We start from the raw sequence: 54,419 nt of genomic DNA, 5'->3' as shown, positions 1-54,419 counted from the left end.
TTGGCACCGAACACGAGAAGTTCGGCTATATCAAAGACACGCTTACGCCGCTGCCGTTCGAGGGCAAACAGTCGATCGTGGCCGTTCTGGAAGGTCTGCGCGACCGCTATGGCTGGACTGAAGTGCGTGAAGGCGGACATCTGACGGGGCTGGAACTGGACGGCGCGAATGTGTCGCTGGAACCGGGCGGGGCGCTGGAGCTGTCGGGCGCGCCGCTTGAGACGATCCACGGCACCTGTGACGAGGTCAACGAGCACCTGCGTCAGGTCAAGGATATCTCGGACGAGATTGGAGTGGGTTTCATTGGTCTGGGGGCGGCGCCGACATGGATGCACGACGAGATGCCGCTGATGCCCAAAGGCCGCTACAAGCTGATGGACGCCTATATGGGCAAGGTCGGCACGATGGGGCGCACGATGATGCGCCGCACTTGCACCGTGCAGGTGAACCTTGATTTCGGGTCCGAGGCGGACATGGTGCAAAAGTTGCGCGTGGCGCTGGCGTTGCAGCCTGTGGCCGTGGCGCTGTTTGCCAATTCGCCCTTCTTCGAGGGCAAACCCAACGGTCATAAATCATGGCGCAGCCGCGTCTGGCGCGATCTGGACCCTGCGCGTACCGGTATGTTGCCATTTGTGTTCGAGGACGGCTTTGGCTTTGAGGCGTGGGTGCAATACGCGCTGGATGTGCCGATGTATTTTGTCTACCGCGATGGCAAATATATCGACGCGCTGGGCATGTCGTTCCGCGATTTCCTGAAGGGGCAATTGCCCGCGCTGCCCGGCGAAAAGCCGACCCTGTCCGATTGGGCCGACCACTTGACCACCGCCTTTCCCGAGGCGCGGATCAAGAAGTTTATCGAGATGCGGGGTGCCGACGGTGGGCCGTGGCGGCGGCTGTGTGCGCTGCCTGCATTTTGGACCGGGTTGATGTATGATCAGGGCGCGCTGGATGCGGCTTGGGATCTGGTCAAGGGGTGGGACGCGGAAACCCGCGAAGGGCTGCGCGTAGCGGCCTCGATCGACGGGTTGCAGGCCAAGGTTGGCGATGTGTCGATGATGGATATTGCGCGCCAGTCACTGGAGATTTCCAAGGCGGGGCTGCAAGCGCGGGCACGCCCCGGTGCGGGCGGCTTGATCCCGGACGAGACGCATTTCCTTAATGCGCTGCACGAAAGCGTTGAGACCGGGCAAACCCCAGCCGACGAGTTGCTGGCCCGTTACAATGGCGACTGGAACGGTGATCTGAACCGGATTTTTGACGAGTATTCCTATTAAGTTCAGTCCTGTTTCAGGCTGATCCCGACCGCGTCGGTGGTGCCCGAGGGCTAGCCGACGCGGATGCTGTGGCGGCCCGAGAAATAGGCAGCGTTGACGAGTTGCCGGTTTCAGAGAACGCGCGCTAGCATCGGACGGGTCAGGATTTTTGGCCGATCTTCGGCTCGGTCCCTTGACGGATGCGCGCGATGTTGGTGCGGTGACGCCAGAACACCAGCAGCGTCAGCAGAATACCCAACAGCAGCATGGCGCCATTTCCGGTCAGGATCAGCAGGAATGTCGATGCAGCTGCCGCCATAAGACCGCCCATCGAAGACATGCGCGACAAAAAGGCCGCCAGCGCCCATGCGATGCTGCAGCCCAGCCCGACGGGCCATGCCAGCGCCCACATCAGTCCCAGAAACGTCGCCACACCTTTGCCGCCCTTGAAACCCAGCCAGACCGGATAGCAATGGCCCAACATCGCCATCAGTGCGGCAAGCTGCGCGGCGTCCTCACCGGCGTAGAGACGTGCCAGAACAACGGCAACCACGCCTTTTCCTGCGTCCAGCAGCAGGGTAAGGGCGGCGGCGGATTTGTTGCCGGTCCGCAGTACGTTGGTCGCGCCGATGTTACCCGATCCGATCTGCCGCAGGTTGCCCAGCCCCAGCAGTTGCGTCAGCAGCAGACCAAAGGGAATGGACCCCAGTCCATAGCCGACCAGCGCCCACAGGAGCAGCGTAAAGGTAGAGCTGTCGATCAGCGGCATTCAGGCCCCCATTTCAAACACACATGCGCCGTCCACATATGTTGCCAGCACCTTACCCTGCATGCGCTGGCCGTCAAACGGCGTGTTGCGGGATTTCGACCGCAGCGTTGTGCGGTCCATGACAAAGGGCGCGTCGGCGTCAAACAGGACCAGATCGGCAGGTGCTCCGGCGCGCAGACGCCCCGACGCCAGCCCCAACCGGTTGGCAGGGTTCAGCGACATGGCACGCCACAGTTGCGGCAGGTCGATCAGGCCTGCATGAACCAGCCGCAAGGCGGCAGGCAGGAAGGTTTCCAAAGCGACGGCGCCACTGGCCGCTTCTTCGAAAGGCAGGCGTTTGCTTTCTTCGTCCTGCGGCGTGTGCATGGACGAGATGATGTCGATCAGCCCCGAGGCGACAGCTTCAGCCACGGCGGTGCGGTCGTCTTCGTCCCGCAGGGGCGGCTTGAGCTTGAAGAAGGTGCGGTAATCGGCCACGTCCAGCGCGTTCAGTGTCAGGTGATGCACTGATGTGCCCGCCGTGATGTCCAGTCCGTTGGCCTTGGCCCGCTCTAGCGCCGGAAGGGCGCGGGCGGTGGTGATCTGGTCGACGTGATAACGCGCACCGGTCATTTCGATCAGCGCAATGTCACGGTCCAGCGCCATGCGTTCGGCCATTGGCGTCACACCGGGCAGGCCGCGCAGCGACGCGAATTTTCCCGAGGTTACACAGGCGCCCGCGCTCAGGCCCGGTTCCTGCACATGGCCAATCACCAGCGCGCCCAGCGAGCGGGCATAGGTCAGCGCACGCGAGAACACTTTGGTATCGGTGACCACATGGTCGCAATCAGTGAACGCCACAGCGCCCGCGTCCAGCAGAAAGCTGATTTCGGTCATCTCGCGGCCCGCGCGGCCCTTGGTCAGGGCGGCCATCGGCAACACGTGTACGGGGGCTGCCTCGCGGGCGCGGCGGATCACGAATTCCAGCGTTTCAGGGTTGTCGATGGCCGGATCGGTGTCGGGACGGGTGACGATGGTGGTGACCCCCCCCGCCGCCGCAGCGGCCCCGGCCGAGCGAAAGCTTTCCTTGTGCCGTTCGCCGGGTTCGCAGACCTTTACGCCAATGTCGACGATGCCGGGGGCAAGGTATTTGCCCGCGCAGTCCACAATTGTTTGCGCGCCAAAGGTGTCAGGGCTTTCAATGGGCTGCGTTAGTACTTGTTTGACTTTGCCATCCTCGACCAGAAGGCCTCCGTCGATGATCTGGCCGGCTTCGGGGTCGATCAGGCGGGCGTTGGTAAAGAGGGTCAGGGTCAAGGGGCGCATCCTCATTCCGGTGTTTCCACTGGCTTTAGCGGGGATTGCGCGGCAGTGAAAGGGGGATGACGGAGTGGCGACCGCTTAGCCCTGCGCAGATGTCACGGCTTTTCGGATGCGCTTGGCCAGTGTCGATGCCGCCCTGATACCCACAGTTGTCCCATCGCGGCTGTCGTCCTTGCAGCGCACGGCGACAAGGCTGCCGATGTGGGTAACTTCGGCCACATCCCGCAGGGCGATGGCGCGGGCTTCGCCTGCTTTGCTGCGGCGGTCCTGTATCATTAAATATTCGTCGGACAGGCGCAACACAGCGACCACGGTGTCACCATTGTCCCAAAAGGGGCGGCTGGCCTGCGCAGTCCACGTCACCGCCAGCACAACCGACGCCCAAACCGGAAGCGACAGCGCCCAGACGATGACCACCATTGCCGCGCCCGTCCAGAACAACACCAGCGCGCGGGCTGCCGTAAAGGCCAGATCGCGGCGATAGACCGTGTGGGTAAGAACAATGTCGCTTTGTGCGGTGTCGCCGGTCATGCCAGCCACACAACCAGACCGGTGATCAGAAAGATAACCAGTAGCGCGGCCGTGGCCACACGGCCCGACATTGCGGCATCTGAAACCGGTCTGCTGGCCTTGGGCGGGCCGCTGTATGGATCGGCCGAGGCGCTGGTGACGGTTTCGATTGTGGTCCACTCTGCAGCCGGTGCACCAAAGGTGCCGATCAGCGTCAGATCGGGCGTGTCGGGCAGGGTCACATTCAGATCGCGGAACGCCAGCGACAGCACCACCAGCACATATCCCTCAAGCGCGCGCAGACGGTTTGCTTGCGGATCAAGCTGGGCGCGGGGGATGTCATAACCCGTGTGCAGATAATCATCGAGCCCCATCTCTCCCAGATCGGCCACCCTGAACAGTTCGATATAATCGGGATTCAGCTCGTTCGCACCCAGCAGTGTCTGGATCGCATGGGTGCCTTCGTTCAAAATCGCTTGGGCTTCGGATTCGGTCTTGTTGATGGCAAATAGGCGCAGGCGGCCACGTTCCATCGGAGGTATTTCTGCAAGGCTCATCAGATTGCCCTTTGCGGGTTTGGCATTATACAGTTCAACATATGGCGTGCGCCGGGTCTGGCCAGTGCTGGCCGCGTTGATCAGGCGGCGTTACGCTCGGTGCGCAGGTTTTGGGCCAACAGGTCCATCGCGGCCATGCGCACGGCCACGCCCATCTCGACCTGCTCCTGAATGACGCTGCGGTTGATGTCGTCGGCCAGCGTTCCGTCGATTTCGACGCCGCGGTTCATCGGGCCGGGGTGCATGACGATCGCGTCGGGCTTGGCATGTGCAAGCTTTTCGGAATCCAATCCAAACCGGTGGTAATACTCGCGTTCGCTGGGGATAAAGCCGCCATCCATGCGCTCTTTTTGCAAGCGCAACATCATCACCACATCCACATCTTTCAGCCCCTCGGCCATGTCGTCAAAGACTTCGACACCGAAATCCTCGATGCCCGAGGGCATCAACGTCGGCGGTGCGATCAGACGGATGCGGTTTTCCATCTTGCCCAGCAGCATGATGTTGCTGCGTGCCACGCGGCTATGGGCGATGTCGCCGCAGATGGCGATGGACAGGCGGTGCAGGCGGCCCTTGGCGCGGCGGATGGTCAGCGCGTCCAGCAGCGCCTGTGTCGGGTGTTCGTGGCGCCCGTCACCGGCATTCAGCACCGCGCAGTTCACCTTTTGCGCCAGCAGGTCCACGGCACCCGATTGCGGGTGGCGCACCACCAGCAGGTCTGGATGCATGGCGTTCAGCGTCATCGCGGTGTCGATCAGCGTCTCGCCCTTTTTGATCGAACTGGCTTGCATCGCCATGTTCATCACATCCGCACCCAGCCGTTTGCCTGCAATTTCAAACGATGCCTGCGTGCGCGTCGAGTTTTCAAAGAACATATTGATCTGGGTCAGCCCCGCCAGCACGTCCGAATGTTTGGCGGTACGGTTCAGCGTGACGTAATCGTCGGCCAGATCCAGCAATGAGGTGATGTCTGAGGGGGCAAGCGGCTCGATGCCCAGCAGATGGCGGTGTTTGAAGGTCATACGCGCGTCTCCAGAGTTGCTGGCGTTATAGGGATGCGGCAGGGGGGCGGCAAGCATCGGTGACTGTTACAATGCAAGAGGCGTTTTGTCTGGCTGCAGAGCGGCGTAGAGTGGTGGCATGGAATCACTGAGCTATCATGACGCCGCCGCCTTGCTGGCTTGGCAGGTCGAGTTGGGAGTGGACGAGTGTATCATGGATGCGCCTGTCAACCGCTATGAAACACCTGCTGCCGCACCCAAGCCCAAGGTCGCCCCCGAAGCGCCCCAACGTGGCGCAGTCCGCTTTGCCGAGACACAGGTAGATGTGCCCGCATTGGCCCGCGCAGCAGCGGCGCAGGCCGGTGATATTGTGGCGTTGAAGGCGGCGATTGACAGCTTTGGCCGTTGCGATTTGCAAAAGGGTGCGCGCAATCTGGTGTTTGCCGATGGTGATCCGTCTGCGCGGGTGATGATCGTGGGCGATGCCCCAACCCGCGACGAGGACCGTGCAGGCACCCCCTTTGTCGGACCTGCGGGGGCGATGCTGGATGCGATGTTTGCGGCCATCGGCATGGGGCGCGGAACTGACGTTCCGGTTTACATGACCTTGGCCTTGCCGTGGCGCACCCCGCAGGACCGCGCGCCAAGTGGAGAAGAGATCGCGATGATGGCCCCCTTTGTAGAGCGTCACATCGCGCTGGCCGATCCGGATGCGGTTGTGATTATGGGCAATGTGGCAGCGCAGGCCCTTTTGGGCAAACCTGGCATCACGCGGATGCGCGGCATCTGGACAGAGGTTTGTGGCAAGCCTGCAATGCCGATGTTTCCGCCCGCCCACTTGCTGCGCAATCCGCTGGCCAAGCGCGACGCTTGGGCCGATCTTCTGGACATACAGGCACGGTTGAACCCATGAAGATTCTGGCCTTTTCCGACCTGCACCATGCCCGCGCCCGTGCTGCCGATCTTGTGACCGCAAGTGCCGATGCCGATCTGGTGGTCGGGGCGGGCGACTATTGCAACATGCGTCAGGACATCGAGGGTGCGATGGCACTGCTGGACGGGATCACAGCGCCACTGGTGTTGGTGCCGGGCAATGCCGAAAGCGTAGACGAACTGCGCGCTGCCGCCCCGCGCGCGACGGTGCTGCATGGTGAAGGTCTGACGATCGGCGGGCTGCGCCTGTTCGGTCTGGGCTGCGGCGTGCCACCGACGCCCTTTGGCGAATGGTCCTGCGATCTGGACGAAGACACTGCCGCCGCGATGCTGCAAGGGTGCGATGGCACTGATCTGCTGATTTGCCATGCACCGCCCAAGGGCATGGTGGACGTAACCAGCGGCGGAATTTCAGTCGGTTCGACCGCGATACGCGCAGCGGTCGAGCGCGCACAACCCAAGCTGATGATGTGCGGGCATATTCACGATTGTTGGGGCCAAGAGGGGCAGATCGGTGACACCCGCGTGGTCAATCTCGGGCCAACGGTGAACTGGTTTACCTTGGGCGTATAAGCGGCTTATGCCGGATTGGAACCGAAGATGACGGAATGGATCACCTTGCTGGCGTTTCTGCCTGCAGCACTGGCGCTGAACCTGACACCGGGGGCGGATATGATGTTTTGTCTGGGCCAGGGGTTGCGGTCGGGCCCGAAGGCGGCCGTGGCGGCGAGTGCGGGCATCTCTTTAGGCGCGTTCATCCACACCGGACTGGCGGGGATGGGCTTGGGTGCAGTGGTGGCCACGGTGCCGGGCGCGTTCGAAGTGATCCGTTGGGCGGGTGTGGTCTATTTGCTGTATCTTGCCCTGCAACTGCTGCGCGGCGATGACGCCAAGCGCAGCAAGGCGGGCGGATTGCGTGCCGCGCAAGCGTTTCGCACAGGGTTGGTGGTCAACCTGACCAACCCCAAGGTGATCCTGTTCGTGTTGGCGTTCCTTCCGCAATTAATTCACCCCGATGGTTTGCCTGTCTTGGTGCAGTTCCTGATATTGGGTGCGGTGATGGCGTTGGGCGGGTTCGTGATCAACGGCGCCGTGGGCATCTTTGCCTCGGGCCTTGGGGCACGGCTGGCGCGGGGCAGCCGCGTGTTGGACTATATAACCAGTGGCATTTTTGCAGCCCTTGCCCTGCGACTGGCCCTTTTGGAGCGCAGCGCATGAGCCGTATTGACGACACCAAGGAATTTATCCCCGTGCGCATCGCAGTGCTGACTGTCAGCGATACCCGCAGCCTGACCGACGACCGCTCGGGCGATGTGCTGGTGGACCGGATTGCAGCCGCGGGCCACGCGTTGGCCGACCGCAAGATCATCACGGACGAACGGGCCGAGATTGCGGAACAGTTGCGCGCATGGTGCGCCGATCCACAGATCGACGTGGTGATCAGCACCGGTGGCACCGGCCTGACGGGCCGCGATGTCACGGTCGAGGCGCACCGCGATGTTTACGAAAAGGAAATCGACGCTTTTGGCACCGTCTTTACCATCGTCAGCATGAACAAGATCGGCACCAGCGCGGTGCAAAGCCGCGCCACAGGCGGCGTGGCGGGTGGCACCTATCTGTTCGCTCTGCCCGGCAGCCCCGGCGCATGCAAGGATGCTTGGGATGAAATTCTGGTCAAGCAACTGGATTTCCGCCACCGCCCCTGCAACTTTGTCGAAATAATGCCACGTCTGGACGAACATCTGCGACGGAAATGAAATCGCTTTGCGTAATAGTGTCGTGGGGCAGGGTTTCGTGCTGCCTGTTCGCGCTATGATAACAAGTCTCTGACGATACAAAGGGACGTATAGGTATGAACGCATGCGGTTTCTAAGGCAAAGCCTGATCGGTCTGGTTTTAACGGCGCTGACGCTGGCTTTGCTGGTCTATGCGGGCAATCTGGTGCGCAGTGCGGTGCAAGAGCGTCTGTCGCGCGAAACCAAGGCACCGCCAACGCGCGAACGCACATTCGCGGTCAACCTTGTGCAGGCCCAAGCGGGCGACGTGACGCCGATGCTTGAGTCCTTCGGGCAGGTCCAATCGCGTCGCACGCTTGAATTGCGCGCCGCAGTGGCAGGGCGTGTGATTGAGATGGCCGACAGTTTCGAAGACGGTGGCACGGTGCGCGAGGGTGACGTGCTGGTGCGCGTCGATCCCGCCGACGCGCAATCGGTTCTGGACCGTGTAGAGGCCGATATTTCCGACGCCAAGGCTGATCTGCGCGATGCACAACGCACGCTGGATCTGGGCCGCGACGATCAGGCCGCAGCCCAAGAACAAGCTGACCTGCGCCAGCGCGCATTTCAGCGACAGGTCGAGCTGGAAGAACGGGGCGTGGGCACGGCAGCTGCTGTTGAAACCGCCGAACTTGCTGCCTCGGCTGCGCGTCAGGCCATTTTATCGCGCCGTCAGGCCGTTACAGCCGCCGAGGCGCGGATTGATCAGGCCAAAACCACGCTTGCCCGCACCGAAATCGCGCTGGCCGAGGCCGAGCGGCGGTTGTCCGACACGACCCTGCGCGCGCCCTTTGACGGGACGCTAAGCCTGACTACAGTCGCGTTGGGGCGGCTGGTTTCCACCAACGAAAAGCTGGCCGATCTGATTGACCCTGATGCGCTGGAAGTGTCGTTTCGCGTGTCCACAGCGCAATATGCGCGCCTGTTGGACAACGCAGGCAAGCTGCTGGATGCGCCGGTCGTGGCGACGCTGGATGTGGCGGGCATTGATTTGCAGGCCTCGGGCGTGATCAACCGTGCCAGCGCCGATGCGGGCGAATCCCAGACAGGGCGTCTGATCTTTGCCCGTCTGGACAACGCACGCGGTTTCAAGCCTGGCGATTTCGTGACCGTCGCCGTTCAAGAACCGCTAATGTCCAATGTGATCCGCCTGCCGTCGTCGGCCATGAGCGCGGATAGCAACGTGCTGGTGCTGGGCGAGGGCAACCGGTTGGAAGCCGTGCCGGTCACACTGATGCGCCGTCAGGGCGATGATGTTCTGGTGCGTAGCGATGCTCTGGCAGGCCGCGAGGTGGTCGAGGCGCGCTCGCCTTTGTTGGGTGCCGGCATTGCCGTGACACCCCTGCGCCAAGGCCGTGAAGACTCGGCACCGACACTGGCACCGGCCCCGCAGATGCTTGAGCTGAGTGAAGAGCGCCGCGCGCGGCTGGTGGCTTTTGTCGAGGCAAATGACCGGATGCCGCAAGAGGCCAAGGCACGGGTTCTTGCGCAACTGGCCGAACCCCAAGTGCCCGCACAAATGGTCGAACGGATCGAAAGCCGGATGGGCGGCTGATCATGGCACGCGAGATTCCCCGCGCCGCTGGCGGCATCCTGAGCTATTTCACCCGTCACCGCACATTGGCCAATCTGTTGCTGGTGCTGATGCTGGCGGCGGGTGTCCTTGCCGCGCCGAACATGCGCGCGCAGTTCTTTCCCGACGTGATTATTGATAACGTCACCGTTGGCGTCACGTGGGAGGGGGCAGGGCCCGAGGACGTGGACACCGGCATTGTACAGGTTCTCGAGCCTGCCTTGTTATCGGTGGAAGGTGTCGAAAGCTCGCAATCTACTTCGACCGAGGGCCGCGCGTCGATCACGTTGGAGTTCGAACCGAACTGGGACATGGGCCGTGCAGCGGATGACGTGCAAACCGCCGTGGACGCCATAAACACCTTGCCGGAGGAGGCTGAAGATCCCTCTGTGCGCCGTGGTGCGTGGCGCGACCGGGTGACCGATGTGGTCATCACCGGGCCTGTATCGCCACAGCAACTGGGCCTGTTTGCAGACGAACTGGTGACGCGGCTTTTTGCCCAAGGGGTCACCCGCACCACCATTCAGGGCGTCGCTGCGCCGCAGGTTCTGGTCGAAGTGCCTTCGGCGCGGTTGATCGCCTATGACGTCAGTATGGCCGAGATTGCAGCCGCCATTGCATCGGAGGTCGATGCAAATCCGGCAGGGGATGTGACCGGTGCCAACGCCCGCGTGCGCACCGGCACCGAAAAGCGCAGCGCACAAGAGATCAGCGGCATTGTTTTGCGCTCGAATCCCGATGGATCAAAGCTGACTGTTGGTGATATTGCGCGGGTGGAACAGCGCGGGATTGACCGGTCGCGCACCTATTTTGTCGGCCCTGATCCTGCGGTGTCGGTTCGGGTGGACCGCACCGACAGGGGCGACGCCATCGCCATCCAGCACCGCGTCGAGGAGGTGGCCGAGGCGCTTCAGGCGACGCTGCCTCCTGCCGTCACGGTCGAACTGATCCGAACTCGCGCCGAGGCGATCTCGGGGCGGCTGGACCTGTTGATTGACAATGGTCTGGTGGGGCTGATGCTGGTCGTGGCGCTGTTGTTCCTGTTTCTGAATGCGCGCACTGCGATCTGGGTTGCGGCGGGGATACCCGTGGCAATGATGGCCGCGATCGCGCTGATGTATGTGGGTGGTCTTACCATCAACATGATTTCGCTTTTCGGGCTGATAATCACGCTGGGCATCGTAGTGGACGACGCGATTGTGGTGGGCGAACACGCGGACCACCGCGCCCGTCACTATGGTGAATCCCCCGTTGTCGCCGCCGAAACCGCCGCGCAGCGCATGGCGATGCCGGTCTTTGCCGCGACGTTGACCACGGTGATTGCATTCTTTGGGCTGGTGGTTGTGGGCGGGCGCTTTGGCGATCTGATCCGCGACATTCCCTATACGGTGATCGTGGTGTTGATCGCCTCGCTGATTGAATGCTTCCTGATCCTGCCGCACCATATGTCGCATGCGATCCGTCCTGACGGGCAGTCGCAGTTCAGTCTGGGCAAGCTGGCCGTCGGACTGGTCACGGGGGCAGTGTTTATCGGCGGTGGTGCGATATTGGTCTGGGCGCTGATCACCAAGCCCGAAGACGGGCTTTGGGCCGCCATCCTCTGGGAGGGGCTGCGCGTGGCTGCCTATACGCTTGCTGCCTGCGCGCTGGTGTTTTTGTTGCTGCCGCGTCGTGCCAAGGCTGTCGTGGTGCAGCGCATCGGCACAGCGGGCATCGACCTGCCGTCGAAGATCGTGAACCGCGGCTTTGAATGGCTGCGCGACAAGCTGTTTCGCCCGTTCATGGCAGGAGTGATCGTGGCCCGCTATGTGGTTCTGGCCGGCGTTCTGGCGATCCTTGCCAGCCAGATTTCGCTGTTCATCGCCGGCGAGGTGCAATGGCGCTTTTTCAACTCGCCCGAGCGCGGGACAGTCACTGGCAACTTTGCGATGGCCGAAGGGGCCACGCGCGCAGACACGATCGAGATGATGCGCGAGATGCAGCGCGCCACCGAAGCTTTGGGTAAATCCTATGAAGAGCGCTTTGGCCGTAATCCGCTGGACTATGTGATCGCTGAAATCGGGGGCAATGGCGGGCGCGGGTTGGCAGGGGCCGACACCAAGGATCCCGACCAGTTGGGTGGCATCTCGATCGAACTGATCGATGCGGATTTGCGGCCCTATTCATCCTTTGCCTTTGTCGCAGAGTTGCAAGAAGCCGTGGTGGCACATCCGTTGGCCGAAACCGTCAGCTTTCGCGGCTCGCGGTCGGGTCCGGGCGGTGATGCGCTGGATGTGCAGTTTTTTGGAGCCAGCACCGATGTGCTCAAAGCCGCATCCGAAGATTTGAAACGCGCGATGCTGCAATATCCAGAGGTCAGCGCAGTCGAAGACAATCTGACCTATGACAAGGAAGAACTGATCCTGGACCTGACGGCGCAGGGGCAGGCGTTGGGCTTTACCATCGACATGCTGGGGCGTGCGCTGCGCAACCGGCTGAATGGCATCGAAGCTGCGACCTTTCCCGACGGACCGCGCAGCGCCACGATCCGCGTCGAACTGCCCGAGAACGAATTGACGGCGGATTTTCTGGAACGCACCCAGTTGCGCACCACCGCAGGCACCTATGTGCCGCTGGCTGATATCGTCAGCGTCACCCGTCGCACCGGATTTTCCACCGTGCGCCGCGAGAATGGCATCCGGCTGATTTCGGTCACTGGTGACATATCAGAAGACGACCCCGCACGCGCTGCCGAGATCAATCGCGCACTTGAAACCGACATCCTGCCGCGCATCGCATCCGAACGGCAGGTCGAGTTTCGCCTGTCTGGTCTGAGCGAACAGGAAGACAGCTTTCTAAGTGATGCGCTGCTGGGGCTGATCCTGTGCCTGACGGGCATCTATCTGGTGCTGTCATGGGTCTTTGCCAGTTGGACGCGGCCCATTGTGGTGATGGCCGTGATCCCCTTCGGGTTGGTGGGCGCGATCTATGGCCATGTGCTGTGGGGCGTGCCGCTAAGTATGTTCACCGTGGTTGGCCTGTTGGGGATGACGGGAATCATCATCAACGATTCCATCGTTCTGGTTACCACCATCGATGAATACGCAGCCGAGCGCGGGTTGATCCCGTCGATCATCGACGGCGCGGCGGACCGCTTGCGGCCTGTGATGCTGACCACGTTGACCACGGTTCTGGGCATGGCGCCGTTGCTTTACGAGCAATCGCAGGATGCGCAGTTTCTAAAGCCCACGGTGATCACGCTGGTCTATGGTCTGGGTTTTGGCATGGTGCTGGTGCTGCTGGTGGTGCCCGCGCTGTTGGCGGCGCAACACGACGTGGCGCGCCAGGTGCGGGCGATGCGGCGCGGGATGCGTGCACGTGGGCTGCAACTGGTATTGGTGCCGCTGTGGCTGGCGGTGCTGGCGTGGGGGGCCGCGACGCTGGGCTATGTCTTGGTGACAGGCGCGCTTTGGACGGCATTGACCCCGCTGTGGCCTGCGGTGGCGGCGCTGTCACCGTGGTCGGCCGCGCTGGTACTGTTTGCCGTGGGTCTGTTGGGGGCTGTGGCGCTGGTCTATGTGCTGGCGGCGTTGGGCTATCAGCTGGTGCGGATGCGCCGCACGGCCTGATGTCTCAGTCTGCAGTGCAGCCCTGAATATCGACCGCATGTCTGCTGCCCAGAACGGTGATGCGCATGGCGCTGCGGTTGACCGCAAAGGGGCGTCCGCTGGTATGCATCATCTGCGATGTGGCGCTCAACCAGTTGCCGCTGCGGTTGGTTTCGGCCTCGGAGGTCCAGACATCCGGAATGTTGGGCTCGATTACCGCAACTTCGGCACCCCCCGAGGATGGCATTTGAACGCGCACGGTCACTTCCATACCGTTTGTGAGGGGCCGAAGGGCACATGTGGCCGCAACGACGCCTGCTTCGCGGCGTGAAAACGGTGCTTGGGCCAGTGCGGCGGCCAGTGCTGGCACAGGGGTGGACGCCGCAGCATCCAATGTGGTGTCAAAGTCGATCCGGTGCGGCACACAGACGTCCGAGCACACACCCAAATCCATCTCGCCGCGCAGGCGCACGGGGCGCCCTACTGACCTTGGCTGGATGTGCAGCGGGATCACTACGTGACCCTTATAGCCAATCGAACGCATACCGTTTTGTTGGAACACATGCGGCGTAGGCCACGTGATTGCCACGCTGCCCACATTGCGCGCACGGCTCCAGTCGAATTGCGGCGGAATGCCTGCATCGCCAGGGCTGCGCCAATAGGTTTTCCAACCCTGCTTCAACTGAAGATCAATCCCAGCAACCAAGCGCCCGTCGGGCAGTGTCCAGCCCTGAATGACCCGACCGGTAATTACATCGTCTTGTGCCACAACGGGGGGCGCGCCAAAAAATGCGGCCAACGGGGCCAGCAGCAGGGCGGCAAGGAATGAACGGGTATGGATCATGCGCGATTTGTGACCTGAGCAGGGCACAAAGCCAAGTCACGTTTTCATCAGCCTTTGTTTCGGCCCAAGGCGGGGCACTGCCCCTTGCGCGCAGGCCACACCATGCCCATTCTGGAAGGAACGGTTCAGACAAAAGCGGGACGGCAATGACGGATCAAGGCATGGAACTGACGGGCAAGCTATTGCTGGCGATGCCGGGTATGGGCGACATGCGGTTTGATCATTCGGTGGTGTTCCTGTGCGAACATTCGGCCAAAGGTGCGATGGGCCTGATCGTTAACAAGCCTGCGCAGGATCTGGCGCTGGGCGAGGTTCTGGAACAGCTGGACATCAACGTGATGCCACAGGTACGGCAGATGCCGGTTCATTTCGGTGGTCCGGTCGAGACGGCGCGGGGATTTGTGCTGCATTCGGGCGACTACACTTCTCAACTGCAAACACTGCAAATCGGCGACGGTTTTGGCATGACGGCGACACAGGACATTCTGGAAGACATCGGGCGTGGTGCCGGCCCCGCGCAGGTACTGATGATGCTGGGCTATGCCGGTTGGGGGCCGGGGCAGTTGGAACAGGAAATTCTGGCCAACGGCTGGCTGACCTGCGATGCCCGCAGTGATCTGGTCTTTGGTGACAACACTCAAAAATGGCAAAACGCATTGAAATCGCTGGGAATTGATCCGTTGGGCCTGTCTGGCACAGCGGGGCGTGCCTGAATGCTATTTGCGCCGCATGATGTGCCCCGACAAAAGCTGGGCAATCCTTGAGGGGCGTGAATGGTTGGGCGGCGCAAGATGACCTGCCGTTGGCAATTCGGGACCACAGTTTATCACGATGATAAACACGCCCACCGCCCACCGTCCGGTTTTCGAGGGCGAAGACAGTTTTGCGGGGCTGGGGTTGCAACTGACCTTTTGGCCGACCGGCATGATCGACCGGCTGACTGCCAAGGGCTTTGGCGTCGTTGTCTTTGGCGATTGCGACATCGGGCGATCGTCCCGGGTGGCAACGCCGCCACCATCAATGCTGCGCGCACGGCTGCATGAAGACTATGATCTGGCCGCCGGAGTTATCCAGCTGATTGTGGGCAGCGTTGCCGATCCGAGCCAGCGCGCCAGATACGGATAGATCAACGAGCCTAGCCGCCATTGTGACAGCCCACGCCGAGCCTACCGCCGCATCTGAGAGCCTGCGGTGCCAGTAATTTTTTACTGGACAGATGTCCAAAATAGTTGTCCAATTTTCTTACCGGCACTGGGAGGCGCCGCTCTAAGGGAGGAAATCAACATGCCAACGCAACAGTCGTTCGACTATGTCATTGTCGGCGGAGGGTCCGCAGGATCGACCCTTGCCGCGCGATTGAGTGAAGATCCGTCGGTCAAAGTCTGTCTTCTTGAAGCAGGTGGAAACGGCGACCACATCCTGATCCGCGCACCTGCGGGAACGGTGGGGATGCTTCCGGGCTATGGCAAGATTTCCAACTGGGCCTATCAGACCACACCGCAACCGGGATTGAACGGTCGCCGGGGATACCAGCCGCGCGGCAAGGCGCTGGGCGGATCAAGTGCGATCAACGCAATGCTCTATGTGCGCGGACACAAGTCGGACTATGACGATTGGGCCGCACTTGGCTGTGACGGCTGGGGCTGGGACGACTGTCTGCCCTATTTTCAAAAGGCTGAAAACAACGAGAACGGCGCAGATGATCACCACGGCGCATCAGGCCCGTTGCAAGTATCCAATCAGAAATCACCCCGCCCGATCACCCGCGCCTTTGTCGATGCGGCGATCGAATGCCAACATCGCGAAGTTGCGGATTTCAACACCGGCGACAACGACGGCGTGGGTCTTTACCAAGTGACCCAGTTTCACGACAAAGCCCGGAACGGCGAACGATGCTCGGCAGCGGCTGCCTATCTGCATCCAATCCGGAAAAGTCGCAGCAACCTGACCATCATCACCGGTGCGCATGCCACCAGAATTGTGATGGAAGGCAAACGCGCGGTCGGTGTCGCCTATCGCCAAGGGCGACAAGACCATCAGGTCAGCGCAGAGCGCGAAGTGCTGCTGGCGGGGGGAACCTTCAACTCGCCGCAGCTTTTGATGCTGTCGGGAATCGGACCCGAGAAAGAAGTGCGTCGCCACGGGATCGAGGTTGTCCACGATCTGCCCGGCGTCGGCAAAAACCTTCAGGATCACCTCGACTTTATTCTCGCCTACAAATCCAGAGATACGGACAATTTCGGGATTGGGATGGCCGGAACCATCGGGTTGATCAAACACATCCTGAAGTGGCGCAAGGACGGCACCGGCATGATCGGCACGCCCTTTGCCGAAGGGGCGGGTTTTCTCAAGACAGACCCCGCGCTGGACCGGCCCGACATCCAGTTGCACTTTGTGATCTCGATTGTGGATGATCACGCCCGCAAGCTGCATTTGGGCTATGGCTTCAGTTTGCACGTCTGCGTCTTGCGCCCGCATGGCCGGGGCGAGGTGTTTCTGGAAAGCACCGACCCGATGGCGGCACCGGGTATCGACCCGAAATTTCTGTCCGACCCGCGTGATCTCGAGGTTTTGATCAAGGGCGCGAAAATGGCACGCGAAATCCTGCAAGCGCCAGCGCTGAAAAAATACCGTCACAAAGAGCTGTTCGGCGTGACCGACAACATGACCGATGCCGAATGGGAACGCCATATTCGGGCCCGCGCCGATACGATTTATCATCCTGTGGGCACCTGCAAGATGGGCGTTGACGATATGTCCGTGGTCGATCCGCAACTGCGTGTGCGCGGGATCGACGGGCTGCGGGTGGTTGATGCCTCGATCATGCCGACGCTGATCGGTGGCAACACAAACGCCCCCACCATCATGATCGCTGAACGCGCCGCCGATATGATCCGGGGCGACAATGCAGCAGCTGTGGCAGCACAATGAAAGAGAAGACTATGTTCGGAACAATGATGACCCAACCGCTGACGATCTCCTCGCTGATCGCTCATGCACAAATCTATCACAGCGGCACCGAGGTTGTGTCGGTCGAGACCGACGGCTCTGTTGATCGCTCCAATTGGGGCACGGTCGGGGCGAATGCCCGCAGGCTGGCGTCGGCGTTGGACGCACTGGGTGTGGATGCCGGTGCGCGCTGCGGGACAATTGCATGGAACAACCGCCGCCATCTCGAGATTTATTTTGGCGTGGCGGGCAGCGGTCGGGTGACCCACACGATCAACCCGCGCCTCACGCCCGAGCAGATGATCTATATCATCAACCATGCCGAAGATCAGGTGATGTTCCTTGACCGGACCTTTTTGCCCGTCGCGGCAAAGCTGGGTGCCCATCTGAAATCCGTGCGCCATTTCATCCTGATGGGGCCACGCGACGAGGAAGCAGCGGATATGGTCGAAGGGCTGCTTTTTTACGACGAACTGCTCGAGACCGGCAGCCCCGATTTTGGCTGGCCTGTGCTGGACGAAAACGCGCCTGCCGCGCTGTGTTATACATCGGGAACCACCGGCAACCCCAAGGGAGTTCAGTATACGCACCGCTCGACAGTGTTGCATTCCATCGCGGGCAACCAGCCCGACGGCATCGCAATCTCTGCGCGTGACGTGGTGATGCCTGTGGTGCCGATGTTCCACGTCAATGCGTGGGGTGTGCCCTATATTGCTGCGCAGGCCGGGGCGAAACTGGTTTTGCCGGGGCCGCAACTGGATGGCGAAAGCCTTGCCAAGTTGATTGACGCGGAACAGGTAACGCTGTCTTTGGGCGTGCCGACGATCTGGATGGGCCTGCTGGCCGGACTGGAAAAGACAGGACGCACCGCCGCCTCGATGACGCGTACCGTTGTGGGCGGATCGGCACTGCCGCCGTCAATGATCGCCGAGTTCCGCGACAAATACGATGTGGATCTGATCCACGCTTGGGGCATGACCGAAACTTCGCCGCTGGGCACGTTGAACCAACTGCTGCAAAAACACACCAGCCTTGGTGTGGATGAACAGGCGCGCTTGCGCGAAGGGCAGGGTCGCCCGCCCTATGGAGTCGAGTTGCGCATCGTGGATGATGCCGGAGCAGAGCTGCCCCGCGATGGCAAGACACAGGGCGAATTGCAAATTCGCGGCCTGTGGATCGTCGAAAGCTATTTCGGACAGGACAAGTCGGCCCTGACAGAGGACGGCTGGTTCGACACGGGCGATGTAGCGACCATCGACGCGGACGGCTTTATGATCATCCGCGACCGGTCCAAGGACATCATCAAATCGGGGGGCGAATGGATTTCGACCGTCGAGCTTGAGAACATCGCCATCTCTCACCCGCAGATCGCCAACGCCGCAGCCATCGCCGCGCGCCACAAAAAATGGGACGAACGCCCCATCGTGCTGGCCGTGCCGGTGGCCGGTACTAACCCGTCCGAGGTCGACATTCTGGCTGCCTACGAAGGCAAGGTCGCAAGCTGGCAGGTGCCGGATCGCGTGATTTTTGTCGAAGAACTTCCTATCGGCGCAACCGGTAAGGTGTTGAAAAACAAATTGCGCGAGATTTATGGCGATGTGCTGATAGACGGAACTGACGCATGAACCAGATTGCACAGGAGATCAGCCCCGACTTCAGCGGCCTTGATACCGCGCTGGCAGCACTGTCCAAAGGCAAGGATGCCTGGGCACGCACCGGCAATGCCGAACGCATCGCGATCCTGTCCGAGATCAAGGACCGCCTGCTGGACGTTTCCGAAGGCTGGGCCGAAACCGCTGCCCGGCACAAACTGATCCCTTCAGGCTCGCCTTTGGTGGGGGAAGAATGGACCTCTGGCCCCTATGCGGTCATGTCCGCATGCAACGGCCTGATGCAGACCCTGTCAGAGATGGAGGGCAAGGCGTTTCTGTCCCGCCTGCCAATGCGGCAGACCACCAATGGCCAGTTGGCGGTACGCGTCATGCCACATTCGATCTGGGACCGGCTGCTGCTGTCCGGCGTGACGGCGGATGTGTGGATGCAGCCCGACGTGACCGAGGTCAATCTGGCCGACAATACCGCACAGGCCTATGACACCCCGCCCGCGCAGCGACGCGGCAAGGTCGCGCTGGTATTGGGCGCGGGCAACATCGCCTCGATCGCGCCACTGGATGCGTTTCAAAAGCTGTTTTCCGAGCATCAGGTGGTCATCCTCAAGATGAACCCTGTGAACGACTACCTGACAGATTACCTTGAAGCGGCGCTGAAACCGCTGATCGACCGCGATGCTTTGCGGATTGTGCGGGGCGGGGCCGAGGTGGGCAGCTATCTTTGTACCCACCCGCAGGTGGACGAGATCCACATCACCGGCGCGGCAGCTTCGCATGACATGATCGTCTGGGGCGCGGGGCAAGAGGGCGCGGACAACAAGCGCGCGGGAACGCCCAAGATCGACAAGCCGATCACCTCGGAACTTGGGGCGGTTTGCCCGACCATCGTTGTGCCCGGCAACTGGAGTGCAGCGGACCTGTCGTTTCAGGCCGAACATCTTGCCACACAGAAGCTGCACAATTCAGGTTTTAACTGCGTCGCTTGCCAGATGCTGATCCTGCCCCGCGACTGGCCGCAAAAGGATAATCTGCTGGCCAATTTGCGGGACGTGATGGCAAAACTGGACGCGCGACAGGCCTATTACCCTGGCGCGGATGACAGGATGCAGTCTTTTGCCGAACATGCGCCGGATGCCGACCGCTTCAGCCGTGGCGCGGCCCCCGCGTGCATCGTGGCTTCGGCGGATGCGGACGACTGGTTTGCCAACAACGAGGTTTTCGCCCCAGCCTTGTCCACGCATGAAATCGCGGGCAGCGACCCCGCCGCCTATCTGGTCGAGGCTGTGCGCTATGCCAATGACACACTGACGGGTACGCTGGGCGCGAACATATTGGTCCACCCCGCCACGATCCGGCAGATCGGGCGCAAGCGGTTCGAAGAGATCGTCAGCGCGTTGCACTATGGCACCATTGCGATCAACGCTTGGACCGGTCTGGCGTTTTTGTCGACGGCCTGCCCTTGGGGTGCGTTCCCTGGCCACACCTTGCAGGATGTGTCCAGCGGGATCGGCTTTGTCCACAACACATTCATGTTCGACAAGCCCGAACGCGTGGTCATCACAGCGCCTTGGCGCCCTTTTCCGCGCAATTTGCTGTCGGGCGGCATGACATTGCTGCCGCGCCCGCCGTGGTTTGTGACCAACCGTCGCCAGCATGTCGTCGGCAAGTTTTTGACCCGCTTTCAACACAGTCCAAGCTGGTTTAAATTGCCTGGAATATTCATCAACGCCTTGCGGGGCTGAGCGGCAGTGAGGCAAGCTTTTGACCAAGCTCGATAAAATCGAACGCCTGACGCAGCAGGCCGGTGCGAAATCCGCCAAGCGGACGCGCAAAAAGGAAGAGCTGGCTGATCACGCAATCAGCGCGCTCAAACAGCTTGGCTATGCGCGCACCAGTCTGCGCGACATCGCCGCGCTGTCCGGCGTCGCGGTCGGGACGTTGCACTATTATTTCGAGGACAAGGTCGACCTGATCGGCTTTTGTGTCCGGCGCTACAAGGCGGGGTTTGTGGCCCAGATGGATACGATTGTGCAAACCAGCGACGGGCCCGAGAAACTGGCAGAGCTGTTTATCAAGGGCCTTGCCCTGTCCATCCGCCGCGACGCCGAAACACACCGGTTGTGGTATGATGTACGATCGCAAGCGATGTTCGATCCGGCTTTCGAAGAAGTCGTGGCCGAAATCGAAGACGCGATGATCGCGCTGGTCGTGCGGTTGCTGGACCGGTTGGCCCAGCCGACGGATCAGGCGCTGTCGGTCTATCTGATGCTGGATGCGTCCTTTCGGTTCTATCTTCAGCGGTTTCTGGCGGGGGACAAGGATGCACCGTCTGAGTTCGAGTCTCAGGTCTCTGCCCAGTTTGGATCGCGTTAAAAGGGGGCTCTGCCCCCGGCGCTATCGCGCCTCCCCCGGAGTTTATCTGGCAAGATGAAGGGGCTTAGCGTGGCGCTGCGGCGCGGTTTAGACGGTCGTTGATGGCGGCACCCAGTCCGGTGTGAGGGATCGGTGCCACGGCAATGGGTTTGCCGGTACGATCCAGCTTGTGCAGCGCGTCGAAAAGGGCGGCGGCGGCCTCGGACAGGTCACCCGAGGCACTGAGCGTGAGGTCGCCCGCGATGTCACCAAAGCCCAGCATGACTTCGCCCGCTGTGGCGCTGGTGGCATTCAGGCGCACCGATGCGCCGGGCGCATAGTGCGAGGCCAACTGGCCGGGTGCGGTGATGGCATCGCTGCTGTGCCGTTGCAAAGGCGCGCCAAGCGCCGCTTCGATTGCTTCGACGGGCAGGCCGCCGGGACGCAGCAGCGTGGGGGTGCCTGTCAGCGACACGATTGTGCTTTCGACACCGACAGGGCAGGGGCCGTCATCCAGCACAGCCGCGATGCGTCCCGACAGACCATCCAGAACGTGTTGGGCGGTGGTCGGGCTGATGCGACCCGAGACATTGGCGGAAGGCGCGGCCACGGGCATGTTGGCGGCGCGTAGCAGCGCCTGTGCCGTGGGGTGATGCGGCACGCGGATCGCCACGGTGTTCAGGCCCGCAGTGACCAGCGATGACAGCCCGTGCCCTGCCGCCAGCGGCAGCACCAGCGTCAGCGCTCCGGGCCAGAATACAGCAGCGAGACGGTCGGCGGTGTCGGTCCACTGCGTAAGGGTGCGCGCGGCGGCCACATCGGGCACATGCACGATTAGCGGATTGAAGCTGGGGCGTCCCTTTGCGGCATAGATGCCCGCCACCGCCTTCCCGTTGCGTGCGTCTGCGCCAAGACCGTAAACCGTCTCGGTCGGAAAGGCGACCAGCGCGCCATCGGCCAGCAAGGCGGCGGCGCGGGCAAGTCCGGTTGCATCGGGGTGCAAGTGCAGTGTTTTGGTCTGGTTCATATGTTCCCGTGCGTGACGCCGCGTTGGGGTTGCCTTAGAGGGGCGGGAAAGCCCATGTTACCGTGCAAAGCTGCCCCCGTCGCCCGCATTAATGACCGCAAAGGGCCTTGCCAAGGGTGCGGTGTTATTCTGAGGAGTTTTCCGATGCCCTACCACGCCCCTGTTGATGATTTTACCTTTCTGTTTGATCACGTGGTTGGACTGGACCAAGTGCGCGCCACCGACCGGTTCGAAGAAGCCAGCAGCGACATTACCGCCGCGATCCTGACCGAAGCCGGAAAAATGTGCGAAGAGGTGATGGCCCCGCTGCAACGCAAAGGCGACCTGAATCCAGCGTATCTGGAAAACGGGGTTGTGCGGACGTCACCCGGTTTTGCCGACGGGTTCAAGGCAATTGCCGAAGGTGGCTGGGTCGGGATCACCGCGGACCCCGCGCATGGCGGAATGGGTCTTCCGATGGCGCTGAACACCGCGGTGAACGAGATGATGAGCGCCGCCTGCCTGTCGCTGCAACTGGCACCGCTGATGGGGCAGGGCCAGATCGAGGCGCTGGAGCATCACGCCAGCGACACGCTGAAAGACATCTATTTGCCGAAACTTATCAGCGGTGCGTGGACCGGCACGATGAACCTGACCGAACCGCAGGCCGGATCGGACGTGGGCGCGCTGTCAACCAAGGCCGAGGATAACGGCGACGGATCGTTCAGCGTTACCGGCCAAAAGATTTACATCACATGGGGCGACAACGATTTCGCCGAAAACGTCTGCCATCTGGTGCTGGCCCGTCTGCCCGGTGCACCGCAAGGCACCAAGGGGATCAGTCTGTTTCTTGTTCCGAAATTCATCCCCGACGCCGACGGCAACCCCGGCAAGGCTAACAGCCTCAAGGTTGTCAGCCTTGAACACAAGCTGGGCCTGCACGGATCACCGACCTGCGTGATGCAATATGACGGCGCGCAAGGCTGGCTTGTCGGACCCGAGCAGGGCGGCATGGCCGCAATGTTCACCATGATGAACAACGCGCGGCTGGGTGTCGGCACGCAGGGCGTGGGCATTGCCGAGGGCGCGTTTCAACACGCGCTGGCCTATGCAATGGACCGCAAGCAGGGCCGAACCCAGGGTCCGACAGGCAGCATCGTGGACCACGCCGATGTGCGCCGGATGCTGGCGTCGATGAAGGCGGATGTATTTGCCGCCCGCGCTATTGCGCTGTCTTGCGCTGTGGCTATCGACATGCACAACGCCACCGGCGAGGCCGAATGGAAAGCGCGCGCCGCGTTCCTGACACCCATCGCCAAAGCCTTTGGCACCGATGTGGGGATCGACGTGGCCCAGCAGGGCGTGCAGGTGCACGGCGGCATGGGCTTTATCGAGGAAACCGGTGCTGCGCAGTTTTACCGCGATGTGCGCGTGACGTCGATCTACGAGGGCACCAACGGCATTCAGGCAATGGACCTTGTGGCGCGCAAGATGATGGACGGCGGCGAGGCCGCACATGCGCTGATCGACGAGATCGAAGAACAGGCCGAGGCGGCGCGCGAACGTTTCCCCCGCATGGGCGAGGCTGTCTGGCAGGCGTCGGAAAACCTGCGCGAGGCCACTGAATGGCTGGTGTCACAACAGGACATGGAGGACCGCTTTGCCGGTGCCGTGCCATATTTGCGGGCCTTTGCACGGGTTCTGGGCGGGCACCTGCACCTTAAGGCGGCGTTGGCTGATGGCGTGGGCGGGCCACGCGAAAAGCTGGCGCGGTTCTATATCCAGCGATTGCTACCCGAGCATGAAGGGCAGTTGGTTCACGCGCAGGCTGGTGCCAAGGCGTTGATGGCATTAAGCGCTGACGAGTTGGCCGCCTGATGGCAGATGGTGCCCCCCAAGGCCTGAGATACCCTTGGCCCGAACCGCCTGAACACGGCACTGCCATCGAAGTGGCCGAGGGCGTGTTGTGGTTCCGTCTGCCGCTGCCGATGAAGCTGGATCACGTCAATATATATGCACTGGATGACGGCGATAGCTGGACAGTTATCGACACCGGTTTCAACACCGAAAAGACTCGCAAGTTGTGGCAGGAGATGATGGCAGGCCCCTTGGGTGGCAAACCTGTGGGGCGGGTGATCGTGACACACCACCACCCAGACCACATCGGGCTGGCGGGCTGGTTCCAGTCGGAATTCGGGGCCGAACTGGTGACGACGCGAACCTCTTGGTTGATGGCGCGGATGCTGGTTCTGGACGAGCAGGCCACGCCGCTGCCCGAAACACTGGCGTTTTACCGCAGCGCGGGCATGGACCCCGACCTGTACGACAAACGTGCCTCCGAGCGGCCCTTCAACTTTGCCGACATCGTTGCCCCGTTGCCATTGGGTTACACCCGCATCCAGCAGGATCAGACAATCCGCATCGGTGGGCGGACATGGGACATTCACATGGGCAACGGCCACGCCCCTGAACACGCAACCTTCTGGAGCCGCGATGACAACCTTGTGCTGTCGGGTGACCAGATCCTGTCGTCGATCAGTCCCAACGTGGGCGTTCACGCGACCGAACCGATGGCCGACCCGATTGGCGAATGGTTGGAGGCCTGCGAACGGCTGGAGCCGATGGCGCGGCCCGACCAACTGGTTTTAGGCGGGCATAAGTTACCGTTTACCGGATTGCCGACACGCATGCGGCAGCTGATCGACAACCACCACGGTGCGTTGAAACGCTTGCTCGCTTATATCGACACCCCGAAATCCGCCGCCGAATGCTACGCACCGCTATTCAAACGTAAGATCGGCGAGGGCGAATACGGCCTCGCTATGGTTGAAGCTTTTGCGCATTTGTCGCACCTTCACCAGACGGGTCTGGCAACGCGCACGCTGCGCGAAGATGGGGCCCTAGTGTTTCAAAAGGTGTGAGGGCCGACAATGGATGACACGATTAGAACGACAGCAGAGGCCATCGAGGCAGATGTGATGCCACGCCTCTACGAGGTACATTCCGACCCTGACGTTGCCAGCGCCACGGATCGGCCCGTGCCCAAGGGGATGACCCAGACCCCCGCCAGCAAGAAAAGTCCGGCGCAATGGGCCTATGAACGGCTGGCTTTGTATATCAAGAATTTTGAGGAACAGTTGGACAACGAGCATGAGGTTGCGATGGGTTTTGCCGGTGGCGACGCGGGTGTTCTGCGGATCGAGGGGATGGGGTATTTTGATCCTGACGTGATCACTTTTTACGGATCGGACCCCACCGGCGCGCGCACCCAGTTGATCCAGCATGTGACCCAGTTGAATGTCATGTTGCGCGCCCTGCCCAAAGCGGTCGAACGCGATAATCCCAACCGCATCGGTTTCCGTTTGACCGAGGCGCTGGACACAGATGCCGGACCCGGCTGAACCGAATGCCACCCGTGCGCGGCATTGACACCGTGACAGGGCCGAACAAATGCAGTAACCAGCGGCCAAAGTGGATCAACCCAGACAAACAGGAGCCTGACCGATGGCGGACCATAAACACGGTGAAATGGATACGAAAGTGCAAGAAGCCACCTTTAACGGCTTTATCGCGTGGACCAAGTGGAGCGTTATCGTGATTCTCGCGTCTTTGATCTTTATGGCGATCTTCATTTCCTAAGCCTTTGATCTTGTGACCAAGACCACCGGAGACTGACCCCATGCGTTCGATCCTGATTGCGCTGTCGCTTACGGCGGCTTTGGCGGGCTGCGCTGTAAAGCCGGCAAACGATTCGCCACCCGAAGTAATTGCCGCAAGCGCCTACCGCGACCCGACGGCTCCCTCTCTGACGCTGATCACAGTGGTCAACAACCGGTCGGGCAGTGGCGCGCATTCGGCGCTGGTGGTCAATGGATCGCAGCAGGTGATCTTTGATCCTGCCGGATCCTACAAACACCCTCGTGTGCCGGAAAAAGGCGATGTGCTTTACGGTGTGACGCCTGCGGTTTTGCAAAGCTACAAAGGCGCGCACGCCCGCAGTACCTTTCATGTGGTCAGCCAGACCGTGCCCGTGACACCCGAACAGGCCGAAACGGCGCTGCGTCTGGTGCGTGGTTACGGCAACGTGGGCGATGCGCAATGCGCACAGGCAACCACGTCGGTACTGCGTCAGGTGCCCGGATTCCAAAGCGTGCAGTCCACGTGGTTCCCGGCCAAGGTCATGGAGCAGTTCGGCACCTTCCCCGGTGTGATCACTGACAAATACTACGAGAACGACGAAGGCGACATCACCGACGGTGTGGCCAAGATCCAACTCTGAGAACTTTAGCGGTGCGGCGTCAGCGCCGCCCGCAGCCTATCCCATAATTAGAATATACAACGTCAGTACTGCGGCCCCTGCGCCGATCGAGGCCAGAACGTTTTTTGTCTTCATCCCAACCGCTACCGCTACCAATGCGGCCAGCAACCGGCCCGGTTCGGGTCCGGTGCCAGCGTCGTTCGAGAATGCCACCAGCGGTGTGACCATCGCGGGCAGGATCGCCACAGCAGTATAGCGTAGATGCCGCAGCAACCACGGCGGCAGGGGGCGGTCACCGACCATCCCCAGAAACGAGAACCGTAACAGAAAGCTGCCGACGCCCAGCGATATGATCACAGTCCACAGGGTCAGGGTGCTCATGCGCGCCGCTCCATCCAAAGCTCGGCCTGCGCGCCTGCGATCATGCCCGCAGCCCCCGCGATAACCAGACCCAGCGACCATGGCACGGCGGCGGCAAACAGGCTGACCACAACAGCCGTAAAGGCGGCGATTACATGGGGCAGGGTGCGCATGGCGGGGGCCACCATCGCAAGAAAGGCGATGGGCAGTGCGAAATCGATCGGGATTTGTGGCGGCAGCGCATTGCCAATGATCGCACCGGCCAGACTGGCACCGTACCAGACCGACATGACCAACATGCAGGTACCCATGTAATAGGCCATCCGCTCCGGCACGGTCATTGCCGGTTCCGTCTCGAATTTCTGATGGCTCAGCGCATAGCTTTGATCGACCAGCAGATAGGCCGCAAAGACCCGCTGCCACATCGGCGCGCGCCCCAGATAGGGAGTGAGGGCCGCGGAATACATCGCCACCCGCAGGTTCACCGCCAGCGCCGAGATGATCACCACCACGGTAGGTGCATTTTCCTGCATCAGTTGCAGCGCTGTAAACTGTGCCGCCCCTGCGATCACGGCCAGCGAAAAGGTCATCACCTCGAAAAGGTTCAGACCGGCCTCGGTGGCCAGCACGCCGAACAGCAGCGCAAAGGGTCCGGCAACCAGCGTAAACGGGGCACTGTCGCGAATGCCGCGCCAGAACGCGGTTTTGGTTATGGTGGTGGACATTGTGAAACCTTAGTGTTGCTCTAACGGTTAACGGGCAAACACAGGGGATGCAATTGGCGACGCAAGACAATTCAGGCGGTTATCTGATTGCGCCGATGCCTGCGCGCGCGGGTCTGACGCGCAGCGTGACAGGGCGGGATCAAACAGGGGCGCAAATCGATCTGTCGGTGGTCGAAGAACGGCCCCTGACGATCTATCTGAATGCGCAAGAAATCGTCACGGCGATGACCATTGGCGATTATCCCGAATATCTGGCGCTGGGCTTCCTGCGCAATCAACGGATGCTGGGCGACGATGACGTGGTGACCGGTGTCGATTATGATGAGGAGTTGCAGGTGGTGGTCGTGCGCACAGCGCGTCAGACCAACCACGAGGACAAGCTGAAGAAGAAAACCCGCACCAGCGGCTGTGCCGTGGGCACAGTCTTTGGCGACATGATGGAAGGGCTGGACGGTGTGGTGCTGCCAGCGACGCCAGTGCGCACCTCGTGGCTTTATGCGCTGAGTGCCGCGATCAACCGAACACCTTCGCTGTATCTAGAGGCGGGGGCGATCCACGGCACGGTGCTGTGCCATCAGGACCGCCCGCTGGTCTACATGGAAGACGTGGGCCGTCACAATGCAGTGGACAAGATCGCAGGCTGGATGCTGGACGAAGATGTCGGGGCCGACGATAAAATCCTGTACACAACTGGGCGTTTAACGTCCGAAATGGTGATCAAGACTGCGATGATGGGGATACCTGTGCTGGCGTCACGCTCGGGCTTTACCGCCTGGGGCGTCGAGATCGCGCAGCAGGTCGGCCTGACGCTGATTGGCAGGATGCGCGGCCAGCGGTTTGTCTGCCTTGCCGGAGAAGATCGCCTGATCCGAGATGCCGACCCGGCTGCGGTGAAGGACGAACCGCGCAAGTCGGGCCGCAAGGGGAGCGCGGGATGAAGCAACCTTTGGGCGTGATCCTTGCGGGCGGTTTGGCGACGCGGATGGGCGGCGGTGACAAGGCACTGCTGGACCTCGGCGGGCAAAGCCTGCTGGCCCGCGTCATCGCACGGCTGGAGCCGCAGGTGGCGGGGCTGGCGCTGAATGCCAATGGCGATGCGGCGCGGTTTGCAGGCTTTGGCTTGTCGGTGGTGGCCGACAGCGTGGACGGGTTCGCGGGGCCATTGGCGGGCGTGCTGGCCGGGCTGGACTGGGCCGCAGGTCAGGGTGCCGACACAATCGTGACCGTCGCCGCCGATACGCCGTTCTTCCCTTGCGATCTGGTGCCGCGCTTGCTGATGGCGTCCGAGGGGATGGCCAACCCGCTGGCATTGGCCGCAACGCCGCGCGGCGAGGCGAATACAAAATCAATGACCGCCGGACTGGTCCGGCACCCGACCTTTGGACTATGGCCCGTGGCCTTGCGCGACGACCTGCGCGCGGCCTTGCAGGACGGACTACGCAAGGTGGTGATCTGGACCGACAGCCATGGCGGGCAACTGGCGGAATTTCCCGAAGCGGGTGATCCGTTTTTCAACGTGAATACGCCCGACGATCTGGCGACGGCAGAGGCAATGCTATGAGAATTTTTGGCGTCGTCGGCTGGAAGAACGCGGGCAAAACCGGCCTGATGGAGCGGCTGGTGACCGACATAACCGGACGTGGCTTTACCGTCAGCACGGTCAAACACGCGCATCATTCCTTTGATGTGGACCATCCCGGCAAGGACAGCCACAGGCACCGCATCGCAGGTGCGACCGAAGTGCTTCTGGCCTCGCGCCACCGTTTTGCGCTGATGCATGAAATGCGCGGCGCGGATGAGTTGCCCCTGTCCGAACTGCTGGAGAAACTGTCGCCGGTCGATTTGGTACTGGTCGAGGGGTACAAACGCGACGCCCATCCCAAGGTCGAGGCGCACAGGGCGGAAACCGGCAACCCGCTGATTGCGCCCGATGATCCGACGATTCGGGCGGTGGCCAGCGACAGTACTGTGGATGTATCGGTGCCTGTGTTCGATCTGGACGACACGGCGGCCATTGCTGATTTCATCCTCGCGCAGGTGGGCCTATGATGTTCGATACGGTAATTGTCGTGGACTGGTCGGGCGGCAATGATCGGGGAGCCAAGCCCGTCAAAGATGCGATCTGGGCCTGTGTGGCGCGTGCAGGCGTGACGGAAGCGCCGGTCTATCTGCGCACCCGTCAGGTGGCCGAGGCGTGGATTGGCGACTTGATACAGGCTGAACGCGCGGCGGGGCGGCGTGTGATGGTAGGGTTCGATTTTCCCTTTGGCTATCCGCAGGGCTTTGCGCAGGCTGTAGCAGGCTCGAACGATCCGCTGACCTTGTGGGACTGGTTCGTCGCGCGGATCGAGGATGGGCCCAAGACCAACAACCGCTTTGATGTGGCGGGTGCGATCAACCTTGCGCTGGGGGCCAAGGGGCCGTTTTGGGGCAATGGTCTGCAACGGGACGTGGATGGTTTGCCGCGCACCAAGACAGGATATGAAAACCCATTTGCCGAGCGGCGCAAGGCCGAGATTCTGGCCAAAGGAGCCTTTGCTGTATGGCAACTGAGCGGGGCGGGATCGGTCGGTTCTCAGGCGTTGATGGGTCTGCCGGTACTGGCACGGTTGCGGCACCGCTTTGGCGATGATCTGGCGGTGTGGCCGTTCCAGCAGCTTGAGGCGGGGATAGCGCTGGTCGAGGTGTGGCCGTCATTGATCGCACCCGAAATCGCAGCGCAAGCGCAGGCGGACGAGATCAAGGATGCGGCACAGGTGCGGGTTCTGGCACAGGCTTTGTCGGCGCTGTCGCCCGCGCAGTTGGCCGCGATGCTGGCCGACGGGGATGCACAAGAGGGCTGGATTTTGGGACTGGGGCATGAGGATGCCTTGCGCGGGGCGCTGCGCACGGATGATCCGGTGCCGCCGCCCTTGTCCAATGATTGCTTTGCCCTGCCGCCCGGTGTGGCGTGGACGCCGGTGGATGATGCGTTGGACCTGTTGCAAGAGCGTCTGACGCCGGTGGCGCGTGTTGAAACGGTCACGGTGCAGCAGGCCTTGGGCCGCGTGCTGGCCGCACCAGTCACCTCGCTGCGATCCAACCCGCCAAGGCCGAACACGGCGGTGGACGGCTACGGCTTTGCAGGCGCGCGCGACACAGGCGTACATGTGCTGCCGCTGGTCGCGGGCCGTGCGGCGGCGGGGGGCGATTTTGACGGCGCAGTGCCTGCGGGCCACGCGGTGCGTGTGCTGACCGGTGCCGTGCTGCCTGCGGGCGTCGACACCGTGGTGCTGCAAGAAGACGTTACCGTGGACGGTGGGCGCATCGCGTTCAACGGGCCGGTAAAGGCCGGTGCAAACAGCCGCCGCGCGGGCGAGGATGTGGCAGCAGGCGAGGTGATATTACAGCAAGGGCGACGCTTGACGGCTGCTGATCTGGCGTTGCTTGCGGCGGTGGGCGTGGGCGCGGTACAGACCTTTGCCGCTTTGCGCGTCGGTGTGCTGTCCACGGGCGACGAACTGGCCGAGGCAGGCAGCGATGCAGGCGAGACGCAGATTTTCGACGCCAACCGCCCGATGTTGCTGGGGCTGCTGACGCGGTTGGGGCACGAGGCGGTGGATCTTGGTCGGGTCAACGACGACCGAGTTGCCTTGGCCAAAGCGCTGGACGCGGCACAGGTGGACGCCATTCTAACCAGCGGCGGCGCGTCAGCGGGCGATGAGGACCATGTGTCGGCCCTGTTGCGTGATGCGGGTGCTATGGCGCTGTGGCGGATCGCCGTCAAACCGGGGCGTCCGCTGGCTTTGGGCATGTGGAACGGCACGCCGGTCTTTGGTCTTCCGGGCAATCCGGTGGCCGCGATGGTTTGCACGCTGGTCTTCGCCGCCCCCGCGCTGGGGTTGTTGGCGGGGGTCGGCTGGCAGGCACCCCAAGGGTTTATGGTGCCTGCGGGGTTTGAGAAATCGAAAAAACCCGGACGCCGTGAATACCTGCGCGCGCGGATGCGCGACGGTGTGGCCGAGGTGTTCCGCTCGGAAGGGTCGGGCCGGATCAGCGGGCTTAGCTGGGCAGAGGGGCTGGTGGAATTGCCCGATGGTGCACTGACGGTCAAGCATGGTGATCCGGTGCTGTTTATCCCTTGGGGTGGCTTCGGTTTGTGATCAGATGTCGTGGGCGGCAAAGGCCTTGCGCGCCTCGTGCCAGCCGAAGCTCAGGCCGCTCATGCATTCAGCCCTTTCATGCCTTCGGTGGTATAGCGCGCACCTGCCACGTCCTGTGCGGCAACTGCGCGGTCAAGCGCCGCTATCTCGTTCGGGGTCAGGGTGATGTCAGTGCCAGCTATGTTTTCTTCCAGATACTTAAGGCGTTTGGTGCCCGGAATCGGGACAATATGACGCCCTTTGGACAGCAGCCACGCCAGTGCGATCTGAGCGGGTGTGCAGTCTTTGTTGGCGGCCAGATGGCGGACGCGGTCGACGATGCCGATGTTGCTGGCCATGTTGTCGGCTGAAAACCGTGGCAGATTGGCGCGAAAATCCCCTTCGCCAAAAGTGGTTTCCTTGTCAAATGCCCCAGTTAGAAACCCGCGTCCCAACGGGGAGTAGGGAACAAAACCGATGCCCAGTTCGGTGCAAGCGGGCAGCACCTCGGTCTCGACTTCGCGGGTCCAGAGCGAATATTCGGTTTGGACTGCGGTGACGGGATGCACCGCATGGGCGCGCCGCAACGTGGGGGCGCTGACCTCGCACAGGCCGATGTGGGCAATCTTGCCCTCGGCCACCAGGTCGGACAGGGCATGCATCACCTCTTCGATTGGTTGGGCGGGGTTGATGCGGTGGACATAGTAAAGGTCGATCTGTTCGACGCCGAGACGTTTCAGCGACGCCTCACAGGCGCGGCGGACATAGGCAGGGCTGTTGTCGATTTCGCGGCGGTATTCGCCGGGGTTGCGGACGATACCGAATTTGGTGGCGATTTCGGCCTGCGGCTTGCGGGTGCGCAGAAACTGGCCCAGCAATTCTTCGTTGTGGAACGGGCCATAGGTGTCAGCGGTATCGAAAAATGTCACGCCCAGATCGGCGGCGCGGTCGAGGACGGCCATTGAGCGGACGTCATCGCGGGGGCCGTAAAACTCGCTCATCCCCATGCAGCCAAGGCCAAGCGCGGAAACAGAAAAGTTGGGAGTCAGGTATCGGCGGTGCATGGGGTGTCCTTTTGGTTGAGGTGTACGGACAGGATGCATATTCTGATATCGGAAAAATATAGACAAGTTTCGAAGCCTATTTTCGAGAAGTGGAAAACTCTATGACCGATCCGTTGAACTGGGACGACACGCCTGCCTTTTTGGCTGTGGCGCGTTGGGGAACGTTGACGGCAGCAGCAGAGGCTTTGGGTGCTGGCGTCGCCACGGTGTCGCGGCGGATCGAGCGGTTGGAAGCGGCGCTGGGCGTGCCGCTGTTTGCACGGGCACAGACCGGATATCAGCTAACCGACGAGGGCATGGCCCTAATGCCCCGCGCCGAGGCGATGGAGGCGGCGATGGATGCCTTTCGTAACGCAGCGCAAGCAGGGCGTGGCGTGCAGGGGCATGTGCGGTTGGCCACAGCCGAGAATCTGGCCAATCCGCTGTTGATTCCGTCACTGGCCCCGCTGCTGGCCGCACATCCCGGACTGACGGTCGAAGTGTCTACGGATGTGGCTTCGGTCAACCTGCACAAGCGCGATGCGGATCTGGCGGTACGCATGGTGCGGCCCACGCGCGGACACCTGACGGTGCGGCGGATCGGGACGCTGGGCTTTGGCCTGTATGGCGCGGCCGGCTATATGGCTGGGCGCGGGCGCGCTGTGGGGTTCGAAGGCGACAGCTATATCGGCTGGGCGGAGCGTTTTGGTGATTTACCAGCGGCGCAATGGCTTGCCCGCAACTTTCGCGCGGTGGCGCCAGCGGTCGTCACGTCAACGCTGGCATCGCAGTTGAGCGCGGCGCAGGCGGGGCTGGGGCTGGCGGTCTTGCCGCATTTTCTGGCGCAGGACGCGGGGCTGCAACGGGTGCCGGTCGAGTTGGGCGTGGATCAGGATATCTGGCTGGTGATGCACAGCGACCTGATGGCGTCACAGCGCGTGCGGGTGGTGGCGGATCACATGGTTGGTGTGATCGAGGCGCACGGCGCGCGGTTGCGCGGACCCTGACGGGCCTAGTCGAACGTGCCTGCCACGCGACCCAGCAGCATGAACGCCCGCGCGGTGCGGGTGTCGGACAGGGCCGAAATGTCGGCATCGTCCGCTTCGGCCTCGAATGCGGCAAAGCTGCGGTCGAAGCGGCGCAAAAAGTGATGTGCCGCGTCGCGAAAAATCGGATCTTGTTTCATCCGGCCCGCTGTCAGTGCCAGCGACGAGCGATCGCGCACACCGCCCAAGGCGGCGACACTGCGGCCACGTGCACCTTGGGCAAAACTGCGCCAGATTTCGGGGCGTGCGCGGTCGGGGCGCAGATCGTCCATATAGATGCCGTCCTGGCTGAGTAGAGTCAGGATGTCTTGGGCGGCCTGAATCATCTGGGCCGTGGGCCGGTCCTTGAGGGCGCGGCGCAGAGCTGAGAACCCAGCCGCGTCTTCGGCCGTTTCGGGGAAGTTCAGGGCGCGAATGAAATCTTCGCGTGCCAACGGCGGGGCTGTGTCCTCGGAGGTGGTGCCGAGTGCCAGCTTGGGTTGGTCGTCGGCGGCCTGTGGCGCCAATGGTGGCGGGGCATGGCGCACGGAGTGCTGTGCATCGCGGCGGGTGTGAAAGGTGGCCAGCGTGGTTTCGGTCTTTTTCGCTGCGGCGGCGATTTCGTCCAGCTTGCGGGCAACCGAAGGCTCGCTGCCCAGATCGCGGCTGTGTTGCTGGGCGATATAGGCCTGTCGGATGGCGTCGATCGCGGCCTGCAAACGCTGGCTTTCCTCGCGCATGACGCGGCTGGCTTTGGCGGCTGTAGCGGCCACCCAGATCATGCCCACGGGCATGAAGATGGCCAGCATGGTCATCAGGAACATCAACCCGCGCCCGTCGCCGTCCTGTCCTTCGGGGGGCGAGGGCATCGTCATAAAAAACACACTCGCGCCCAGCAGCCAGAGGGCCGACAGGGCGATGGCTATGATCTCGATTCCCGAAATGCCCTCAATGCGGGGGCGATCATAAATGCCCAGCGGTGTTGGCCGCGCCTGTGCCGACGACGCAGGACGGGTCTGCGTCTGGGGGGATGTTTTTTCAGCTGGCGCTGTGTCGGCCATGTCTTGGGTTCCGATCAGATGAAAGCGATTTTCAGCACTTCATAGGACTTATCGCCACCGGGCGTGCGCACTTCGACGCTGTCGCCTTCTTCCTTGCCGATCAGGGCACGGGCGATGGGCGATTTGATATTCAGCAGACCTGCTTCGATGTTGGCCTCGTATTCACCGACAATCTGATAGGTTTTCTCTTCGTCGGTGTCTTCGTCGACAAGCGTGACAGTGGCGCCGAACTTGATGCCGCCCTTCATCTTGGTCGGGTCGATGACGTCGGCCAGCGAAATTGCACCTTCCAGCTCTTTGATGCGCCCTTCGATGAAGGACTGCTTTTCCTTGGCGGAATGGTATTCGGCGTTTTCCGACAGGTCGCCATGCTCGCGTGCTTCGGCGATGGCCTTGATGATGGCGGGGCGCTCGACGGATTTCAGGTGCTTGAGTTCGGTCTCAAGGGCTTGGTGACCCTTTCGGGTCATCGGGATCTTTTCCATAAGTCACGTCCAGCAGATTAGGGCGGCCAAAGTGGCCGCCGGTCAATGTTGGATGCTACCTGACCTATTGCGGCGGGGGATTGCAAGGGGTGGGCGTATCTGGGGCGGCGAATGTCGCCGATGCGCGGTACGGGGGAAGGGGGCGCTGCCCCCGCGCCTTGCGGCGCTCCCCCGGAGTTTACCCTGCAAGATGAAGGATAAAGTCAGTCGTATTGCACCACCTCGTATTCGATGCCGTCCGCGTCGTGAAAGTAGAAGCGGCGGCCCGGTTCATAGTCGGCGTGGTTGCCGGTGGTAAAGCCGTGCGCTTTGATGCGTGTTTCAAGGGCGTCGAGATCGTCAGTGGTGACGGCCAGATGGTTCAGCCCGCCGATAGTGGTATAGTTGGATTGCCGCGGCTTTTCAGGTGCCTGAGGGGAATAGAGCGCCAGATAATGCGTGTCGGTGCCTACGTGGATGGTGTGGCCGCCCGCTATTGCGGCACCCTGCCAGCGGATGTGCCAGCCGAACAGATCGCACATCCAGTCGGCGGTGGCGGCGGGGTCGGAGACAGTAAAATTGGTGTGTTCAAGCTGGGCTGTCATGGAGTTTGTCCTTTTCAACAGGTGGGAATGGCTTTAGCGTAATTGCTAAACCTAACTTTAGGTCAAGGGATTTTTCGACATGGCGAAAGACGGGTTGAGCATTGGCGATCTGGCCGCGCGGACGGGGCTGGCTGTGTCGGCGATCCGCTATTACGAGGCGCAGGGGCTGATTGATCCATGGCGCAATGCGGGCGGGCAGCGACGGTTTTCGCGGGCGGACATCCGGCGGCTGTCGTTCGTGATGATCGCGCAGCAGTTCGGCTTTACCCTGCCGCAAATACGGGCCGAGCTGGACTTGTTGCCCAAGGGCCGCGTGCCGACCAAGTCGGATTGGGCGCACATCAGTACCGGATTTCGTGCGGCACTGGATGCGCGGATCGACACGCTGACCCGAATGCGTGACACGTTGGACAGCTGTATCGGCTGTGGCTGTTTGAGCCTCGACAGCTGCGCCTTGTACAATCCCGGCGACCGCGCCCGCGAAAAGGGCACCGGTCCGCGCTATTTGATGGGGGATCGGCCTGCGGACTGACGGCTGTTGCCGCTGCGGTATACACTGTGAAAAACCGTCGCATGTCTGTACCGCTGACGCGGTGTTTCGATTGCATTGACGGGCGCTGTGGTTTAGCCAAGCGCGAAAGATTGTTGCGCGATGCGGTGGGTGCACGCGCTTTTGCACAAGGAGCCGCCGAGCATGGCCGATACAGAACGCGAAGCGATGGAATATGATGTGGTCATCGTCGGGGCCGGACCTGCGGGCCTTTCGGCAGCGATCCGTCTAAAGCAACTGGACGCCGACCTGAATGTGGTCGTGCTGGAAAAGGGCTCGGAAGTGGGCGCGCATATCCTGTCGGGTGCGGTGCTGGATCCCTGTGGTCTGGACGCGCTGATCCCTGACTGGAAAGCAAAGGGCGCCCCTGTCACCGTCGAAGTGAAAGAAGACAATTTCTATATGCTGGGTGAAGCGGGCAAGATACGCATTCCCAACTTTCCTATGCCACCGCTGATGAACAATCACGGCAACTATATCGTGTCGATGGGCAACGTCTGCCGTTGGATGGCCGAACAGGCCGAAGAACTGGGCGTGGAAGTGTTCCCCGGTATGGCTTGTTCCGAACTGGTCTATGGCGAGAACGGCGAAGTCAAAGGCGTGGTCGCCGGTGAGTTCGGCATTGCGGCGGATGGCACCAAGGGCGACAGCTATGAACCGGGTATGGAGTTGCACGGTAAATACGTTTTCCTTGGCGAAGGCGTGCGCGGGTCGCTGTCGAAAGAGGTCATTGCGAAATACGACCTGTCGGCGGGCAAAGAGCCGCAGAAATTCGGTCTTGGCATGAAAGAGATTTGGGAAATTGATCCCGCCAAGCACAAAGAGGGCACTGTCGCCCACACGATGGGTTGGCCATTGGGCAGCAAAGCGGGCGGCGGATCGTTCATCTATCACCTTGATAACAATCAGGTCTATGTGGGTTTTGTGGTGCACTTGGGCTATAAGAACCCGCATGTGTTTCCCTATATGGAATTCCAGCAGTTCAAACACCACCCGATGGTGGCCGAGCTGCTGAAAGGTGGCAAACGCGTGGCTTATGGCGCGCGCGCGATCACCGAAGGCGGCTTTCAGTCGATGCCCAAGATGGTGGCACCCGGTGTGGCTCTGTTGGGCTGTGCCGTTGGCATGGTCAACGTGCCGCGCATCAAGGGCAACCACAACGCCATGCTGTCGGGCAAGGCGGCTGCCGAGGCCGCATTCGAGGCGATCAAGGCCGACCGTTCGGGTGACGAACTGACCGCCTATGAGGATGAGGTGCGCGCAGGAGCGATCGGCAAAGACCTGAAAAAGGTGCGCAACGTCAAACCGCTGTGGTCGAAATATGGCCTGACTGCATCACTGGCTGTTGGTGGCTTCGATATGTGGTGCAACACGTTGGGTTTTTCGCTGCTGGGCACACTGAAACACGGCAAATCCGACGCCGAGGCGACCGAGCCCGCCGATAAGCACAGCCAGATCACCTATCCCAAGCCGGACGGAAAGCTGTCGTTCGACCGCCTGACCAACGTGGCGTTCAGCTTTACCAATCACGAGGAAAGCCAGCCTGCGCACCTGAAGCTGAAAGATCCCAGCATTCCGGTGGATCGCAACCTGCCGGTCTATGCCGGACCTTCGGCGCGCTATTGCCCCGCAGGTGTGTATGAATTCGTGACGGAAGAGGGCAAAGACCCGCGTTTTGTCATCAACTTCCAGAACTGCGTGCACTGCAAGACATGCGACATCAAAGACCCCAGCCAGAATATCAACTGGACCACGCCGCAGGGCGGGGACGGGCCGAACTATCCCAATATGTGATAGGCCGGTGGAGTGGCATCAGGTGAAAAGGCGGGCGCAGGCCCGCCTTTTTGCGTTCACAGGGTTTTGGCATAGGCCGCAAGCTGATCTGCCACGGTGCCCCAGCCGTCGAAAAAGCCCATATCTTCATGGGTCTTGCGGGCATCGGCTGAGCGGTGCCGTGCGGTGGCAGTGTAAATTGTGCCGCCTGCGCCGTTGTCTTGGAATTCGACGATGGCTGTCATGAACGGGTCAGGCGCGGGTTTCCAGCCTTCGCTGTAGGCATCGGTGAACACCAGTTTGCGTTGATCGATGATTTCAAGAAAGACGCCTGCGTTGGTCATGGTTTTGCCATCCACTTCAAAGGCGGTGTTGAACCGCCCACCCGGACGCAGGTCGATTTCGCAATCCGTGACCTTATGGGGTTTGGGTACAAAGAAGGCTTTGACGTGTTTTGGTGTAGTCCAGCATTCCCACAACAAGGCGGGACTTACGTTAATTTCGCGGGTGAAAGTCAGGTCGGTGGTGGGGTCAAGTTCCATTGGCGAGATCCTTTGCGAGTTGGATTGCATAGCTGTCGAATTGGTCAAGACGGCGTGTCCAGAGGTCGGATTGATGGCCGAGCCAGTCCTGTACCGGCACAAAAGCAGCGTCAGAGCGGGCATATGTGCGCACCCGCCCGACCTTGGTCGAGGTGATCAGGCTGGCGCTTTCCAGTTTGGTCAGATGCGCAAGCAATGTTGGCATGGCTATGTCATGGGGCGCGGCCAGTTCACTGGTGGTGGCAGGGCCGCGCGACAGGCGGTCCAGAATGGCCCGCCGTGTCGGATCGGCCAAAGCCGCAAAGATGTGATCGAGTTGAGAATCATACTTAGCCATTTGACTAAGTATTTATGAATCCCGCGATCATGCAAGTGAAAATGCCCTGGGTCCGGCCCGTGCCGCCGGATTGTGACAAAACTCTGGGCAAGTTGCTGCCGCACCTCACAGCATTGTTTGCCACGCTATGGGCAGCCCCATTGCGCCCGCGTGCAGACCTGCTAGCCTTATTCCAAATAGAAATTAGTCGAGGCTGTCGCGTGATCCGATCCATTCTGAAAAGCACTGTGGCCACGGCCCTGATCTGGACATTGGCTGGCCCGTTGGCGGCGCAGGATGTGGCGGGCCCCTATCTGGCGGCGCGTCATGCCACCTATCTGAACGATTTTGGCACGGCGGCAGGCTACTACGATACGGCGCTGCGGCATGATGCAGGGAATGCCGAATTGATGGAGCACGCGACGCTGGCGCATCTGCTGCTGGGCGACGTGGCACATGCCCTGCCGATTGCGCAAACCATGCAAGATGCGGGCCTGCGCAGTCAGGCGGCGAACATGGCGATCATTACCGACATTGCGCACCGCGAGGACTACGCCGCCCTGCTTGAGCGCGACATGGAGACCCAAGGGATCGGCCCGCTGGTCGATGGTTTGCTGCAAGCTTGGGCACATGTGGGCGAGGGGGATATACAGGCCGCAAGCGACGCCTTTGATGCGGTCGCGAAAGAGCAGGGGTTGAAGGGCTTTGCGCTTTATCACAAGGCGATGGCGCTGGCGTTGGAGGGTGATTATCCTGCCGCCGAAGCGATTTTTGCAGGCACAGACAGCGGCACGATGGTGCGTACCCGTCGCGGGGCGTTGGCGCGGGCCGAGGTACTTAGCCAGATGGGCCGCAATGCCGATGCGGTGACCAGCCTGCGAGACGCCTTTGGCGGCGGTATGGACCCTGAACTCGGGCGGGTCATCACTGCGCTTGAAGCCGGTGAAAAACTGCCTTTCACCCATGTTACCTCTGCCCGTGACGGTCTGGCCGAGGTGTTCGCGTCGCTTGCCGCCGCATTGCGCAGCGAGGCGGCAGCCGATTACACGCTGTTGTACGGACGGCTGGCACTTTATCTGCGGCCCAGCCATGTAGATGCGCTGCTGTTGAACGCAGAGTTGTTGGAAGAACTTGGACAATATGATCTGGCAATCGACGCTTATAAACAAGTGCCCGCCAGCGATCCGGCCTTTCACGCTGCAGAACTGGGTCGCGCTGCCGCCCTGCGCCGTGCCGACAAACCCGACGCCGCCATCGAAGTGCTGGAACAACTGGCGCGCCAATACCCCGATTTGCCTATGGTGCATTCGACGCTAGGCGATCTTTTGCGCCAACAAGACCAGTTTGTCCCTGCCATTGCCGCCTATGACCGCGCTTTGGAACTGACTCCGGAAGGCGCGCGCGCGCAGTGGTTCTTGCTCTATGCCCGTGCGATCGCGCACGAACGGCTGGACCAGTGGCAAGAAGCCGAGGCCGATTTCCGTCATGCCTTGGCGCTGAATCCAGGTCAGCCGCAGGTGCTGAACTATCTGGGATATTCGATGGTCGAACAACAGATCAATCTGGACGAGGCACTGGAAATGATCCAGCAGGCCGCCGCTGCCAATCCTGACAGCGGGTATATCATCGACAGTCTGGGCTGGGTTCTCTACCGCCTTGGCCGCTACGACGAAGCGGTTGACCACATGGAACGCGCAGTCCAGTTGGAGCCTGTTGATCCGGTGGTGAACGACCATCTTGGCGACGTACTTTGGGCCGTGGGTCGCAAGCGCGAGGCGCAGTTCCAATGGTCGCGCGCTCTGTCTTTTGTCGACCCCAAGGACACCGACGGCGAGGCCGACCCGGGTCGGATGCGCCGCAAGCTTGAAGTCGGACTGGACAAGGTTCTGGCCGAAGAAGGTGCGCCGCCTCTGATGATGGCAAGGGATCGCTGAGGCCGTCATGATGGCGGGCTTGCGGGTCTTTGCCCCCGCCAAGATCAACCTGACCTTGCACGTTACCGGTCAGCGGGCCGATGGCTATCACCTGCTGGATTCGCTGGTGGTTTTTGCCGACGTGGGTGACGTGGTGCAACTGCGTCCTGATACTGCATGGTCGTTGCTGGTTGACGGACCAGAGGCGGGCAGCGTGCCGCCGGGTGACGAAAACCTTGCGCTGCGCGTGGCGCGCCTGTTTCCCCGGATCGCAAGCGCCCTGACCTTGACCAAGGAACTGCCCGTGGCGTCGGGCATCGGCGGCGGCTCTGCCGATGCTGCGGCGGTGTGGCGGGGGCTGTGTCAAATGGCCGGGCGTGATGCGGATGCGAATGCCCTGCTGGAACTGGGGGCGGATATTCCGGTTTGCGTGCCGTCGCGGTCTGCGCGGATGCAGGGAATTGGTGAAATGGTCACGTCCGTGGACGGCCTGCCGCACCTGGATGTGGTGTTGGCCAATCCGCGTGTGGCGGTGTCGACACCACAGATATTCAAGGCCCTTACACACAAGGACAACGCGCCAATGCCACCCGTGCTGCCGGAATTTTTTGATGCCGCCGCGCTGTGCAACTGGTTGGCCGCGCAGCGTAACGATTTGCAGATCCCGGCCGAAGCCATCGCCCCGCAGATTGCTGAAACTTGTCAGACACTGGCCGCTTTATCCGGCTGCCTGCTGGCACGTATGTCCGGGTCTGGCGCAACCTGCTTCGGGGTTTTCAGTACAGCCGAGGAAGCGACCGAAGCCGCCGACCGTCTGGCAATTGTACAGCCCAACTGGTGGGTACGCGCAGGTCGATTGGGTGGAATGCAGCGCGTCGCCGCGCCGCAAGCTCTCTAGCTGATCCGGTCAACCACGAAGTCGGCCAGATCCACCAGCATGTCCTTGATGTCGTGGTCGGCTAGGGGGGCCAGCGACGCCTTGGCGCGGTCGGCCCATGCGATCGCATCCACGCGGGTCTCGGCCAGTGTGCCGTGTTTGTTCAGCAGCGCCAGCGCGTGTTCCAGATCACCGGCGTCCTGTTTTCCCTTTTCGATGGTGCGCACCCAAAAGGCCCGCTCGTCCGGCGTTGCTTTGGTCACGGCCTTGATCACCGGCAGGGTCAGCTTGCGTTCGCGGAAATCGTCACCGATGTTCTTGCCTGTCGCTTCGGACTGACCCTGATAGTCCAGCAGGTCATCGACAATCTGGAACGCCACGCCCAAAGCATCGCCGTAATCATACAGCGCCTTGACCGTCGCCGCGTCAGCATCTGCGATCACGCCACCCACTTCCATCGCCGCCGAGAACAGCGCTGCGGTCTTGCCCCGCACCACTTGCAAATAAACAGCTTCATCGGTCGCCAGATCCTGTGCGGCGGTCAGTTGCAACACTTCACCCTCGGCGATAGTGGCGGCGGCGTTGGACAGGATGCGCATTACCTCCATCGAGCCACATTCGGTCATCAACTGGAACGAGCGCGCAAACAGATAATCACCGACCAGCACGCTTGAGGTATTGTCCCACAGCAGGTTGGCTGTGGGCCGTCCACGGCGTTGTGCGCTTTCGTCCACCACATCGTCATGCAGCAGTGTGGCGGTATGGATAAATTCGACCGTGGCAGCCAGATGAATATGGTAAGCACCTGTATATCCACACAAATGTGCCGACGCAAGCGTTAGCATAGGGCGCAAACGCTTGCCGCCTGCACCCACCAGATGCGCCGTGACTTCTGGAATGCGCGGCGCGTGTTCCGAGGCCATTTTCGTGCGGATCAGCGTGTTGACCGCATCCATATCATCCGCCAGCCGTGCGGCCAGCCGGTCATGCGGTTTCAACCCCTGCTCGATGTTGTCCATATTGCCCCCGATGGCCCCTCGACATTAAGGCCAGCCTGCTCTTACATCCGTGGTTATGAAGGAACTTTTGCGTAGCAACGACCCGACGATCATCGCGTTTGCCTCGGCCCTACTGTCCGGCGAGGATATAGACTGCTTTGAATTGGACGTAAACATGAGCGTGCTCGAAGGCGGCATCGGGATTTTCCCGCGTCGACTGATGGTGCGCGCCGATGAACATGACGCCGCCACACGGGTCATGCGCGACAACGACATTCCGCTGGGATTGTGATCGAAGAATCCGAACTGACGCGTGACGCCTTTCTGGGTGGTCAGGTGATGCTGTGGCAGCCGCGCACCGGCTATCGCGCGGGGCTTGATCCGGTGTTGCTGGCAGCCAGCGTTCCGGCCCATGCGGGGCAGTCCGTGCTGGATCTGGGCTGTGGCGCAGGCGCTGCGGCCTTGTGTCTTGGGGCGCGCGTGCCGGGACTGGACCTGCACGGGGTCGAACGACAGCCCTATTATGCGGACCTGGCCAGACGCAACGGGTTGGACGTGACCTGTGCCGACCTGACCAAGCTGCCGATGCCACTGAAAGAACGTAGCTTTGATCATGTGATTGCCAATCCACCCTATTTCGATCGCGCAGCCAGCCGCCCGTCTCCCTACACGGGCCGCGAAGGGGCCTTGGGCGAGGATACAGCGCTGGAGGATTGGGTGCAGGTGGCCGCCAAACGGCTGCGTTATCGTGGCTTTGCCCACTTTATTCACCGCATGGCGCGGCTGCCGGACATTCTGGCAGGGATTCGGCCCGTCATGGGCAGTGTCGAAGTGCTGCCTTTTTCAGCGCGCCCCGGACGCGCCCCGGAACTGTGCATTATCCGCGCACGCAAAGGCGGGCGGGCAGAATTTCGCTTGCATTTTCCGCACCTTCTGCACCGCGGCGAAAGCCATTTGCGCGATGCAGAAAGCTATACTGCTGAAATAAAAGCGGTTCTGCGTGATGGGGCGGCGCTGGAATTTTAACCAGTGGTTCATACATCACAAGTCTATGATGCGTGTGCAGCGTGACAGGAATGTAAAATCGTGGTCTGCTACAGTTGTACTTGAACTAATGGAGGATTGCATGAGCCTGAACTCACATCTCAACGAGTTGAAGAAAAAGCACGAAAACCTGAGTAACGCGGTGGAAAAGGAACTGCGCGCACCGGGCGCGGACACGCTGAAAGTGGCCGAACTGAAAAGGCAAAAACTCCGTCTGAAAGAAGAAATTACGCGATTGTCGGCCTGACCCGACCTTTGCAAAGCTGGCGTGCGCTGGGATGACAGCGCCGCCGGTCACCTTTGAGTGGTCCGCAACGGACAGGATGTCCATTACATCAGTCACATAGGCGGCCCTTTCACGGACCGCCTTATTGTTTGTATGTCAGCGCTTTAGGGGCGTAGCATGACCTTGCCCGCGCGACCGGGGGTCAGCGCCGCAGTCATTGCGTCGGACAATTGGTCCAGCCCGTAGACGCCGCCGTCTTCCAACGTCAGTTCGCCTTTGGCGGCCAAAGTTACCAGTTCGGTGATCAACTGCATGCGCAGCGCAGGATCCATGTCGCTGCCGACTTTCGAACCCCAGAAGCCTTTGACAGTGATCTGCTTTATGATCAACGTGCCCGAGGACAATTCCAGTGGCGCCCCCGTGGCTGTACCAAACACCACCAATTCGCCGTTGCTGCCCAGCAGGTCGGTCAGATCGCTGGCCAGATCACCGCCGACAGAATCAATGGCCGAAACCGCACCGGCCTTGCCTACCAACGCCTGTGCCTTGGATTTCCAGTCGGCGTCAGAGGTGGACAGCACGTTGTCGATCCCCATGCTGGTCAGTTCGGTCACCGCTTCGTCGCGGCGCACAAGGTTCAGCAGATTGATGCCACGCGACTTGGCCAGAACGGCCATGATTTTACCCACGGCACCGTTAGCTGCAGTCTGTATGATCCAGTCGCCTTTTTCGGCCTGCAGCATGTCTAACAGTGAAATCGCGCTGAACGGCATGGCGATCAGTTGCGCGCCCATAGTGTCCGAGATGGTGGCGGGCAGGGGCAAAACGCCACCTGCGGGGGCGATGAAATAGTCGGCCCATGTGCCGTGAACGCCCGCGATGCTGACACGTTGGCCGATCAGTTCGGCGTCAACCCCGTCGCCGGCTGCTTCGATTGTACCGACCGCTTCGGAGCCGCCGATAGCGCCTGGCAGTTCGGGTTTGTAGCCATAATTCCCGCGAATGGTCCACAGATCATGGTTGTGGATCGGCGACAGCAGCGTCTTGATCCGGACCTCGCCAGCGGCGGGTTCGGGGGTGTTGATGGTTTTGGTTTCGAGCACGTCGGCGGGTTCACCAAAGGTGTCGTGGATTGCAGCTTTCATGGGAGATTCCTTATTTTTCAGTCTGTTCAGGTGAAAGGCGGCGCGTGGTGTCTTGCAACGCGTCGCGCAGGGCACTGTCTGTTTGAGACAGCTTTGACAGGATTGCGGCCCCCAGCCATTGCGCGTAAAGTACGCGGGCCGTGGCGTCGGGGTCGGGCAGGGCGTGCACAGTGCCATCGGCGGCTCCGGCGCGTAGCAAATCGGCGATGCGGGCGGTCATCTGGTCAACGCCTGCATCCAGAATCATGCGCATGTCGTTGGACAAATCTGCGATCTCGGCTGCCAGTTTCACGACCAAACAGCCTGATGCGATGCCGCTGGCCTTGTCGTTGTCCAGCCACGCAGTCCAATAGTTGCGCAGCTTGGCACCGGCCGTCCCCGCGCCATCGGCCAATGCGTCAAACCGGCCAAGATAGTCGTCGACATAGTCCTGCAACAGGGCGCATCCAAAGACCTCTTTCGACGCAAAGTAGTAGTAGAATGATCCTTTTGGCACGCCGCTGGCAGCGAGGATCTGGGACAGTCCCACGCCGCTAAAGCCACCGTGCAAGACCAGTTCACGCCCTGTTTCCAAGATGTGTTGGCGAGTTTGTTCTGATTTTCTTGGCTGTGTCATGCCCGTTAGATAGTAAGTAATAGACCGGTCGTCTAGTGATGGTGTTCAAAATATTTTGCGAGGTCAAAACAAAACCGGCGCGCCACTGGGGCGCGCCGGTTGCCGTAATTTCAGATCAGGTTAGACGAAGAACTGCGCACCGTTGGCCGAAATGGTCGAACCGTTGATGAATCCCGAATCGTCTGACGCCAGAAATACGACGCAACGTGCGATTTCTTCCGGTTCTCCCAGACGGCCTGTGGGGATTTGCGCGATGATCGATTCGCGGACTTTTTCCGGCACGGCCATGACCATATCGGTGCCGATATAGCCGGGGCAGATGGCGTTGGCGGTGATGCCTGCACGCGCGCCCTCTTGGGCCAGAGATTTGACGATGCCCAGATCGCCCGCCTTGGTCGCGGCATAGTTCACTTGTGCGAATTGCCCCTTTTGACCGTTGATCGAACTGATGACAATCACGCGGCCGAATTTGCGTTCACGCATACCGGGCCAGACGGGGTGAACGGTGTTGAAAACGCCTGTCAGGTTTGTATCGATAACCTCGTGCCAGTGTTCGGGGGTCATTTTATGGAACGGTGCGTCACGGGTGATGCCCGCGTTGGCAACCACAACGTCAACAGGACCAAGGTCGGATTCGACCTGCGCGATGCCCGCTTTGCTTTCGTCATAGTTGGCGACGTTCCACTTGTAGGTTTTGATACCGGATTCTTCAGTGAATTTTGCAGCGGCTTCGTCATTGCCTGCATAGGTTGCGGCGACGCTGTACCCTGCGTCTTTCAATGCTTGCGAAATGGCGGCGCCGATCCCGCGTGATCCTCCGGTAACAAGTGCAACTCTGGACATTATGTTTCTCCTCCTGATGGGCTTTGTTCTATTCTTGCGTGTATCCGCCTAGGGCGTCCATGCATCTACCGCGATAATTGTGACAAGGTTCTGTCAATTCGAGCATTGCATAAAACGCGGGGGCATAAGGCAAATTTTGCGCTTTTGGTGGATGTCGACCCCAAAGGGTGCATCCGGGTCACGCTGCGTGGTGCAGACGTCGATCTGATCGGTAAGCGCTGTTAGGATCGACATGTGTGTGACCTTAAGATTCCGCGACACTTGATGTGCCGCGAAATCTTGTTACCCATTTCACTTCATGCCCGCAACTATATTGCGCGGCATGTTTGAAATTAAGGGCGTTCGATGCACATTGCGACACCCATGCCGCCGCCGATGCACAGTGTAGCAAGGCCCTTTTTGGCACCACGGCGTTTCATTTCGAACACCAAAGTGTTCAGAATTCGCGCGCCAGATGCGCCGATGGGGTGGCCGATGGCGATGGCGCCGCCGTTGACGTTCACAATGGATGGATCCCAGCCCATATCCTTGTTCACGGCACAGGCCTGCGCGGCAAAGGCTTCGTTGGCTTCGACCAGATCCAGATCTTCAGCCTTCCAACCGGCCTTTTCCAAGGCTTTGCGCGAGGCAAAGATCGGGCCCGCGCCCATGATCTTCGGGTCAAGACCAACTGTGGCGTAGGATACGATTCGCGCCAGCGGCTCGATCCCGCGCTTTTCGGCGTTGTCGGCGGACATCAGCAACGCGCCAGCGGCACCGTCGTTCAGACCCGATGCGTTGGCAGCTGTCACCGATCCGTCCTTGGTGAAAGCGGGGCGCAGTTTTTGCATCGCTTCCATTGTGGCGCCGTGGCGGATGTATTCGTCACTGTCCACAACGATGTCTGCCTTGCGGCCTTTGACGGTAAAGGGGGTGATTTCGTCCTGAAACTTGCCCGCCTTCTGGGCCGCTTCGGCCTTGTTCTGCGATGCTACGGCGAATTCGTCCTGCTGGTCGCGGTTGATTTGCCATTTTTCGGCAACGTTCTCGGCGGTTTGACCCATGTGATAACCGTTGAACGCATCCCACAGACCATCGCGGATCATCGTGTCGATGTATTGCATGTCGCCCATTTTGTGACCCATACGTAGGTTTGCGGCGTGGGGGCTCATCGACATGTTTTCCTGACCGCCTGCGGCCACAATGCTGGCATCACCCAACTGGATGTGTTGCGCCGCCAAAGCGATGGCGCGCAGGCCGGAACCACACACCTGATTGATGCTCCATGCGGCGCTTTCGATTGGCAGGCCTGCATTGATATGTGCCTGACGGGCGGGATTCTGCCCTTGGGCGGCGGTCAGAACCTGACCCAGAATGGTCTCGCTGACCTCCGACTTGTCGATGCCGGCCCGCTCGACGATCGCCTCAAGTACAGCGGCGCCCAGATCGTGCGCGGGGGTGCCAGCAAAAGAGCCAGTAAAGCTGCCGACAGCGGTGCGTGCGGCAGAGGCGATGACGACGTTGGTCATGGAATGCATCCTCTTGTTGTTTGACGAAGGACGCATTGTCAGACCTGACCACATGCCATGTCTTGGCCCCTCGACTTATTGAATTGGATAAACCATTCGATCCATCGTCACAACGGATACCAAGTCGCATGTGCGATTGACGGTAATTTGTACATTGAAGACCACCGATTTCAGCCCGCAGCCCGGATTTCGGCAGGGGTTTTCCAGCCCGGTCGCGTGGTCGGGGCGCCGTGCAGGTAACCTTGCAAGCAGTCCACGCCCAGGCTGGCCAACACGTCGGCGTCCGCTTTGGTTTCGACAAATTCGGCCACGGTCATCATGTCGAAATGCTGTGCAATCGCTACCATAGAACGCACCAGCGCCCGATTGTCCGCGTCCGTCGCAATGCCCGACACGAACTGGCCGTCGATCTTGAGAATGTCAAAGAAGAATTCCTTGAAGTAACGCAGGGCTGTCTGGCCAGAGCCGAAATCATCCAGCGCAAAACAGATGCCGCGCACCTGCCAGCGGTCCATAAAGTCGATGACCAACTCGGGCACCGTCATTGCCGAACCTTCCGTAATCTCAAGGATCAGCCGTTCGGCAATCGTCGGATCGCGGTCCAGCCAGCGTTGCAATGTGCGGGTCCATTTGGTGAACCCGATCGAACGGGCCGACATATTGATCGACAACCGCAGATGCGGCGTTTCGTGCAAGGCCCGCAATCCCATCTGCAAGGCAAGCACGTCAATCTCGCGGCCCAGTTCGGTCGCCTCTACCGCGTTCATGAAGTCACGCGCGGGGATCACGCGGCCTGTTTCATCGGTGATGCGGATAAGTCCCTCATAGAAACCGATGCGCGACGGGTCGCGCGACAGAACCACCGGTTGAAACGCCAGCAAGGTCTGCTTGTGGCGGATCGCCTGCGCCACCATATCCAGAACCGACCCATCGCGGCGCGACACCGCAAAGGCCAGCGGATTTTCGGCGCCGGGCGGGACATCGGCAATGCGCCGTTTCTTCAGGTTCACGGGCGTCTCCATGGACAGAGGGTTCGGCTTCCACTTTGTCGACATATTATCTAACAAGAGCTTAATGTTCTCATTTTAGTCTTATCTTCGGAGTCGTCTCATGTGCGGTGAAATAACAAACGGTGACGGGATCACCCGCTGCAACTGGGCGGGGTCAGAACCGATTTATCGCGCCTATCACGACACCGAATGGGGCGTGCCCGAATACGACAGCCGCGCCCTGTGGGAGAAGCTGGTGCTTGACGGATTTCAGGCGGGGCTGTCGTGGATTACCATCCTGAAAAAGCGCGACAATTTCCGTGCCGCCTTTCGCGGTTTTGACCCGCGCGAGATTGCGCGCTGGGGTAATGAAGACGTCGAACGGTTAGTGCAGGACGCAGGTATCATCCGCCATCGTGGCAAGATCGCCGCGACCATTTCCAACGCTCAGGCATGGTGCCGGATCGAGGACCAGACAGGCTTTGACACCTATATGTGGCGTTTTGTCGATTTCGCACCATTGCAACCAAAATACACAGCTCAGGATCAGGTGCCGCCCTGCACGGATCTGAGTACGCGAATCTCCAGACAAATGAAGAAAGACGGCTTCAAGTTTTGCGGCCCCACCATCGTCTATGCGTGGATGGAGGCCTGCGGTCTGGTCAACGATCATCTAACCACCTGCCACCGCCACGCGGCAGTCACGCAAATGGGTCAGCAATCACCGCCAATAGGCCGTTGACTCTGCCCCGCGCGGGCGTATAAGCGCCCCTTCATTGGTGTTGGTGGTCCCTGCAAGGGGAAGCCTGTCGGGTCATGGACCAGAGGACAACGCCCTTTATGAACCTAAATAAAGGAGACCAGCCGTGACCAAACGCACGTCTGCCAAGTACAAAATCGACCGCCGCATGGGCGAAAACATCTGGGGCCGCGCCAAATCGCCGGTCAACCGTCGTGAATATGGCCCCGGCCAGCACGGCCAGCGCCGCAAGGGCAAACTGTCGGACTTCGGTCTGCAGCTGCGCGCCAAGCAGAAGCTGAAAGGCTACTACGGCGACCTGACCGAAAAACAATTCCGCCGCATCTATGCCGAAGCCGAACGTGTCAAAGGCGACACCGGTGAAAACTTGATCGGCCTGCTCGAGCGTCGTCTTGACGCCGTTGTCTACCGCGCGAAATTCGTGGCGACCGTTTTTGCTGCCCGCCAGTTCGTTAACCACGGCCACGTCCGTGTGAACGGCAAAAAAGTGAACATTCCTTCGTACCGCGTCAAAGAAGGCGACGTGATCGAAGTGCGTGACCGCTCCAAGCAGATGGCCGCCATTCTGGAAGCCACCCAACTGCCCGAGCGTGACGTGCCCGACTATATGGACGTGGATCACTCGAAATTGACCGCCACATTCGTACGCACACCTGCATTTGGTGACGTGCCGTATCCGGTGATGATGGAACCGAACCTCGTGGTCGAATTCTACGCCAAGAACTGATCCCTGCGATCTGTTCTGCACACTACAAAAGGCCGCGCCCCGAGCGCGGCCTTTTTTGCATTCTGGACGGTCATGCGGTATGGCCCTGGCCTAACCGTGCGGCCTGTTCCAGATCGTCCCTGAACAGGGCGGTCTGCGCCCCGCGCCGTGCCGCGTCGGGCAGGCGCAACAAACAAGACGGGTGCAGGGTCAGCAGAACCGGCCCATAGGCGGTATCCTTGATCTGGCCGCGCCGTTTCAAAACACCGTCTTTGCGTCGGGCCACGGTCAAAAGTGCTGTGCCACCCATCGCAACGATTAGCTTGGGTGTGACAAGCGCCACCTCAGCCTCCAGCCACCATTTGCACTGGATCACCTCGCTTTGCGTTGGTGTCTGGTGCATCCACCGCTTGCCGCGCGATCTGAATCTCAAGTGGTTCACCGCGTTGGTGATAAAGGCCGCCTGCCTGTCCAGTCCGGCCTGCGCTGCGATCTGGTCGAACAACTGATCGGCAGGCCCGACAAAGGGGCAACCGGTCTGGTCCTCGACTTCACCGGGTTGTTTCCCGACAATCATCAGCGCGGCATCTCGGTCGTGCATCAGTGACGGTGCATCGTGCAGCCGCCACAGAAACGCATAAAGCCGCGCAAATCGGTCGCCATCTCTGTACCAGATCAAGCAGTTGGCCATTCCCACAAAGGATTTTGGCACCACCACACGAGGTGCAAGAGGTGTGACAGTGGGCTGAATCTGAAAGAATCGCGAGTTTTTCCGAGAGTGTTTTAACCATATGTTCACATTATGTTCCGAGTTTCTGGGGTTCAATAGAAAGGGGTAGAAGACACACAGGCGTTGGCAAAATTGCGCAGGGGCAAAAGGGCATGGCGTAGGCGCGCTTGCCCCGCTAAAACGGGCCGCGAAGGAGCCAACCCATGACTCAAGCCATTGCGCCACAACCCGGCATTATGACAATCGACCCATACGTAGGTGGCACCAGCCATGTGGCGGGGATTGAAAACGCTGTAAAACTGTCGTCGAACGAAAACCCGTTGGGTCCGTCCGACAAGGCCGTCGAGGCGTTCCGTCGCGCGGCACACCAGTTGCACCGCTATCCCTCCACCGATCACGCCGCGCTGCGCGCAGCATTGGCGCAGGTGCACGGCGTTGACGCCGAGCGTGTCATTTGCGGGTCCGGCTCGGACGAGATCATCGCGTTTCTCTGTCAGGCCTACGCCGGGCCGGGAACCGAGGTTGTGCACACCGTTCACGGCTTTGGCATGTATTCGATCAGCGCCAAGGCGGCAGGTGCCACGCCTGTCGAAGTGCTGGAGGCCGACCGCGTCACCGACATCGACGCGCTGCTGGCGGCGTGCAACAAAAAGACACGGCTGGTGTTTATCGCAAACCCCAACAACCCTACGGGCACGATGATCTCGGATGCCGAGATCGCGCGTCTGGCGGACGGTTTGCCAAAGCAGGCGTTGCTGGTGCTGGACGGGGCCTATGCCGATTATGTCGAAGGATACGATGGCGGCGCATCGTTGGTGGACAGCCGCCAGAACGTGGTGATGACCCGCACGTTTTCCAAACTGTACGGCTTGGGCGGGCTGCGCATCGGTTGGGGCTATGGTCCTGCGCATGTGATCGACGTGCTGAACCGCATTCGCGGGCCGTTCAACGTCAGTCAGGCGGCGCTGGACACCGCCGAAGCGGCGGTGCGTGATGTGGCTTATGCCGATCACTGTCGCAGTGAAAACGCCCGCTGCCGTACCATTCTGGCCGAAGGGCTGGCCGCGTTGGGCGTGCCGTCAGACGTAAGCCATGCCAACTTTGTGCTGGCCCGTTTTGGTAGTGCGGACGAGGCAAATGCCTGTGACGCGTGGTTGCAATCCCAAGGGTTGATTGTGCGTAAAGTGGCCGGCTACAAATTGCCCGCCGCGCTGCGGGTCACCGTAGGTGATGAAAGCGCGTGCCGCCGTGTTGTTCACGCGGTCCGCCAGTTCAAGGAAGGCAAAAGCGCATGACCACTCCGGCCACGGCCCCTGTCTACAACCGTATTGCGCTGATCGGTCTGGGGCTGATCGCCTCGTCGATGTATTGGGCGATTCAGCGCAGTGGTCTGGCGGGCGAAGTCACCGGTTATGCGCGCAGTCAGGCGACCCGCGATACCGCGCGCCGCATCGGTTTGACCGATCGCGTCTGCGACAGTGCCGCCGAAGCCGTTGCCGGTGCCGATCTGGTGGTGCTGGCGGTGCCGGTGGGGGCGATGGCCTCGGTCGCGTCCGAGATCGCACCGCATCTGGCGCAGGGTGCGACCGTGACAGATGTGGGTTCGGTCAAACGCGACGTGATCAACAGCGTCGGGCCGCTGCTGCCTGAAAGTGTGCATTTTATTCCCGGTCACCCGTTGGCAGGAACCGAACATTCGGGACCGGAATCGGGGTTTGCCACTCTGTTCGACAACCGCTGGTGCCTGCTGGTTCCGGTCGAGGGCACTGACCCGAAGGCCACTGCGCAACTGCGCGCGCTGTGGGAAGGGCTTGGTGCGAACGTCGAGGAAATGGACGCCGACCACCACGATCTGGTGCTGGCCGTCACCTCGCACACGCCGCACCTGATCGCCTATACGATGGTGGGTGTGGCTGATGATCTGGGCCGCGTCACCGACGGCGAAGTCATTAAATATTCTGCCGCCGGATTTCGCGACTTTACCCGCATCGCTGCCTCGGACCCGACCATGTGGCGGGATGTATTCCTGACCAACAAGGATGCAACGCTGGAAATTCTGGGCCGCTTCACCGAAGAGCTCTTTGCCCTGCAGCGCGCCATCCGCACCGGTGACGGTGACCACCTGTTTGACTACTTCACCCGCACCCGCGCGATCCGACGCGGGATTATCGAGGCGGGACAAGACACGGACGCGCCCGACTTTGGGCGCTCGGTGTCCAAAGAGAAGATATGAGGGCGGCGCTGACATTGCTTTTGGCCCTGTGTGTGGCCACCACGGCAGCGGCTACCGCGCCAAAAAAACCCTTGCGCCCGATTGCGCGTGCAACCGCGGCGGTCTCCAAGGCCGTAATGGCGCCACCAGGTGTAATTGTTCTGCAACCGGACCAAAGCGCAGTGCATCTGGCCTCGGTGGCATCGTTTTCCGGACCGAAAACCACCCTTCGCCCCTTTGTGCGGCCCAAAGCGCTTGAACACAAAGCGATGGCAAAGAAACGCAAGCGGGCAAGGGGGGCGGTTTGTGGCGATGTTGATTTGCAAGGCACCTATGTCGGTCCCGTTCCCGGACGCATCGCGGCATGTGGCGTTGACGATGCTGTCAAGCTGCGGTCAGTGTCCGGCGTGGCGCTAAGCCAAGAGGCCGTGATGGATTGCGCCACGGCCAAGGCATTGAAAAAATGGACAGAACGCAGCGCAAAGCCGGCAATGGCCCGTCTGGGCGGTTTGACCGGCTTTCGCGTGGCGGCGCATTATTCGTGCCGTACACGCAACAACCGCCCTGGCGCCAAAGTGTCCGAACATGGCAAAGGCCGTGCGATCGACATCTCGGGCTTTCAGTTGCAGAGCGGAGAGATTGTGAGCGTGCTGGAGGGATGGAACTCATCGCGCCACAGCAAAGCACTACGTAAAATGCACGCGGGCGCGTGCGGGCCGTTCGGCACGGTGTTGGGGCCCAATTCGGACGGCTATCATCGCGACCATTTCCATTTTGATACGGCGCGGTATCGCAGCGGATCTTATTGCCGTTGAAAGGGTACAGGGGGGGCTTTGCCCCCGCCGCTGACACGGCTCCCCTAGGATATTTGTCGCCAAAAGAAGTGGTGCCTTAGCGCAGGATCAGGCGTGGGGCAGGGGCGACGGGCAGGAATCCGAGCGAGATGAATCCTCCGGCGAGGTTCAACTGCACGTCCAATGCGTCCGGA

At 61.0% G+C, this 54,419-nt stretch carries 58 protein-coding genes (2 of these 58 only partly in view); 35 read left to right on the top strand and 23 right to left on the bottom strand.

Translation table 11 applies throughout. The features are described from left to right. A protein-coding gene (locus SULPSESMR1_RS12280; protein ID WP_089421087.1) for a glutamate--cysteine ligase crosses the window boundary here: on the top strand, nt 1-1,274 show its 3' portion. The gene continues 97 nt to the left of window position 1, outside the view; the window shows 1,274 of its 1,371 coding nt (coding positions 98-1,371); its start codon lies off the left edge, out of view; it ends in the stop codon at nt 1,272-1,274. Between the two features lie 139 nt (nt 1,275-1,413). Here SULPSESMR1_RS12280 and plsY read toward each other — a convergent pair whose 3' ends face one another. The 5 genes from plsY to SULPSESMR1_RS12255 form a co-directional block, all read right to left on the bottom strand. Further along, nucleotides 1,414-2,022: a glycerol-3-phosphate 1-O-acyltransferase PlsY gene (gene plsY, locus SULPSESMR1_RS12275; RefSeq protein ID WP_089421086.1), complete on the bottom strand. Its 609-nt coding sequence runs from the start codon at nt 2,020-2,022 to the stop codon at nt 1,414-1,416. Beyond that, nucleotides 2,023-3,327 carry a dihydroorotase gene (gene pyrC / locus SULPSESMR1_RS12270; protein ID WP_089421085.1) on the bottom strand — a complete coding sequence of 435 codons (1,305 nt, stop codon included), beginning with the start codon at nt 3,325-3,327 and terminating at the stop codon, nt 2,023-2,025. A 75-nt stretch (nt 3,328-3,402) separates the two neighbouring features. Then, nucleotides 3,403-3,855, bottom strand: a complete 453-nt coding sequence (locus SULPSESMR1_RS12265) for a hypothetical protein (protein WP_089421084.1) — start codon at nt 3,853-3,855, stop codon at nt 3,403-3,405. Beyond that, nucleotides 3,852-4,391, bottom strand: a complete 540-nt coding sequence (locus tag SULPSESMR1_RS12260) for a hypothetical protein (RefSeq protein WP_157729012.1) — start codon at nt 4,389-4,391, stop codon at nt 3,852-3,854. Before SULPSESMR1_RS12260 ends, SULPSESMR1_RS12265 begins: the two co-directional genes overlap by 4 nt. Before the next feature lie 80 nt (nt 4,392-4,471). Continuing rightward, complete coding sequence (locus tag SULPSESMR1_RS12255; protein WP_089421082.1) at nt 4,472-5,413, bottom strand: aspartate carbamoyltransferase catalytic subunit; 942 nt, start codon at nt 5,411-5,413, stop codon at nt 4,472-4,474. Between the two features lie 118 nt (nt 5,414-5,531). Here SULPSESMR1_RS12255 and SULPSESMR1_RS12250 point away from each other — a divergent pair, with 118 nt between their 5' ends. The 6 genes from SULPSESMR1_RS12250 to SULPSESMR1_RS12225 all read left to right on the top strand — a co-directional run bounded on the left by SULPSESMR1_RS12250 (nt 5,532) and on the right by SULPSESMR1_RS12225 (nt 13,281). Further along, entirely contained in the window at nt 5,532-6,305 is a 774-nt protein-coding gene (locus SULPSESMR1_RS12250) for a uracil-DNA glycosylase (protein WP_089421081.1), read from the top strand. After that, a complete protein-coding gene (locus tag SULPSESMR1_RS12245) occupies nt 6,302-6,898 on the top strand; it encodes a metallophosphoesterase family protein (protein ID WP_089421080.1) in 597 nt (198 codons plus the stop codon). Before SULPSESMR1_RS12250 ends, SULPSESMR1_RS12245 begins: the two co-directional genes overlap by 4 nt. A 27-nt stretch (nt 6,899-6,925) precedes the next feature. Beyond that, nucleotides 6,926-7,543, top strand: coding sequence for a LysE family translocator (locus SULPSESMR1_RS12240; RefSeq protein ID WP_089421079.1), 618 nt, complete (start codon nt 6,926-6,928; stop codon nt 7,541-7,543). After that, nucleotides 7,540-8,082 (top strand): molybdenum cofactor biosynthesis protein B, encoded by a 543-nt coding sequence (gene moaB, locus SULPSESMR1_RS12235; RefSeq protein WP_089421078.1) that lies wholly within the window; start codon nt 7,540-7,542, stop codon nt 8,080-8,082. Before SULPSESMR1_RS12240 ends, moaB begins: the two co-directional genes overlap by 4 nt. Before the next feature lie 103 nt (nt 8,083-8,185). Then, nucleotides 8,186-9,655: an efflux RND transporter periplasmic adaptor subunit gene (locus tag SULPSESMR1_RS12230; RefSeq protein WP_089421077.1), complete on the top strand. Its 1,470-nt coding sequence runs from the start codon at nt 8,186-8,188 to the stop codon at nt 9,653-9,655. A 2-nt stretch (nt 9,656-9,657) separates the two neighbouring features. Continuing rightward, nucleotides 9,658-13,281 (top strand): efflux RND transporter permease subunit, encoded by a 3,624-nt coding sequence (locus SULPSESMR1_RS12225; RefSeq protein WP_089421076.1) that lies wholly within the window; start codon nt 9,658-9,660, stop codon nt 13,279-13,281. 4 nt (nt 13,282-13,285) lie between these two features. On the opposite strand, the gene SULPSESMR1_RS12220 is transcribed toward SULPSESMR1_RS12225, so the two are convergent. Continuing rightward, the gene (locus tag SULPSESMR1_RS12220) at nt 13,286-14,104 is read right to left on the bottom strand and encodes a protein-disulfide reductase DsbD domain-containing protein (RefSeq protein WP_089422308.1); all 819 of its coding nucleotides are present in this window, start codon (nt 14,102-14,104) and stop codon (nt 13,286-13,288) included. A gap of 161 nt (nt 14,105-14,265) precedes the next feature. Here SULPSESMR1_RS12220 and SULPSESMR1_RS12215 point away from each other — a divergent pair, with 161 nt between their 5' ends. The 6 genes from SULPSESMR1_RS12215 to SULPSESMR1_RS12190 all read left to right on the top strand — a co-directional run bounded on the left by SULPSESMR1_RS12215 (nt 14,266) and on the right by SULPSESMR1_RS12190 (nt 21,036). Next, a complete protein-coding gene (locus SULPSESMR1_RS12215; RefSeq protein ID WP_089422307.1) occupies nt 14,266-14,817 on the top strand; it encodes a YqgE/AlgH family protein in 552 nt (183 codons plus the stop codon). A gap of 118 nt (nt 14,818-14,935) precedes the next feature. Continuing rightward, the gene (locus SULPSESMR1_RS12210) at nt 14,936-15,229 is read left to right on the top strand and encodes a hypothetical protein (protein WP_089421075.1); all 294 of its coding nucleotides are present in this window, start codon (nt 14,936-14,938) and stop codon (nt 15,227-15,229) included. Nucleotides 15,230-15,388: 159 nt separating this feature from the next. Then, nucleotides 15,389-17,035, top strand: a complete 1,647-nt coding sequence (locus tag SULPSESMR1_RS12205; protein WP_089421074.1) for a GMC family oxidoreductase — start codon at nt 15,389-15,391, stop codon at nt 17,033-17,035. Between the two features lie 11 nt (nt 17,036-17,046). Next, entirely contained in the window at nt 17,047-18,678 is a 1,632-nt protein-coding gene (locus SULPSESMR1_RS12200; RefSeq protein ID WP_089421073.1) for a long-chain-fatty-acid--CoA ligase, read from the top strand. After that, nucleotides 18,675-20,405 carry an aldehyde dehydrogenase family protein gene (locus SULPSESMR1_RS12195; RefSeq protein ID WP_089421072.1) on the top strand — a complete coding sequence of 577 codons (1,731 nt, stop codon included), beginning with the start codon at nt 18,675-18,677 and terminating at the stop codon, nt 20,403-20,405. Before SULPSESMR1_RS12200 ends, SULPSESMR1_RS12195 begins: the two co-directional genes overlap by 4 nt. A 19-nt stretch (nt 20,406-20,424) precedes the next feature. Then, nucleotides 20,425-21,036: a TetR/AcrR family transcriptional regulator gene (locus tag SULPSESMR1_RS12190; RefSeq protein ID WP_089421071.1), complete on the top strand. Its 612-nt coding sequence runs from the start codon at nt 20,425-20,427 to the stop codon at nt 21,034-21,036. Nucleotides 21,037-21,100: 64 nt separating this feature from the next. Here SULPSESMR1_RS12190 and SULPSESMR1_RS12185 read toward each other — a convergent pair whose 3' ends face one another. Continuing rightward, a complete protein-coding gene (locus SULPSESMR1_RS12185; protein ID WP_089421070.1) occupies nt 21,101-22,042 on the bottom strand; it encodes an L-threonylcarbamoyladenylate synthase in 942 nt (313 codons plus the stop codon). 144 nt (nt 22,043-22,186) lie between these two features. On the opposite strand from SULPSESMR1_RS12185, the gene SULPSESMR1_RS12180 reads away from it, so the two are divergent. From SULPSESMR1_RS12180 to SULPSESMR1_RS12160, 5 genes are all read left to right on the top strand, one after another. After that, complete coding sequence (locus SULPSESMR1_RS12180) at nt 22,187-23,899, top strand: acyl-CoA dehydrogenase (RefSeq protein ID WP_089421069.1); 1,713 nt, start codon at nt 22,187-22,189, stop codon at nt 23,897-23,899. Then, entirely contained in the window at nt 23,899-24,942 is a 1,044-nt protein-coding gene (locus SULPSESMR1_RS12175; RefSeq protein ID WP_089421068.1) for an MBL fold metallo-hydrolase, read from the top strand. Before SULPSESMR1_RS12180 ends, SULPSESMR1_RS12175 begins: the two co-directional genes overlap by 1 nt. 9 nt (nt 24,943-24,951) lie before the next feature. Further along, the gene (locus SULPSESMR1_RS12170; RefSeq protein WP_089421067.1) at nt 24,952-25,422 is read left to right on the top strand and encodes a DUF6173 family protein; all 471 of its coding nucleotides are present in this window, start codon (nt 24,952-24,954) and stop codon (nt 25,420-25,422) included. A 103-nt stretch (nt 25,423-25,525) separates the two neighbouring features. Further along, entirely contained in the window at nt 25,526-25,660 is a 135-nt protein-coding gene (locus tag SULPSESMR1_RS12165; RefSeq protein ID WP_089421066.1) for an aa3-type cytochrome c oxidase subunit IV, read from the top strand. Nucleotides 25,661-25,700: 40 nt separating this feature from the next. Continuing rightward, a complete protein-coding gene (locus SULPSESMR1_RS12160) occupies nt 25,701-26,300 on the top strand; it encodes a hypothetical protein (RefSeq protein ID WP_089421065.1) in 600 nt (199 codons plus the stop codon). Between the two features lie 36 nt (nt 26,301-26,336). On the opposite strand, the gene SULPSESMR1_RS12155 is transcribed toward SULPSESMR1_RS12160, so the two are convergent. Together SULPSESMR1_RS12155 and SULPSESMR1_RS12150 are read right to left on the bottom strand one after the other, a co-directional pair. Next, nucleotides 26,337-26,660, bottom strand: coding sequence for an AzlD domain-containing protein (locus SULPSESMR1_RS12155; protein WP_089421064.1), 324 nt, complete (start codon nt 26,658-26,660; stop codon nt 26,337-26,339). After that, nucleotides 26,657-27,364: an AzlC family ABC transporter permease gene (locus SULPSESMR1_RS12150; protein WP_089421063.1), complete on the bottom strand. Its 708-nt coding sequence runs from the start codon at nt 27,362-27,364 to the stop codon at nt 26,657-26,659. The genes SULPSESMR1_RS12155 and SULPSESMR1_RS12150 overlap by 4 nt, the downstream gene beginning before the upstream one ends. A 47-nt stretch (nt 27,365-27,411) precedes the next feature. Between SULPSESMR1_RS12150 and SULPSESMR1_RS12145 the strand changes: the two genes are divergently transcribed. From SULPSESMR1_RS12145 to SULPSESMR1_RS12130, 4 genes are read left to right on the top strand one after another with little or no spacing between them, the layout of a single operon-like run. Further along, complete coding sequence (locus SULPSESMR1_RS12145) at nt 27,412-28,302, top strand: formate dehydrogenase accessory sulfurtransferase FdhD (RefSeq protein WP_089421062.1); 891 nt, start codon at nt 27,412-27,414, stop codon at nt 28,300-28,302. Continuing rightward, nucleotides 28,299-28,925: a molybdenum cofactor guanylyltransferase MobA gene (mobA, locus tag SULPSESMR1_RS12140; RefSeq protein ID WP_089421061.1), complete on the top strand. Its 627-nt coding sequence runs from the start codon at nt 28,299-28,301 to the stop codon at nt 28,923-28,925. The genes SULPSESMR1_RS12145 and mobA overlap by 4 nt, the downstream gene beginning before the upstream one ends. After that, complete coding sequence (gene mobB / locus SULPSESMR1_RS12135; RefSeq protein ID WP_089421060.1) at nt 28,922-29,413, top strand: molybdopterin-guanine dinucleotide biosynthesis protein B; 492 nt, start codon at nt 28,922-28,924, stop codon at nt 29,411-29,413. Before mobA ends, mobB begins: the two co-directional genes overlap by 4 nt. After that, entirely contained in the window at nt 29,410-31,506 is a 2,097-nt protein-coding gene (locus tag SULPSESMR1_RS12130; protein WP_089421059.1) for a molybdopterin-binding protein, read from the top strand. Before mobB ends, SULPSESMR1_RS12130 begins: the two co-directional genes overlap by 4 nt. Nucleotides 31,507-31,565: 59 nt before the next feature. Here the strand turns inward: SULPSESMR1_RS12130 and SULPSESMR1_RS12125 are convergent, their stop codons facing one another. Next, complete coding sequence (locus tag SULPSESMR1_RS12125; RefSeq protein ID WP_089421058.1) at nt 31,566-32,549, bottom strand: aldo/keto reductase; 984 nt, start codon at nt 32,547-32,549, stop codon at nt 31,566-31,568. A 101-nt stretch (nt 32,550-32,650) separates the two neighbouring features. Between SULPSESMR1_RS12125 and SULPSESMR1_RS12120 the strand changes: the two genes are divergently transcribed. Then, nucleotides 32,651-33,535, top strand: a complete 885-nt coding sequence (locus SULPSESMR1_RS12120) for a LysR family transcriptional regulator (protein ID WP_198362794.1) — start codon at nt 32,651-32,653, stop codon at nt 33,533-33,535. 5 nt (nt 33,536-33,540) lie between these two features. Here SULPSESMR1_RS12120 and SULPSESMR1_RS12115 read toward each other — a convergent pair whose 3' ends face one another. From SULPSESMR1_RS12115 to SULPSESMR1_RS12105, 3 genes are all read right to left on the bottom strand, one after another. After that, nucleotides 33,541-34,614 (bottom strand): hypothetical protein, encoded by a 1,074-nt coding sequence (locus SULPSESMR1_RS12115; protein WP_240311461.1) that lies wholly within the window; start codon nt 34,612-34,614, stop codon nt 33,541-33,543. Between the two features lie 14 nt (nt 34,615-34,628). Next, on the bottom strand, nt 34,629-35,099 hold the full coding sequence (greA, locus tag SULPSESMR1_RS12110) for a transcription elongation factor GreA (protein ID WP_089421057.1): 471 nt from the start codon (nt 35,097-35,099) through the stop codon (nt 34,629-34,631). 203 nt (nt 35,100-35,302) lie between these two features. After that, a complete protein-coding gene (locus tag SULPSESMR1_RS12105) occupies nt 35,303-35,683 on the bottom strand; it encodes a VOC family protein (RefSeq protein WP_089421056.1) in 381 nt (126 codons plus the stop codon). A gap of 79 nt (nt 35,684-35,762) precedes the next feature. Here SULPSESMR1_RS12105 and soxR point away from each other — a divergent pair, with 79 nt between their 5' ends. Together soxR and SULPSESMR1_RS12095 are read left to right on the top strand one after the other, a co-directional pair. Continuing rightward, the gene (gene soxR / locus SULPSESMR1_RS12100; protein WP_089421055.1) at nt 35,763-36,215 is read left to right on the top strand and encodes a redox-sensitive transcriptional activator SoxR; all 453 of its coding nucleotides are present in this window, start codon (nt 35,763-35,765) and stop codon (nt 36,213-36,215) included. A 162-nt stretch (nt 36,216-36,377) separates the two neighbouring features. Further along, nucleotides 36,378-38,027: an electron transfer flavoprotein-ubiquinone oxidoreductase gene (locus SULPSESMR1_RS12095; protein WP_089421054.1), complete on the top strand. Its 1,650-nt coding sequence runs from the start codon at nt 36,378-36,380 to the stop codon at nt 38,025-38,027. A gap of 56 nt (nt 38,028-38,083) precedes the next feature. Here the strand turns inward: SULPSESMR1_RS12095 and SULPSESMR1_RS12090 are convergent, their stop codons facing one another. Further along, nucleotides 38,084-38,548, bottom strand: coding sequence for an SRPBCC family protein (locus tag SULPSESMR1_RS12090; RefSeq protein ID WP_089421053.1), 465 nt, complete (start codon nt 38,546-38,548; stop codon nt 38,084-38,086). Next, entirely contained in the window at nt 38,538-38,885 is a 348-nt protein-coding gene (locus SULPSESMR1_RS12085) for an ArsR/SmtB family transcription factor (protein ID WP_089421052.1), read from the bottom strand. Before SULPSESMR1_RS12085 ends, SULPSESMR1_RS12090 begins: the two co-directional genes overlap by 11 nt. A 200-nt stretch (nt 38,886-39,085) precedes the next feature. Between SULPSESMR1_RS12085 and SULPSESMR1_RS12080 the strand changes: the two genes are divergently transcribed. Together SULPSESMR1_RS12080 and SULPSESMR1_RS12075 are read left to right on the top strand one after the other, a co-directional pair. Then, nucleotides 39,086-40,798, top strand: coding sequence for a tetratricopeptide repeat protein (locus SULPSESMR1_RS12080; RefSeq protein WP_240311462.1), 1,713 nt, complete (start codon nt 39,086-39,088; stop codon nt 40,796-40,798). Between the two features lie 10 nt (nt 40,799-40,808). Next, complete coding sequence (locus SULPSESMR1_RS12075) at nt 40,809-41,675, top strand: 4-(cytidine 5'-diphospho)-2-C-methyl-D-erythritol kinase (protein ID WP_089422303.1); 867 nt, start codon at nt 40,809-40,811, stop codon at nt 41,673-41,675. On the opposite strand, the gene SULPSESMR1_RS12070 is transcribed toward SULPSESMR1_RS12075, so the two are convergent. Then, nucleotides 41,672-42,673 carry a polyprenyl synthetase family protein gene (locus SULPSESMR1_RS12070; RefSeq protein WP_089421051.1) on the bottom strand — a complete coding sequence of 334 codons (1,002 nt, stop codon included), beginning with the start codon at nt 42,671-42,673 and terminating at the stop codon, nt 41,672-41,674. The genes SULPSESMR1_RS12075 and SULPSESMR1_RS12070 overlap by 4 nt on opposite strands. Nucleotides 42,674-42,728: 55 nt before the next feature. Here SULPSESMR1_RS12070 and SULPSESMR1_RS12065 point away from each other — a divergent pair, with 55 nt between their 5' ends. The 3 genes from SULPSESMR1_RS12065 to SULPSESMR1_RS12055 all read left to right on the top strand — a co-directional run bounded on the left by SULPSESMR1_RS12065 (nt 42,729) and on the right by SULPSESMR1_RS12055 (nt 43,943). Next, the gene (locus SULPSESMR1_RS12065) at nt 42,729-42,944 is read left to right on the top strand and encodes a DUF2007 domain-containing protein (protein WP_089421050.1); all 216 of its coding nucleotides are present in this window, start codon (nt 42,729-42,731) and stop codon (nt 42,942-42,944) included. Between the two features lie 47 nt (nt 42,945-42,991). Beyond that, nucleotides 42,992-43,678 carry a tRNA1(Val) (adenine(37)-N6)-methyltransferase gene (locus SULPSESMR1_RS12060; protein ID WP_089422302.1) on the top strand — a complete coding sequence of 229 codons (687 nt, stop codon included), beginning with the start codon at nt 42,992-42,994 and terminating at the stop codon, nt 43,676-43,678. A 100-nt stretch (nt 43,679-43,778) separates the two neighbouring features. Continuing rightward, the gene (locus SULPSESMR1_RS12055) at nt 43,779-43,943 is read left to right on the top strand and encodes a YdcH family protein (protein ID WP_089421049.1); all 165 of its coding nucleotides are present in this window, start codon (nt 43,779-43,781) and stop codon (nt 43,941-43,943) included. Nucleotides 43,944-44,086: 143 nt separating this feature from the next. Here the strand turns inward: SULPSESMR1_RS12055 and SULPSESMR1_RS12050 are convergent, their stop codons facing one another. The 5 genes from SULPSESMR1_RS12050 to SULPSESMR1_RS12030 all read right to left on the bottom strand — a co-directional run bounded on the left by SULPSESMR1_RS12050 (nt 44,087) and on the right by SULPSESMR1_RS12030 (nt 49,056). Continuing rightward, on the bottom strand, nt 44,087-45,067 hold the full coding sequence (locus tag SULPSESMR1_RS12050) for a zinc-binding dehydrogenase (RefSeq protein WP_089421048.1): 981 nt from the start codon (nt 45,065-45,067) through the stop codon (nt 44,087-44,089). 10 nt (nt 45,068-45,077) lie between these two features. After that, complete coding sequence (locus SULPSESMR1_RS12045; RefSeq protein WP_089421047.1) at nt 45,078-45,683, bottom strand: TetR/AcrR family transcriptional regulator; 606 nt, start codon at nt 45,681-45,683, stop codon at nt 45,078-45,080. A gap of 120 nt (nt 45,684-45,803) precedes the next feature. Beyond that, on the bottom strand, nt 45,804-46,526 hold the full coding sequence (phbB, locus tag SULPSESMR1_RS12040; RefSeq protein ID WP_089421046.1) for an acetoacetyl-CoA reductase: 723 nt from the start codon (nt 46,524-46,526) through the stop codon (nt 45,804-45,806). A 332-nt stretch (nt 46,527-46,858) separates the two neighbouring features. Then, nucleotides 46,859-48,034: an acetyl-CoA C-acetyltransferase gene (locus SULPSESMR1_RS12035; RefSeq protein ID WP_089422301.1), complete on the bottom strand. Its 1,176-nt coding sequence runs from the start codon at nt 48,032-48,034 to the stop codon at nt 46,859-46,861. 170 nt (nt 48,035-48,204) lie between these two features. Beyond that, nucleotides 48,205-49,056: an EAL domain-containing protein gene (locus SULPSESMR1_RS12030; protein WP_089421045.1), complete on the bottom strand. Its 852-nt coding sequence runs from the start codon at nt 49,054-49,056 to the stop codon at nt 48,205-48,207. A gap of 88 nt (nt 49,057-49,144) precedes the next feature. On the opposite strand from SULPSESMR1_RS12030, the gene SULPSESMR1_RS12025 reads away from it, so the two are divergent. Then, a complete protein-coding gene (locus SULPSESMR1_RS12025) occupies nt 49,145-49,765 on the top strand; it encodes a DNA-3-methyladenine glycosylase I (RefSeq protein WP_089421044.1) in 621 nt (206 codons plus the stop codon). A gap of 124 nt (nt 49,766-49,889) precedes the next feature. Next, nucleotides 49,890-50,510 (top strand): 30S ribosomal protein S4, encoded by a 621-nt coding sequence (rpsD, locus tag SULPSESMR1_RS12020; protein ID WP_089421043.1) that lies wholly within the window; start codon nt 49,890-49,892, stop codon nt 50,508-50,510. A 70-nt stretch (nt 50,511-50,580) separates the two neighbouring features. Here the strand turns inward: rpsD and SULPSESMR1_RS12015 are convergent, their stop codons facing one another. Next, nucleotides 50,581-51,180: a UdgX family uracil-DNA binding protein gene (locus tag SULPSESMR1_RS12015; RefSeq protein ID WP_089421042.1), complete on the bottom strand. Its 600-nt coding sequence runs from the start codon at nt 51,178-51,180 to the stop codon at nt 50,581-50,583. 242 nt (nt 51,181-51,422) lie between these two features. Between SULPSESMR1_RS12015 and hisC the strand changes: the two genes are divergently transcribed. From hisC to SULPSESMR1_RS12000, 3 genes are read left to right on the top strand one after another with little or no spacing between them, the layout of a single operon-like run. After that, a complete protein-coding gene (gene hisC / locus SULPSESMR1_RS12010) occupies nt 51,423-52,514 on the top strand; it encodes a histidinol-phosphate transaminase (protein WP_089421041.1) in 1,092 nt (363 codons plus the stop codon). Then, nucleotides 52,511-53,452, top strand: coding sequence for a prephenate/arogenate dehydrogenase family protein (locus SULPSESMR1_RS12005; RefSeq protein ID WP_089421040.1), 942 nt, complete (start codon nt 52,511-52,513; stop codon nt 53,450-53,452). The genes hisC and SULPSESMR1_RS12005 overlap by 4 nt, the downstream gene beginning before the upstream one ends. Continuing rightward, on the top strand, nt 53,449-54,246 hold the full coding sequence (locus SULPSESMR1_RS12000) for an extensin-like domain-containing protein (RefSeq protein ID WP_089421039.1): 798 nt from the start codon (nt 53,449-53,451) through the stop codon (nt 54,244-54,246). The genes SULPSESMR1_RS12005 and SULPSESMR1_RS12000 overlap by 4 nt, the downstream gene beginning before the upstream one ends. A 76-nt stretch (nt 54,247-54,322) precedes the next feature. Here the strand turns inward: SULPSESMR1_RS12000 and SULPSESMR1_RS11995 are convergent, their stop codons facing one another. Then, nucleotides 54,323-54,419: the 3' portion of a DUF2125 domain-containing protein gene (locus SULPSESMR1_RS11995; protein WP_089421038.1), read on the bottom strand. It continues 902 nt past the right edge of the window; the window shows 97 of its 999 coding nt (coding positions 903-999); its start codon lies beyond the right edge, outside the window — the gene reads right to left on this strand; its stop codon occupies nt 54,323-54,325.

This window comes from Pseudosulfitobacter pseudonitzschiae (assembly GCF_002222635.1).
In the GTDB taxonomy this organism is placed as follows: Bacteria; Pseudomonadota; Alphaproteobacteria; order Rhodobacterales; family Rhodobacteraceae; genus Pseudosulfitobacter; species Pseudosulfitobacter pseudonitzschiae_A.
This window is presented reverse-complemented; position numbering and strand designations above follow the sequence as displayed.

Bases quoted from the DNA above. Each gene is read 5' to 3' on its own strand.
- SULPSESMR1_RS12025 (WP_089421044.1), top strand. From the start codon at position 49,145: ATGTGCGGTGAAATAACAAACGGTGACGGGATCACCCGCTGCAACTGG.
- SULPSESMR1_RS12060 (WP_089422302.1), top strand. From the start codon at position 42,992: ATGCTGTGGCAGCCGCGCACCGGCTATCGCGCGGGGCTTGATCCGGTG.
- SULPSESMR1_RS12225 (WP_089421076.1), top strand. From the start codon at position 9,658: ATGGCACGCGAGATTCCCCGCGCCGCTGGCGGCATCCTGAGCTATTTC.
- SULPSESMR1_RS12215 (WP_089422307.1), top strand. From the start codon at position 14,266: ATGGAACTGACGGGCAAGCTATTGCTGGCGATGCCGGGTATGGGCGAC.
- SULPSESMR1_RS12050 (WP_089421048.1), bottom strand. From the start codon at position 45,067: ATGAAAGCTGCAATCCACGACACCTTTGGTGAACCCGCCGACGTGCTC.
- SULPSESMR1_RS12170 (WP_089421067.1), top strand. From the start codon at position 24,952: ATGGATGACACGATTAGAACGACAGCAGAGGCCATCGAGGCAGATGTG.
- greA (WP_089421057.1), bottom strand. From the start codon at position 35,099: ATGGAAAAGATCCCGATGACCCGAAAGGGTCACCAAGCCCTTGAGACC.
- SULPSESMR1_RS12120 (WP_198362794.1), top strand. From the start codon at position 32,651: ATGACCGATCCGTTGAACTGGGACGACACGCCTGCCTTTTTGGCTGTG.
- SULPSESMR1_RS12105 (WP_089421056.1), bottom strand. From the start codon at position 35,683: ATGACAGCCCAGCTTGAACACACCAATTTTACTGTCTCCGACCCCGCC.
- SULPSESMR1_RS12185 (WP_089421070.1), bottom strand. From the start codon at position 22,042: ATGAACCAGACCAAAACACTGCACTTGCACCCCGATGCAACCGGACTT.
- SULPSESMR1_RS12250 (WP_089421081.1), top strand. From the start codon at position 5,532: ATGGAATCACTGAGCTATCATGACGCCGCCGCCTTGCTGGCTTGGCAG.
- SULPSESMR1_RS12265 (WP_089421084.1), bottom strand. From the start codon at position 3,855: ATGACCGGCGACACCGCACAAAGCGACATTGTTCTTACCCACACGGTC.
- SULPSESMR1_RS12175 (WP_089421068.1), top strand. From the start codon at position 23,899: ATGGCAGATGGTGCCCCCCAAGGCCTGAGATACCCTTGGCCCGAACCG.
- SULPSESMR1_RS12070 (WP_089421051.1), bottom strand. From the start codon at position 42,673: ATGGACAACATCGAGCAGGGGTTGAAACCGCATGACCGGCTGGCCGCA.
- SULPSESMR1_RS12000 (WP_089421039.1), top strand. From the start codon at position 53,449: ATGAGGGCGGCGCTGACATTGCTTTTGGCCCTGTGTGTGGCCACCACG.
- SULPSESMR1_RS12210 (WP_089421075.1), top strand. From the start codon at position 14,936: ATGATAAACACGCCCACCGCCCACCGTCCGGTTTTCGAGGGCGAAGAC.
- SULPSESMR1_RS12260 (WP_157729012.1), bottom strand. From the start codon at position 4,391: ATGAGCCTTGCAGAAATACCTCCGATGGAACGTGGCCGCCTGCGCCTA.
- SULPSESMR1_RS12125 (WP_089421058.1), bottom strand. From the start codon at position 32,549: ATGCACCGCCGATACCTGACTCCCAACTTTTCTGTTTCCGCGCTTGGC.
- moaB (WP_089421078.1), top strand. From the start codon at position 7,540: ATGAGCCGTATTGACGACACCAAGGAATTTATCCCCGTGCGCATCGCA.
- soxR (WP_089421055.1), top strand. From the start codon at position 35,763: ATGGCGAAAGACGGGTTGAGCATTGGCGATCTGGCCGCGCGGACGGGG.
- SULPSESMR1_RS12245 (WP_089421080.1), top strand. From the start codon at position 6,302: ATGAAGATTCTGGCCTTTTCCGACCTGCACCATGCCCGCGCCCGTGCT.
- SULPSESMR1_RS12240 (WP_089421079.1), top strand. From the start codon at position 6,926: ATGACGGAATGGATCACCTTGCTGGCGTTTCTGCCTGCAGCACTGGCG.
- mobA (WP_089421061.1), top strand. From the start codon at position 28,299: ATGAAGCAACCTTTGGGCGTGATCCTTGCGGGCGGTTTGGCGACGCGG.
- SULPSESMR1_RS12155 (WP_089421064.1), bottom strand. From the start codon at position 26,660: ATGAGCACCCTGACCCTGTGGACTGTGATCATATCGCTGGGCGTCGGC.
- SULPSESMR1_RS12220 (WP_089422308.1), bottom strand. From the start codon at position 14,104: ATGATCCATACCCGTTCATTCCTTGCCGCCCTGCTGCTGGCCCCGTTG.
- SULPSESMR1_RS12180 (WP_089421069.1), top strand. From the start codon at position 22,187: ATGCCCTACCACGCCCCTGTTGATGATTTTACCTTTCTGTTTGATCAC.
- SULPSESMR1_RS12230 (WP_089421077.1), top strand. From the start codon at position 8,186: ATGCGGTTTCTAAGGCAAAGCCTGATCGGTCTGGTTTTAACGGCGCTG.
- SULPSESMR1_RS12030 (WP_089421045.1), bottom strand. From the start codon at position 49,056: ATGGAGACGCCCGTGAACCTGAAGAAACGGCGCATTGCCGATGTCCCG.
- phbB (WP_089421046.1), bottom strand. From the start codon at position 46,526: ATGTCCAGAGTTGCACTTGTTACCGGAGGATCACGCGGGATCGGCGCC.
- SULPSESMR1_RS12145 (WP_089421062.1), top strand. From the start codon at position 27,412: ATGCAATTGGCGACGCAAGACAATTCAGGCGGTTATCTGATTGCGCCG.
- hisC (WP_089421041.1), top strand. From the start codon at position 51,423: ATGACTCAAGCCATTGCGCCACAACCCGGCATTATGACAATCGACCCA.
- SULPSESMR1_RS12095 (WP_089421054.1), top strand. From the start codon at position 36,378: ATGGCCGATACAGAACGCGAAGCGATGGAATATGATGTGGTCATCGTC.
- SULPSESMR1_RS12075 (WP_089422303.1), top strand. From the start codon at position 40,809: ATGGCGGGCTTGCGGGTCTTTGCCCCCGCCAAGATCAACCTGACCTTG.
- SULPSESMR1_RS12255 (WP_089421082.1), bottom strand. From the start codon at position 5,413: ATGACCTTCAAACACCGCCATCTGCTGGGCATCGAGCCGCTTGCCCCC.
- SULPSESMR1_RS12150 (WP_089421063.1), bottom strand. From the start codon at position 27,364: ATGTCCACCACCATAACCAAAACCGCGTTCTGGCGCGGCATTCGCGAC.
- pyrC (WP_089421085.1), bottom strand. From the start codon at position 3,327: ATGCGCCCCTTGACCCTGACCCTCTTTACCAACGCCCGCCTGATCGAC.
- SULPSESMR1_RS12055 (WP_089421049.1), top strand. From the start codon at position 43,779: ATGAGCCTGAACTCACATCTCAACGAGTTGAAGAAAAAGCACGAAAAC.
- SULPSESMR1_RS12045 (WP_089421047.1), bottom strand. From the start codon at position 45,683: ATGACACAGCCAAGAAAATCAGAACAAACTCGCCAACACATCTTGGAA.
- SULPSESMR1_RS12205 (WP_089421074.1), top strand. From the start codon at position 15,389: ATGCCAACGCAACAGTCGTTCGACTATGTCATTGTCGGCGGAGGGTCC.
- SULPSESMR1_RS12085 (WP_089421052.1), bottom strand. From the start codon at position 38,885: ATGGCTAAGTATGATTCTCAACTCGATCACATCTTTGCGGCTTTGGCC.
- SULPSESMR1_RS12130 (WP_089421059.1), top strand. From the start codon at position 29,410: ATGATGTTCGATACGGTAATTGTCGTGGACTGGTCGGGCGGCAATGAT.
- SULPSESMR1_RS12165 (WP_089421066.1), top strand. From the start codon at position 25,526: ATGGCGGACCATAAACACGGTGAAATGGATACGAAAGTGCAAGAAGCC.
- plsY (WP_089421086.1), bottom strand. From the start codon at position 2,022: ATGCCGCTGATCGACAGCTCTACCTTTACGCTGCTCCTGTGGGCGCTG.
- SULPSESMR1_RS12015 (WP_089421042.1), bottom strand. From the start codon at position 51,180: ATGGCCAACTGCTTGATCTGGTACAGAGATGGCGACCGATTTGCGCGG.
- SULPSESMR1_RS12065 (WP_089421050.1), top strand. From the start codon at position 42,729: ATGAAGGAACTTTTGCGTAGCAACGACCCGACGATCATCGCGTTTGCC.
- mobB (WP_089421060.1), top strand. From the start codon at position 28,922: ATGAGAATTTTTGGCGTCGTCGGCTGGAAGAACGCGGGCAAAACCGGC.
- SULPSESMR1_RS12005 (WP_089421040.1), top strand. From the start codon at position 52,511: ATGACCACTCCGGCCACGGCCCCTGTCTACAACCGTATTGCGCTGATC.
- SULPSESMR1_RS12200 (WP_089421073.1), top strand. From the start codon at position 17,047: ATGTTCGGAACAATGATGACCCAACCGCTGACGATCTCCTCGCTGATC.
- SULPSESMR1_RS12035 (WP_089422301.1), bottom strand. From the start codon at position 48,034: ATGACCAACGTCGTCATCGCCTCTGCCGCACGCACCGCTGTCGGCAGC.
- SULPSESMR1_RS12115 (WP_240311461.1), bottom strand. From the start codon at position 34,614: ATGGCCGACACAGCGCCAGCTGAAAAAACATCCCCCCAGACGCAGACC.
- SULPSESMR1_RS12090 (WP_089421053.1), bottom strand. From the start codon at position 38,548: ATGGAACTTGACCCCACCACCGACCTGACTTTCACCCGCGAAATTAAC.
- SULPSESMR1_RS12195 (WP_089421072.1), top strand. From the start codon at position 18,675: ATGAACCAGATTGCACAGGAGATCAGCCCCGACTTCAGCGGCCTTGAT.
- SULPSESMR1_RS12160 (WP_089421065.1), top strand. From the start codon at position 25,701: ATGCGTTCGATCCTGATTGCGCTGTCGCTTACGGCGGCTTTGGCGGGC.